The 42,078-nt window shown below is 46.2% G+C and carries 57 protein-coding genes, 1 tRNA gene and 2 pseudogenes; 35 read left to right on the top strand and 25 right to left on the bottom strand.

What is annotated here, in order from left to right:
* The first annotated feature begins 256 nt into the window (after positions 1 to 256).
* The 6 genes and pseudogenes from Q0393_RS03880 to Q0393_RS03860 all read left to right on the top strand — a co-directional run bounded on the left by Q0393_RS03880 (position 257) and on the right by Q0393_RS03860 (position 3,274).
* Positions 257 to 1,171 (top strand): annotated as a pseudogene (locus tag Q0393_RS03880) (SDR family NAD(P)-dependent oxidoreductase).
* 175 nt (positions 1,172 to 1,346) lie between these two features.
* The gene (locus Q0393_RS03875; protein WP_297950173.1) at positions 1,347 to 1,499 is read left to right on the top strand and encodes a hypothetical protein; all 153 of its coding nucleotides are present in this window, start codon (positions 1,347 to 1,349) and stop codon (positions 1,497 to 1,499) included.
* Position 1,500: 1 nt separating this feature from the next.
* Entirely contained in the window at positions 1,501 to 1,851 is a 351-nt protein-coding gene (locus tag Q0393_RS03870; RefSeq protein WP_297950175.1) for a hypothetical protein, read from the top strand.
* A gap of 11 nt (positions 1,852 to 1,862) precedes the next feature.
* The gene (locus tag Q0393_RS10755) at positions 1,863 to 2,003 is read left to right on the top strand and encodes a carboxymuconolactone decarboxylase family protein (protein WP_367179171.1); all 141 of its coding nucleotides are present in this window, start codon (positions 1,863 to 1,865) and stop codon (positions 2,001 to 2,003) included.
* Between the two features lie 102 nt (positions 2,004 to 2,105).
* Entirely contained in the window at positions 2,106 to 2,675 is a 570-nt protein-coding gene (locus Q0393_RS03865) for a flavodoxin (protein WP_297950177.1), read from the top strand.
* A 152-nt stretch (positions 2,676 to 2,827) separates the two neighbouring features.
* Positions 2,828 to 3,274, top strand: a complete 447-nt coding sequence (locus Q0393_RS03860) for a cupin domain-containing protein (protein ID WP_297950179.1) — start codon at positions 2,828 to 2,830, stop codon at positions 3,272 to 3,274.
* A gap of 201 nt (positions 3,275 to 3,475) precedes the next feature.
* On the opposite strand, the gene Q0393_RS03855 is transcribed toward Q0393_RS03860, so the two are convergent.
* Both Q0393_RS03855 and purM read right to left on the bottom strand, forming a co-directional pair.
* Positions 3,476 to 3,697, bottom strand: coding sequence for a hypothetical protein (locus Q0393_RS03855; RefSeq protein WP_298978018.1), 222 nt, complete (start codon positions 3,695 to 3,697; stop codon positions 3,476 to 3,478).
* A 44-nt stretch (positions 3,698 to 3,741) separates the two neighbouring features.
* Complete coding sequence (purM, locus tag Q0393_RS03850) at positions 3,742 to 4,725, bottom strand: phosphoribosylformylglycinamidine cyclo-ligase (RefSeq protein ID WP_298978017.1); 984 nt, start codon at positions 4,723 to 4,725, stop codon at positions 3,742 to 3,744.
* 73 nt (positions 4,726 to 4,798) lie between these two features.
* Here purM and coaE point away from each other — a divergent pair, with 73 nt between their 5' ends.
* From coaE to dapF, 3 genes are all read left to right on the top strand, one after another.
* Entirely contained in the window at positions 4,799 to 5,461 is a 663-nt protein-coding gene (gene coaE, locus Q0393_RS03845) for a dephospho-CoA kinase (RefSeq protein WP_298978016.1), read from the top strand.
* Positions 5,462 to 5,527: 66 nt separating this feature from the next.
* On the top strand, positions 5,528 to 6,448 hold the full coding sequence (locus tag Q0393_RS03840; RefSeq protein ID WP_298978014.1) for a tetratricopeptide repeat protein: 921 nt from the start codon (positions 5,528 to 5,530) through the stop codon (positions 6,446 to 6,448).
* A 180-nt stretch (positions 6,449 to 6,628) separates the two neighbouring features.
* Positions 6,629 to 7,507, top strand: coding sequence for a diaminopimelate epimerase (gene dapF / locus Q0393_RS03835; RefSeq protein ID WP_297997472.1), 879 nt, complete (start codon positions 6,629 to 6,631; stop codon positions 7,505 to 7,507).
* Between the two features lie 1,098 nt (positions 7,508 to 8,605).
* Here the strand turns inward: dapF and Q0393_RS03830 are convergent.
* Both Q0393_RS03830 and Q0393_RS03825 read right to left on the bottom strand, forming a co-directional pair.
* Complete coding sequence (locus tag Q0393_RS03830; protein ID WP_298978011.1) at positions 8,606 to 8,941, bottom strand: hypothetical protein; 336 nt, start codon at positions 8,939 to 8,941, stop codon at positions 8,606 to 8,608.
* An 83-nt stretch (positions 8,942 to 9,024) separates the two neighbouring features.
* Positions 9,025 to 10,356, bottom strand: coding sequence for a hypothetical protein (locus tag Q0393_RS03825; RefSeq protein WP_298978009.1), 1,332 nt, complete (start codon positions 10,354 to 10,356; stop codon positions 9,025 to 9,027).
* Between the two features lie 280 nt (positions 10,357 to 10,636).
* Here Q0393_RS03825 and rpsJ point away from each other — a divergent pair, with 280 nt between their 5' ends.
* The 23 genes and pseudogenes from rpsJ to Q0393_RS03710 all read left to right on the top strand — a co-directional run bounded on the left by rpsJ (position 10,637) and on the right by Q0393_RS03710 (position 23,610).
* Positions 10,637 to 10,948: a 30S ribosomal protein S10 gene (rpsJ, locus tag Q0393_RS03820; RefSeq protein ID WP_291939283.1), complete on the top strand. Its 312-nt coding sequence runs from the start codon at positions 10,637 to 10,639 to the stop codon at positions 10,946 to 10,948.
* Between the two features lie 11 nt (positions 10,949 to 10,959).
* Entirely contained in the window at positions 10,960 to 11,538 is a 579-nt protein-coding gene (gene rplC / locus Q0393_RS03815) for a 50S ribosomal protein L3 (RefSeq protein ID WP_298978007.1), read from the top strand.
* Entirely contained in the window at positions 11,535 to 12,149 is a 615-nt protein-coding gene (gene rplD / locus Q0393_RS03810) for a 50S ribosomal protein L4 (RefSeq protein WP_005869006.1), read from the top strand. The genes rplC and rplD overlap by 4 nt, the downstream gene beginning before the upstream one ends.
* Position 12,150: 1 nt before the next feature.
* Positions 12,151 to 12,432, top strand: coding sequence for a 50S ribosomal protein L23 (locus Q0393_RS03805; protein WP_298978006.1), 282 nt, complete (start codon positions 12,151 to 12,153; stop codon positions 12,430 to 12,432).
* 1 nt (position 12,433) lies between these two features.
* Positions 12,434 to 13,264: a 50S ribosomal protein L2 gene (gene rplB / locus Q0393_RS03800; protein WP_298978005.1), complete on the top strand. Its 831-nt coding sequence runs from the start codon at positions 12,434 to 12,436 to the stop codon at positions 13,262 to 13,264.
* A gap of 2 nt (positions 13,265 to 13,266) precedes the next feature.
* On the top strand, positions 13,267 to 13,548 hold the full coding sequence (gene rpsS / locus Q0393_RS03795) for a 30S ribosomal protein S19 (protein WP_005869002.1): 282 nt from the start codon (positions 13,267 to 13,269) through the stop codon (positions 13,546 to 13,548).
* A 9-nt stretch (positions 13,549 to 13,557) separates the two neighbouring features.
* Positions 13,558 to 13,869: pseudogene (gene rplV, locus Q0393_RS03790) on the top strand (50S ribosomal protein L22); the annotation flags it as partial.
* Between the two features lie 21 nt (positions 13,870 to 13,890).
* Positions 13,891 to 14,586 carry a 30S ribosomal protein S3 gene (gene rpsC / locus Q0393_RS03785; protein WP_005868997.1) on the top strand — a complete coding sequence of 232 codons (696 nt, stop codon included), beginning with the start codon at positions 13,891 to 13,893 and terminating at the stop codon, positions 14,584 to 14,586.
* Between the two features lie 2 nt (positions 14,587 to 14,588).
* On the top strand, positions 14,589 to 15,014 hold the full coding sequence (rplP, locus tag Q0393_RS03780) for a 50S ribosomal protein L16 (protein WP_005868996.1): 426 nt from the start codon (positions 14,589 to 14,591) through the stop codon (positions 15,012 to 15,014).
* Complete coding sequence (gene rpmC / locus Q0393_RS03775) at positions 15,001 to 15,183, top strand: 50S ribosomal protein L29 (RefSeq protein WP_005868995.1); 183 nt, start codon at positions 15,001 to 15,003, stop codon at positions 15,181 to 15,183. Before rplP ends, rpmC begins: the two co-directional genes overlap by 14 nt.
* 9 nt (positions 15,184 to 15,192) lie before the next feature.
* Positions 15,193 to 15,444 carry a 30S ribosomal protein S17 gene (gene rpsQ, locus Q0393_RS03770; protein ID WP_005868994.1) on the top strand — a complete coding sequence of 84 codons (252 nt, stop codon included), beginning with the start codon at positions 15,193 to 15,195 and terminating at the stop codon, positions 15,442 to 15,444.
* Positions 15,444 to 15,812 (top strand): 50S ribosomal protein L14, encoded by a 369-nt coding sequence (gene rplN / locus Q0393_RS03765; RefSeq protein WP_005868993.1) that lies wholly within the window; start codon positions 15,444 to 15,446, stop codon positions 15,810 to 15,812. Before rpsQ ends, rplN begins: the two co-directional genes overlap by 1 nt.
* On the top strand, positions 15,812 to 16,045 hold the full coding sequence (gene rplX, locus Q0393_RS03760; protein ID WP_005868992.1) for a 50S ribosomal protein L24: 234 nt from the start codon (positions 15,812 to 15,814) through the stop codon (positions 16,043 to 16,045). The genes rplN and rplX overlap by 1 nt, the downstream gene beginning before the upstream one ends.
* Before the next feature lie 2 nt (positions 16,046 to 16,047).
* The gene (gene rplE, locus Q0393_RS03755; RefSeq protein ID WP_298978003.1) at positions 16,048 to 16,593 is read left to right on the top strand and encodes a 50S ribosomal protein L5; all 546 of its coding nucleotides are present in this window, start codon (positions 16,048 to 16,050) and stop codon (positions 16,591 to 16,593) included.
* A gap of 1 nt (position 16,594) precedes the next feature.
* Complete coding sequence (locus Q0393_RS03750; RefSeq protein ID WP_005868990.1) at positions 16,595 to 16,780, top strand: type Z 30S ribosomal protein S14; 186 nt, start codon at positions 16,595 to 16,597, stop codon at positions 16,778 to 16,780.
* 9 nt (positions 16,781 to 16,789) lie between these two features.
* The gene (gene rpsH / locus Q0393_RS03745; protein ID WP_005868989.1) at positions 16,790 to 17,185 is read left to right on the top strand and encodes a 30S ribosomal protein S8; all 396 of its coding nucleotides are present in this window, start codon (positions 16,790 to 16,792) and stop codon (positions 17,183 to 17,185) included.
* A 77-nt stretch (positions 17,186 to 17,262) separates the two neighbouring features.
* Complete coding sequence (gene rplF / locus Q0393_RS03740; protein WP_297941608.1) at positions 17,263 to 17,799, top strand: 50S ribosomal protein L6; 537 nt, start codon at positions 17,263 to 17,265, stop codon at positions 17,797 to 17,799.
* Between the two features lie 10 nt (positions 17,800 to 17,809).
* On the top strand, positions 17,810 to 18,166 hold the full coding sequence (rplR, locus tag Q0393_RS03735; protein WP_298978001.1) for a 50S ribosomal protein L18: 357 nt from the start codon (positions 17,810 to 17,812) through the stop codon (positions 18,164 to 18,166).
* A 15-nt stretch (positions 18,167 to 18,181) separates the two neighbouring features.
* Positions 18,182 to 18,625, top strand: a complete 444-nt coding sequence (gene rpsE, locus Q0393_RS03730) for a 30S ribosomal protein S5 (RefSeq protein ID WP_005868986.1) — start codon at positions 18,182 to 18,184, stop codon at positions 18,623 to 18,625.
* Positions 18,626 to 18,637: 12 nt separating this feature from the next.
* Positions 18,638 to 19,042 (top strand): 50S ribosomal protein L15, encoded by a 405-nt coding sequence (rplO, locus tag Q0393_RS03725; RefSeq protein WP_298978000.1) that lies wholly within the window; start codon positions 18,638 to 18,640, stop codon positions 19,040 to 19,042.
* On the top strand, positions 19,042 to 20,307 hold the full coding sequence (gene secY, locus Q0393_RS03720) for a preprotein translocase subunit SecY (RefSeq protein WP_295150643.1): 1,266 nt from the start codon (positions 19,042 to 19,044) through the stop codon (positions 20,305 to 20,307). The genes rplO and secY overlap by 1 nt, the downstream gene beginning before the upstream one ends.
* Positions 20,308 to 21,066, top strand: coding sequence for a type I methionyl aminopeptidase (gene map / locus Q0393_RS03715; protein ID WP_297923258.1), 759 nt, complete (start codon positions 20,308 to 20,310; stop codon positions 21,064 to 21,066). It abuts the gene before it with no gap.
* Positions 21,067 to 21,570: 504 nt separating this feature from the next.
* On the top strand, positions 21,571 to 23,610 hold the full coding sequence (locus Q0393_RS03710; protein WP_298977999.1) for a phosphoethanolamine transferase: 2,040 nt from the start codon (positions 21,571 to 21,573) through the stop codon (positions 23,608 to 23,610).
* A 169-nt stretch (positions 23,611 to 23,779) separates the two neighbouring features.
* Here Q0393_RS03710 and Q0393_RS03705 read toward each other — a convergent pair whose 3' ends face one another.
* Positions 23,780 to 24,496 carry a PAS domain-containing protein gene (locus Q0393_RS03705; RefSeq protein ID WP_298977998.1) on the bottom strand — a complete coding sequence of 239 codons (717 nt, stop codon included), beginning with the start codon at positions 24,494 to 24,496 and terminating at the stop codon, positions 23,780 to 23,782.
* 142 nt (positions 24,497 to 24,638) lie between these two features.
* On the opposite strand from Q0393_RS03705, the gene Q0393_RS03700 reads away from it, so the two are divergent.
* Together Q0393_RS03700 and Q0393_RS03695 are read left to right on the top strand one after the other, a co-directional pair.
* The gene (locus Q0393_RS03700; protein ID WP_298977997.1) at positions 24,639 to 25,025 is read left to right on the top strand and encodes a RidA family protein; all 387 of its coding nucleotides are present in this window, start codon (positions 24,639 to 24,641) and stop codon (positions 25,023 to 25,025) included.
* An 8-nt stretch (positions 25,026 to 25,033) separates the two neighbouring features.
* A complete protein-coding gene (locus Q0393_RS03695; RefSeq protein ID WP_298977995.1) occupies positions 25,034 to 26,119 on the top strand; it encodes a threonine synthase in 1,086 nt (361 codons plus the stop codon).
* Between the two features lie 410 nt (positions 26,120 to 26,529).
* On the opposite strand, the gene Q0393_RS03690 is transcribed toward Q0393_RS03695, so the two are convergent.
* The 18 genes from Q0393_RS03690 to infA all read right to left on the bottom strand — a co-directional run bounded on the left by Q0393_RS03690 (position 26,530) and on the right by infA (position 38,462).
* The gene (locus tag Q0393_RS03690) at positions 26,530 to 27,078 is read right to left on the bottom strand and encodes a GrpB family protein (RefSeq protein WP_298977993.1); all 549 of its coding nucleotides are present in this window, start codon (positions 27,076 to 27,078) and stop codon (positions 26,530 to 26,532) included.
* Positions 27,079 to 27,112: 34 nt separating this feature from the next.
* Positions 27,113 to 27,200: transfer RNA gene (locus Q0393_RS03685), tRNA-Ser, on the bottom strand.
* Between the two features lie 293 nt (positions 27,201 to 27,493).
* Positions 27,494 to 27,904: a GyrI-like domain-containing protein gene (locus Q0393_RS03680; RefSeq protein ID WP_298978019.1), complete on the bottom strand. Its 411-nt coding sequence runs from the start codon at positions 27,902 to 27,904 to the stop codon at positions 27,494 to 27,496.
* A gap of 27 nt (positions 27,905 to 27,931) precedes the next feature.
* Positions 27,932 to 29,860 (bottom strand): transketolase, encoded by a 1,929-nt coding sequence (tkt, locus tag Q0393_RS03675; protein WP_298977991.1) that lies wholly within the window; start codon positions 29,858 to 29,860, stop codon positions 27,932 to 27,934.
* A gap of 3 nt (positions 29,861 to 29,863) precedes the next feature.
* Entirely contained in the window at positions 29,864 to 30,715 is an 852-nt protein-coding gene (locus tag Q0393_RS03670; RefSeq protein WP_298977989.1) for a polyprenyl synthetase family protein, read from the bottom strand.
* Between the two features lie 317 nt (positions 30,716 to 31,032).
* Positions 31,033 to 31,362, bottom strand: coding sequence for a YbaB/EbfC family nucleoid-associated protein (locus Q0393_RS03665; protein WP_298977987.1), 330 nt, complete (start codon positions 31,360 to 31,362; stop codon positions 31,033 to 31,035).
* Positions 31,363 to 31,364: 2 nt separating this feature from the next.
* Complete coding sequence (gene panD, locus Q0393_RS03660; protein ID WP_005869876.1) at positions 31,365 to 31,712, bottom strand: aspartate 1-decarboxylase; 348 nt, start codon at positions 31,710 to 31,712, stop codon at positions 31,365 to 31,367.
* Between the two features lie 16 nt (positions 31,713 to 31,728).
* Positions 31,729 to 33,039 (bottom strand): UDP-N-acetylmuramoyl-L-alanyl-D-glutamate--2,6-diaminopimelate ligase, encoded by a 1,311-nt coding sequence (locus Q0393_RS03655; protein ID WP_298977985.1) that lies wholly within the window; start codon positions 33,037 to 33,039, stop codon positions 31,729 to 31,731.
* Positions 33,017 to 33,565 (bottom strand): histidine kinase, encoded by a 549-nt coding sequence (locus Q0393_RS03650; RefSeq protein ID WP_298977983.1) that lies wholly within the window; start codon positions 33,563 to 33,565, stop codon positions 33,017 to 33,019. The genes Q0393_RS03655 and Q0393_RS03650 overlap by 23 nt, the downstream gene beginning before the upstream one ends.
* Positions 33,555 to 33,821: a NifU family protein gene (locus tag Q0393_RS03645; RefSeq protein WP_298977982.1), complete on the bottom strand. Its 267-nt coding sequence runs from the start codon at positions 33,819 to 33,821 to the stop codon at positions 33,555 to 33,557. The genes Q0393_RS03650 and Q0393_RS03645 overlap by 11 nt, the downstream gene beginning before the upstream one ends.
* Positions 33,822 to 34,552: 731 nt before the next feature.
* Positions 34,553 to 35,056, bottom strand: coding sequence for a L,D-transpeptidase family protein (locus Q0393_RS03640; protein WP_298977981.1), 504 nt, complete (start codon positions 35,054 to 35,056; stop codon positions 34,553 to 34,555).
* 87 nt (positions 35,057 to 35,143) lie between these two features.
* A complete protein-coding gene (rplQ, locus tag Q0393_RS03635; RefSeq protein WP_298977972.1) occupies positions 35,144 to 35,500 on the bottom strand; it encodes a 50S ribosomal protein L17 in 357 nt (118 codons plus the stop codon).
* Positions 35,501 to 36,526 carry a DNA-directed RNA polymerase subunit alpha gene (locus Q0393_RS03630; RefSeq protein WP_298977970.1) on the bottom strand — a complete coding sequence of 342 codons (1,026 nt, stop codon included), beginning with the start codon at positions 36,524 to 36,526 and terminating at the stop codon, positions 35,501 to 35,503.
* Positions 36,527 to 36,537: 11 nt separating this feature from the next.
* The gene (gene rpsD, locus Q0393_RS03625; RefSeq protein WP_298977969.1) at positions 36,538 to 37,164 is read right to left on the bottom strand and encodes a 30S ribosomal protein S4; all 627 of its coding nucleotides are present in this window, start codon (positions 37,162 to 37,164) and stop codon (positions 36,538 to 36,540) included.
* A gap of 18 nt (positions 37,165 to 37,182) precedes the next feature.
* Positions 37,183 to 37,575, bottom strand: a complete 393-nt coding sequence (gene rpsK, locus Q0393_RS03620) for a 30S ribosomal protein S11 (RefSeq protein ID WP_177387174.1) — start codon at positions 37,573 to 37,575, stop codon at positions 37,183 to 37,185.
* Positions 37,576 to 37,585: 10 nt separating this feature from the next.
* A complete protein-coding gene (gene rpsM, locus Q0393_RS03615) occupies positions 37,586 to 37,954 on the bottom strand; it encodes a 30S ribosomal protein S13 (protein WP_298977967.1) in 369 nt (122 codons plus the stop codon).
* Positions 37,955 to 37,957: 3 nt separating this feature from the next.
* Complete coding sequence (rpmJ, locus tag Q0393_RS03610; RefSeq protein WP_005869855.1) at positions 37,958 to 38,071, bottom strand: 50S ribosomal protein L36; 114 nt, start codon at positions 38,069 to 38,071, stop codon at positions 37,958 to 37,960.
* A gap of 172 nt (positions 38,072 to 38,243) precedes the next feature.
* Positions 38,244 to 38,462 (bottom strand): translation initiation factor IF-1, encoded by a 219-nt coding sequence (gene infA / locus Q0393_RS03605; RefSeq protein ID WP_005869854.1) that lies wholly within the window; start codon positions 38,460 to 38,462, stop codon positions 38,244 to 38,246.
* Between the two features lie 189 nt (positions 38,463 to 38,651).
* On the opposite strand from infA, the gene Q0393_RS03600 reads away from it, so the two are divergent.
* Positions 38,652 to 39,524 carry a neutral zinc metallopeptidase gene (locus Q0393_RS03600; RefSeq protein ID WP_298977966.1) on the top strand — a complete coding sequence of 291 codons (873 nt, stop codon included), beginning with the start codon at positions 38,652 to 38,654 and terminating at the stop codon, positions 39,522 to 39,524.
* 252 nt (positions 39,525 to 39,776) lie between these two features.
* On the opposite strand, the gene Q0393_RS03595 is transcribed toward Q0393_RS03600, so the two are convergent.
* Positions 39,777 to 41,495 carry an AAA family ATPase gene (locus tag Q0393_RS03595; RefSeq protein WP_298977964.1) on the bottom strand — a complete coding sequence of 573 codons (1,719 nt, stop codon included), beginning with the start codon at positions 41,493 to 41,495 and terminating at the stop codon, positions 39,777 to 39,779.
* Positions 41,488 to 42,000, bottom strand: a complete 513-nt coding sequence (locus Q0393_RS03590) for a hypothetical protein (RefSeq protein WP_297897588.1) — start codon at positions 41,998 to 42,000, stop codon at positions 41,488 to 41,490. Before Q0393_RS03590 ends, Q0393_RS03595 begins: the two co-directional genes overlap by 8 nt.
* Positions 42,001 to 42,078 lie beyond the last annotated feature (78 nt).

The raw sequence follows: 42,078 nt of genomic DNA, 5'->3' as shown, positions 1-42,078 counted from the left end.
CTGATGATATGGCTGCTATCGCTGCGCTGGATACAGGCAAGACGCTATTTTCCGATCACAGAGATGACAGCATGGTAAAACGGATTATAAACTGGATGAAGGATAATACCCCAAAACAATAAAAACAAGCCTATTTTTCGATTACGGCGATCCGTAATTGGCCAAAAGGCGGCAATTAAGAGACGAGAATTTATAAAACGCGATATTAGCTAGCGTAAATTTAAACGCGAAAGAAAATTTAATAAAGGAGAAAAACATGGAAAATCAAATCTGGCTTATCACAGCCGCTACGGGCGGCTTTGGAGAGAGTCTGGCAAAATACGCTCTAAGTAGAGGCGATAAGGTCGTCGCCACGTCAAGAACGATGAAAAAACTAAATGAGAAATTCGGCGGCGAGAGCGAGAATTTTTTGCCGTTCGAGTTAAAATTCGAAGGCGATCTGCAAGTTAAATTTAAGGCGCTGGTGGAGGCGACGCAGAAAAAATTCGGTCGCATCGATAACCTCGTGAATAACGCCGGATACGGACTTTTAGGCATAGTCGAGGAGACAAGCGAGGCTGATTTAAGGACGTAGTTTGAGGTAAACGTCTTTGCGCCATTTTTACTAACGCAGGCCGCGCTTAAACTAATGCGTCCGCAAGCGATAAAAGACGGCGGTAGCGTAGACAAAGTTGTCGCTCGTATCTTTAATCTAAGCTCGATCGGCGGCTTTCGCACGAGCGGGGCTAGCATGCCTTATTATATGAGTAAATTTGCCGTTTCCGCGCTTAGCGAGGGGCTAAATTTGGAGTTAAATCAGTTCGGTATCCGCGCGATAAACGTCATGCCGACGGGCTTTAGGACGGAATTTTTAGGCGATAGCCTTAAAACCGGTGCGAATGCGATCAGAGATTACGATGAGTTTAGAAGCGCTACTATCGAGAAATTTAAGGCTTACAACGGCAAACAGCCGGGTGATCCGACGACCTTTGGGCCCGTGATGTTTGAGATCTCGCGCCAGGCTATGCCTGCACAGTATCTTTTTATGGGCTCGAGCGCCTTTAAAAACGCCGAGCAAAAAATGGCGCTCGTGATGGCGGATATGAATGACACAAGAAGCATCGCAGGAGAGGCGATGGACTTTAAGGACGCGACGGCGTCGGCGTTTGATAAGCCCATGAGAAATAAATAGTTTTACGTTTCGTTAAGCGACCTACTTTGCGAGTGCCTTTGAGTGACTTTTACTTTTTGGCGCTCGTCTGCAAGTTGCAAGACAAGCCTTGCCAAAAAAGGAGCAAAGATGAAATTTTTGGATTATTCCAGTAGTTCACGCCGCTTTAAATTTAAACACGGCAAAGGAGCAAACGATGGTGAATTTTAACGAGCTTCCGCACGCGGCAAAGCTTAGCGGGGCACTAAGTGATAAGCAGCTAGCGCTAGTTAGCGTGGCTGCTTATGCGGCAGCGGCAGATGCGGACAAACTAAAAGGCGCGCTGCAACGCTCTAAAAGCAGAGCTTAGCGTGAGCGAGATCAGAGAGGCGCTGTCGCATCAAAGCGCCTATATCGGCTTTCCGATGGGATTAAACGGGCTCATACTTTTTAACGACCTCGTAAAAGAGCGCGAGGCGGCGGGCATAAAGGACGTTGCCGGCAAAGACGCGAGCCCGGTTACTGTGGACAGCGATTTTTACGTGCTTGGAGAGCAGACGCAAAAATACATCTTCGGGAGCGATTATTCTGGTACGGTACTTTTTGACGCGCCTGCGGTCGATCACGGACTGAAGACCTATCTTTTCGGCTATCTTTTTAGCAGGGATAATTTAGGCTTTTTAGACGTGAGATTATCACCGTCTCAACACTGGCGGCGCTAAATAACGTCAATATGCAGCTAAAATCGCACCTGGGCGGAGCTAGAAATTTAGGCGTCACAGACGAGCAACTCGAGAGAATTTTTAAAATTTTAGGTGAATGCGTAGGCGAAGCAAAGGCGCAAAACGCAAGGGAAGTCCTAAAAAGCATTTAGCGACCTCTTTTATGCGGCGTTTTATCTTATGACACTTCGCCTCGAAATTTAGCGGTCAAATTTTGGCAAGAACAGATGAGATGAAAGAGAAAGGAAAGCAAAATGAAAGAACTAAGCAAAATAATGGCTGGAGCGCTTGCTATGTGCTCCTTTGCGGCTGGTCAAAGCGCGGCGGGAAATATAAAATTTGAGCCGCAAAAGACGCTCGTAGTCTATTTCTCCGCAGGCGGCAATACGGCCAGAGTGGCAAATTTAATAGCACAAAATTTAGGTGCCGAGATAGTCGAGCTAAAGCCCGTGCAGCCCTACACGAACGCGGATCTAAACTACAACGATCCAAAAAGTCGCGTTAGCCGCGAGCATGATGATACGTCGCTTAGGAAAGTGTCTTTAGCTAACGCCAAAATCGAAGGCTGGGAGAACTACGATGTCGTTTTCGTAGGTTATCCGATCTGGTGGTATGATGCGGCGTGGCCGATCTTTGAGTTTATAAAGAACAACGATTTTAGCGGTAAAAAGGTGATCCCGTTTTGTACCGTCTATAGCTCGGGGCTCGGAAATAGCGATAAAAATTTAGCCCAAATGGCCGGAAGCGGCGAGTGGCTAGCGGGGAAGTGCTTCGGCGAGAGAGCAAGCGAAAAAGAGATAAAAGAGTGGCTTACGAAATTTTAGGCGACTTTTGCACTTTGGCTTTAAATTTGTGATTAAATTTAAAGCCAACATAATGAAGATTTCTTAAAATTTTAAGTACGGTAGCGATACTGCGTGCATTAAATTTAAACACACGGGAAAACATCGCGAAAAGTATAAACAAAGGAGAAAGGATGCAGGAAAAGCAAGTTTTAGTTAAAAAGGAAAATCTCGCCGTCTATGACAAGGTTAGCGATAAAATTTTTGCAGGCGGGCTGCCGAAAGTCACGCTGCTTTTCGGCGCAACGCCTTATGCAAACGCAGGAGCAGCGCTGGTACATTTTCCACGCGGAGTACGCACGGCGTGGCACACGCATCCCGCGGGGCAAAATTTAATCGTAACGCAGGGTAAAATTTACACCGGTACGGCGGACGGCGTCGTACAAATCGCTCGTGCTGGCGACGTAGTGCTCTGTCCGCCTGGCGTCAAACACTGGCACGGAGCCGGACTGCAAGAAGACGGCGAGCATATCGCGGTAACCTTTGAAAAGGAGGATAAAAGCGTAATGTGGCTGGAGCATCTAAGCGAAGACGAGTATAAAAGTCTCATCGAAAAAGCGGACGCAAAGGGCGCGGAGTAGTATCCTCCAGATAGAATTTACGGCAGTTGCAGGTAAATTTTTACGTGCCGCTGCGTATTTAAATTTACCCCTCGATGCTAAGCAGATCGCCGAAAATTTCTTTGCAATACTGAATGAAGCGCTTGGGAATTTTGACGCCGCAGATATCCACGGTGATGACGCTGTCTTAGATCTCAAAAACGATAAGCTCGCTAGTGATTTTCACCGCCTTGCAGCCGTTATAGCATACGTCGCCATTGCCTCTGCGTATAAGCCGTTGTTCGGCACGTCTGCGTCCTCGTACCGCCCGAGCTTGATCGGTCTTTGGAAAAGCAGATAGTTCTTATAGTCGTACTTGTCGTCCGCAAGGCCTATCATATAATAATTCTCGGCGCTGTTTTTGGAAGCTGTCGCAATACCTGCTTTAAAATTTAGTCTAAACATAAATTCTGCTTTGGCAAAAAACGGCAAATTTTACCGCTTAAAATTTACACGAGCTGCGCGCCCCTGCCTTTTACGATCTCGCCGATGACGTAGCCGTCGGTGTTAGCGAGCACAAAGTCCGCGTTTTGCTTCGGGGCTACGACGATCATACCTACGCCCATGTTAAACGTCCTCATCATCTCTGCAGGCTCGACCTTTTGCGCGATGATTTTAAAGATCTCAGGCGTGCGGATCGCGGCATGCTCGATCTTCGCGCCCAGCCCCTGTGGAAATACGCGCGGCAGATTTTCCACGATACCCCCGCCCGTGATGTGCGCGAGTGCGTGGATCTTGTCTTTTAAATTTAAAAAGTCGCCGACGTAAATCCTGGTCGGTTCCAAAAGCACGTCGATGAGCGCGCGACCGCCGATTTTCTCGTCAAATTTCAGCCCTAGCTCGGCAACTACTTTTCGTGCAAGCGAGAAGCCGTTTGAGTGCAGGCCGCTGCTAGGAAGCGCGATGAGCACGTCGCCCTCGCGGACAAATTTTGAACGGTCGATCTCGTCCTCTTCGGCGATACCCACGGCAAAGCCTGCAAGGTCGAAGTCGCCCTTTTCATACATCGAGGGCATCTCCGCCGTTTCGCCGCCGATCAGCGCGCAACGGGCGAGCTTGCAGCCATCGGCGATACTTTTTACGACCTCTTTGGCATCTGCGATCTCGAGCTTCGCCGTCGCGTAATAGTCAAGGAAAAATAGCGGCTCGGCGAAGTTGCAGATGAGGTCGTTTACGCACATCGCGACGAGGTCCTGCCCCACGCCGTCAAATTTACGCGCGTCGATCGCGAGTCGCAGCTTTGTGCCTACGCCGTCGGTGGCGCCTAGGATCGCAGGTTTTTTGTAGCCTGCAGGCAGCCTCACCGCACCTGAAAACGAGCCGATACCGCCCAAAACGTGCGGAGTTTGCGTCGCTTTGACGAACGGTTTTATCGCCTCTACGAAGTCATTTCCCGCGTCTATATCGACGCCAGCGTCTTTGTAGCTTATCAAATTTTATCCTCCAAGATGGTATAATTTCGCAGATTTTAGCTAAAATCGAATAAAAACGCTATAAAGGCCCACCTTGAAATTTAAACACGCCGTCGTCATCACGGGCAGCATCGGTAGCGGCAAGAGCGCGGTTTGCGAGCTACTTCGTGATCGCGGATTTGAGATCATCGACGCCGATAAGATTTCGCATTGCGTCTTGGATCGCTGCGCCGCGCAGGTGGCTGAAATTTTCGGCGCGCAATACGTCGTGCAGGCTGAAAATTTGAGCTTACAAGCAGAATTTAATAATAGACAAGATGAGGCAAATTTGACCCCGACCCTTGCCTCGGTGGACCGCAAAAAGCTAGGCGAGCTGGTGTTTAAAAACCCAGCAGAGCTAGCAAAGCTAGAAGCGCTACTGCATCCAAAAATAACGGCAGAAATTTTATCGCAGGCGCGGGCTTTGGAGGCAAAAGGAAGGCTTTATTTCGTTGATATTCCGCTGTTTTTTGAGGGCAAGAGATATGAGTTTTTCGATAAAGTGGCGGTTGTTTATGCGCCTAAAGATACGCTGATTTCGCGCGTGATGAAGCGAAATGGGCTCGATCATGCCACTGCAAAACACCGCGTAGAGCTACAAACGGATATTGAGCAAAAGCGCGCTATGACGGACTTTGTGATAGACAATAGAGCCGATCTTACCGCGCTTAAGACCGCGGTGGAGAGATTTTTAAAAGAGCTAAAAGATAAAATTTAGCCCTTTGCGCGAGAGCTCGTAAAATTTCTACGCGAATTGAGATGAGTTGAAAATAAAGGAGAGACGATGAGGATCGGTAGCTGTGCCCAAAAGGGCGCTAAATTTCAAAATTTTAAAAGTGCGCTGCTTAAAGAGCGGCTAAAATTTACGGCGCGAGCGGTTTTGCTATCCGCGCTGTTTGCGACGGGTGCTACGGCGGAGATCAACGATCTAAGGAAGGGCTGCGCCGCTGGGAGCGAGATGGATTGTAAAAAACTAAGCCGCGTGATAAACGAGCTGCAGCGCAACTGCGACGCCGGCGGCGAGGAAAACGCGCTGGATTGCGCAAATTTGGGCTATGCATACGACTCAAATAGAAGCTTCAGGCAGGCCGCGCGCTATTACGACAGGGCGTGCAAGCTCGGCGAACAGAAGGGCTGCGTCTATTTGGGGCTGCTCTACAACGACGGGCAGGGGGTGGCGCAGGATCGCAAGAGGGCGAATGAGCTTTTTAGCGACGCCTGCAAGAAAAACAGCAGCGAGGGGTGCGCGAGCCTTGCATACAACTATAAAAAGGGGCTCGGCGTCTATCCAGACACGAAAAAGGCGATCGAGCTTTTGATCAAGGCTTGCAAGATGGGGCAGGTCGAGGCGTGCCACAATCTCGGGCTTAGCTACGCTCTCGGCGACGGCGTGAAAAAAGATGTGGGCAGGGCTAGGACATTTTTTACGAGGGCTTGCGAGCAAGGACACGTGGATTCGTGCGTAAATTTAGGCGTCACGTATTTTAAAGGCGACGGCGGGCAAAAGGATCACGCCCTTGCTGCGAAGTATTTTAGCGAGGCGTGCGAGAAAAGCGACGAGCCGCTAGCCTGCTCAAATTTGGCGTATCAATACGAAAAGGGCTGGGGCGTGACGAAAGATAAAAAGAGGGCGCGCGAGCTTTATGAAAAAGCTTGCAAGCTCGGTAGATTTGATGCTTGCGAGCATTTGGAGACTATGAGATGAGAGGCTCTAACATCAAGCGCGAAAAACGCATAACAAAATGGGCTTACGAAAGAAGATACGTTAGTAAATTGAGTCTTAGTAAAGCCTAGGAATAAGCGATACGCTTAAATTTAGATATAAGTAAAATTTTAATAAAGCGTTAGTGAGCGTTAGTAATTTTAAAAATTTGCGAGGTAGATAATGAAAATTTCAAAATATAATGCGAGCGGAAATGATTTCGTAATATTTACGGATTCAGTTAAGGCGGATAGATCCAAGCTAGCGCGTGAGCTATGTGATAGGCGTGATGGAGTAGGCGCTGACGGGCTCATCGTCGTGCTACCGAAATTTAACGGTATCGAGGGGATAAACTTTGAGTGGGAATTTTACAATAGCGACGGCAGCAGTGCCGATATGTGCGGCAACGGCTCGCGCGCGGTATGCATGTATGCGTATGAGAATTTTTTGGCCGCGCAGAGTATGAAATTCCTAAGCGGCGCAGGCGTAATTAGCGGCGAAATTTTCGGTATTTTCGGCGGAAATTTGAGCGAGAGTATGCGCGGCGAGCTACGCAATGTAAGCTTCGGTGAGATTTTCAATCTGCGTCCTAACGCTCACGCGTTAGTAGCTAACGTAGAGGTAATGTTAACTCATCCTAAGCGCCTTGGCGAAAGCTTTGAGGAGGCAGGGCTAACGTGGTATTTTTATAACACAGGAGTGCCGCACTTGGTAACTTTTGTTAGCGATTTAAATGAGTTCGACGCCGCGCTAGCCCGCGATCTGCGTGAAAAGTATAACGCTAACGTTAATTATGCGTTAGTTCAAAGTCGCCTCGCAAGCAAAATTTTAAAAGTGCGCACCTTTGAGCGTGGCGTAGAAGCCGAAACTCTCGCATGCGGTACGGGGATGGCAGCATGCTTCATCGCAGGCGTCGAAAATATGGGGCTAGCTCCCGACATCCGCGTGATACCTGCAAGCGGTGAAACGCTAAATTTGCGCTTAGGGGATGGAGGCAAAATTTACTTTCGCGGCGACGTTAGGCATACTTTCGATGGCGAATTTATTGGATACGTGGAGTAGGCAGGGCAAAATTTCGAGCCGGTTTGCGCGAGAATCCGTGAAATTTTCGAGTGCGATTTATGCAAGATTTCGCTTTTCGCTCCGTTTTATAAAATAATAGATTTACAATACGACATTGGAATTTTAAAATTTTATGATGATGAAATTTTAGAATTTTCGGGGATGGTTTGGGTGAGAATTTTAATTGCGAAGTAAAATTTGCCGTCTCATTGCAAAATTTAATTCCTAAATCTCGGAATTTTATGAAATAAAATTTTAAAATTTTGGTGCGCGGAATTTTGCTACTAAATTTAAAATTTTTGCTTGAATTTCACATTTGTATCGCATTAATTTGGGCTTTTGTGGAATTTAGCATTATAAATTTACGCTGTAGTCCGCTCGTTTGGTTTATAAATTTTGCTACCGCCGCAAAAATTCCGTCGTGTTCGCACTAGAGAAATTCCGCCACTGATAGCAGAAAGCGTGGCATCAAGCGCAAATCCTCACTGCGGGTAAAATTCTGTCATTGACGATAAAAGCTAGATTTATCGATACGACAATTCTTGAAGCGCGGTAGAATTTACTAACGACTATAAAAGCATAGTGTGGTTACGGCGAAATCTAAAATTTGCGCCCGCCGAATTTCGCCGCGCCGTCATTTTGTCGTTTAAATTTTAAATTCCATCCGCGTCGGTTTCGTCGAAACTAGGCATAAAGCCTGATGATTAACTCTCTGGCGAGCGCTAAAATCACGACGAAGATTGTAAATTTTAATAAAGATTTTTGTCGTATCGCGACAAGCATGACGATGCCAAATAAAACGAGCGCAATATCTAAAAATGTATCTTTCATACGCTTAATTGAAATTTAATCAAAATGCTAAGTATGATAAGAAGTATTATAAAGCGCAAGATTGAGCGCATGGAGGATAGATCACCAAATTCTTTGTCATATTCCTTTTTTACCTCCCACTCAGCTTTCCATGCGAACATTTTTACTATAAAATCCAGCATTTTCATCTCCTTTTTTTAAGGCGAGTCGCATAAAAATGAAATTCTGTCGCTCTACGTGAAATTAAAGAATTCTATCTAATTGGCGCTTAAAATTTTTAATTTTGAACTATTTATCGGCGTTTTGGACGAGGGCTTTTTCGTATTTTTCGATAAAGCTTCGTCCTGACTCGCATAGACGGTAGGTGAAAATCTTCGACGCCTTGCCCGCATCAAGCCCCGTGTCCTTAATGCTTTCGCGCTGCAGATAGCCCCAGTTTTTATGAATTATGTCAAGAGTCGATTTGATCGAGGTGTAGTTGCGCCAACTCGCAGCTGCGAATTCGTTCACGGGTCTCATAAACTCCGCATCGCTTTGCTTATTGCGACACAAAAGCCCATCTTTGCCTTGCGATTCGACCAGTTTTAGCGTTTCATAAATGAGTTTGTCTTTTAATTTGATCATCGGCTTTCCCTTATATAATTGATATGGGTTTGCCAAAATTATATCATAAAATTTGTATTTTTATGATATGAGATGTCAATAAATCAGAAGCTAAGCACGAATTCATGAAACGGCACGACATCGCAGCGAATACCCTCAATCTCGAGCCTACCGGAGTTTGTCATAGAAACGACTTTTAAGCTCGTGATGCCGAGCCTCTTGAGCACGCTTAAAATTTTACGAAATTTTAAAAAGATAATGTCCGCGTCGCTGAAAGGAATGACGAGAACCCCCATCTTTATAGCAGGCAGGTAAAAATCCAGCTCTTTTGTGTAAAAAATCGGCGTATTTAGCCCCAAAAGCTCGCAAAAAAGGACGTTGGCAAATTTTTTGGAGAACTCCTTTTTGCTTGTTAAAATTTCGCGCATATTAAAATGCAAAAAATATAGCTTTTTTGCGCGCGCAGGCTCGCCCGCCTTGTTTAAAAATCTGATGAAATTTTCCCGCTCAAGCTTGGCGATGGTGCCGTAGACGGCGTCTTTGGAGATCTTGATGCGCGGCTTTAGCGCGGTATAAATTTTATTTGCGCTAAATGCGGTGTGAACGAAGCTTAGGCACTCTTTGAGGATTAAAATCTCCGTGCGGCTAAAGTTTGCCGCAAGCAGCCTCTGCTCGAATTCTAAAATTTCAGCGGGGGTTATGAAGGGGTTTTTTGCGCCGCCGCCTTGGGCTAAAAACGCCGAAATCATCGAGTTTATCTCGTTGTGACGCTTGTCGAAGGCGATAAATTCTTCAAACGAAAGCGGCAAAAGCTCAAGCCGCTCAAAGCCCGGCAGGATCAACTCTCTATCGCGAGTAGAGATGATGAAACGCTTTAAATTTAGCCCCTCGGCGAAGCTTTGAAGCGATGAAATTTCAAAATCGGTGCTACTAAAATTATCCAGAAAAAGCGATGAAATTTGCTCGTTGGCGGCTAAAAATTCTTTGATCTCGCAGAAGAAATTCTCGCTCCTGTTTTTTGTGCTGTAGAACTCCGCATTTTTTATGTTGTTTGAGCCGCCTGTGCTTGCGTTTTTTATATCTGTATTTTTTACGGCGACGCGGTAAAATTCGCCCGTATCCGAAATTTCCGCGTCTAGCGTAGCTTCCCCACTTATTTCATTCTCATTTGCTTCGCTAGCCTTTGTATTGTCCGCACTATTTCTAGCCACAAAAATTATATCATTCGCTACTGCCCCCTCAAGGCGTAGATCAGCTAAATTTAGATATAAAATTTCGTCTTTTTTAAGTTCTGAAATTTCATTTTTCAGCACGGCGCTTTTGCCAGAATTTAGCACTCCATAGATTATGGTTTTGGGCGAGTCTATACCTCTTTTGCGCGGGATAAAGCCCGCAAATTCCGGCGGGTTTTCGTAAAAAAAATTTAGATCATTCATATCAAGTATTTTAAAATTTTCCTTATTAAAAGGAAATAAATCTGAAAAATTCTATGAAATTTTTATATCTATTTCAAATTTATCTAAAATTTTTGTATTGAAAATTTCCGATACTCTAAAAAATTTTCGAAATTCTATATATTTTTCCTTATTAAAAGGAAATTTTTCCATAAAATTTGGCTATTTTCTTGACAAAGCCGGAGCGCTTTTATATAATGTGCGTCTTTTGTTTGAAACAAAAGGTCGCGCGTTGCGACAAGTTCTTTTTAAGGAAAAGCAGATGCAAAAAATTAGGTTGAAACTCAAGGCATATGACCATAGAGTTTTAGATCGCACGGTTGCGGCCATAGTAGAAGCCGTCAAAAGAACGGGTGCGGATGTAAGAGGCCCTGTTCCTATGCCCACAAAGATCAAGCGCTACACAGTTTTAAGATCTCCGCACGTAAATAAAGACTCCAGAGAGCAGTTTGAGATGAAAATTCACGCTCGTATGCTAGACATCGTAGCGGCTACGCCAGATACGGTTGATTCGCTAACTAAGCTTGATTTGGCTCCGGAAGTCAACGTCGAAGTTCACGCGATGGGCAAATAAGGGGTAAAACAATGGAATATATTGTAGAAAAAATAGGTATGAGTAGGACGATCGACACGAGCAGCACGCCCGTGACTCTTTTGCGACTTATTAATACCAAAATTTGCGAAGTTTGCGATGAGAAAAAAGCTATCGTAGCCTACGCAGACGGCAAAGCGTATAACAAAGCTATCGCCGGAATTCAAAAGAAATATAGCCTAAGCAAGGAATTTAATAAATTTGCGACTCTAAGCTTAGAAAATGCCGAGCTTGGCGATCAAAATTTAGATATTTTGAGCGAAGCCAAGATCGTCAAAGTAAGCTTTAAATCCAAGGGTAAAGGTTATCAGGGCGTTATTAAGCGCCATGGCTTTGCGGGCGGTCCTGCAGCGCATGGTAGCCGCTTCCACCGAAGGCCTGGTTCTATTGGCAACTGCGAGTGGCCCGGTCGCGTTCAGCCCGGTATGAGGATGGCGGGACACACTGGAAACGAAACGATCACTGCCAAAAACGAAGTCGTAAGCTTTGATGCCGAGAATAAAATTTTGGTGCTTAAGGGCTCGGTTCCTGGATTTAACGGCGCAATGGGCAGAATAAGGATAGTAAAATGAGTAAAGTAAGCGTGCTTAACGAAAAACTGGAAAAAGCAAGCGAAATTGAAATCCCTGCGAAATTTTCGGAAGTCAATTCGCACAATCTATATTTGTACGTCAAATCTTACCTTGCTTCGCTTCGTGCAAATACGGCTAACGCTAAAACTCGCGCCGAGGTTAGCGGCGGCGGTAAAAAACCGTGGCGACAAAAGGGTCGCGGTGGCGCACGTGCGGGCTCAACCAGAACCAATGTCTGGGTAGGCGGCGCGGTCGCATTTGGTCCGACTAATGAGCGAAATTACGAGCAGAAGGTTAATAAAAAGCAAAAACGACTTGCGCTGGAATTTGCTATCAATGAGAAAGCAAACGAGGGTAAAATTTTTATCTTCGACGATTTGGAGCTAAAAAGCGGTAAAACTAAAGATGCGGCAAATTTTATTAAGAAACTAGGCGTTAGAGATGCGCTGATCGTTAAAAACGAGCTGGACGCGCAAACTCTTTTGGCCTATAGAAATCTTAAGAATTGCTATGTCATCGATGCAAGCGAGGTCAATGCTTACCTAATTGCAGTTTACGGCTCGGTCGTATTCGAAAAAGCGGCATTTGAATCAATAGTGAAAGAGGACTAAAATGGCAGATATAACAGATATCAAAACGATCCTTTATACGGAAAAGTCTCTCGGTCTTCAAGAAAACGGCGTGGTCGTTATCCAAACTAGCCCGTCGGTTACGAAAAACGGACTAAAGAGCGTTTTAAAGAACTATTTCGGGATCACTCCGCTAAAGATAAATTCTTTAAGACAGGACGGCAAATTAAAAAGATTTAAAGGCAGAACTGGCGCTAGAAACGATGTGAAAAAATTCTACGTCAAACTACCTGAAGGCGTAAGCCTAGAAAGCGTGGAGGCGTAAAATGGCGATTAAAACTTATAAACCGTATACTCCAAGTAGAAGATTTATGACAGGGCTTAGCAGCGAGGATATCACTGCAAAAGCTAGCGTTAGAGGCTTGCTCGTTAAAATTCCTGCCGCTGCCGGAAGGAACAATAACGGTCGCATTACTAGCCGCCATAAACAAGCTGGAGCCGCTAAACTTTATAGAATTGTCGATTTTAAGCGAAATAAATTCGGCGTTGCTGGCAAGGTTGAGGCAATCGAATACGATCCGAATCGCAACTGCCGTATCGCATTGATCTCATACGCAGACGGCGAGAAGCGCTACATTATCAAGCCTAACGATCTTAATGTGGGCGACGTAGTAGCCGCTGCCGAGGGTGGATTAGATATTAAACCCGGCAATGCTATGAAGATGAAAAACATCCCTGTAGGAACTATTCTGCATAATATCGAGTTAAAACCTGGCAAAGGTGCTCAAATGGCACGTAGCGCCGGAGGTTATGCTCAGCTTATGGGTAAAGAGGAAAAATATGTAATTCTACGTCTGCCTAGCGGTGAGATGAGAAGAGTACTTGCAGAGTGCATGGCCAGTATCGGCGTAGTGGGTAACGAAGAGTGGGCAAACGTCGTCATCGGCAAAGCCGGACGCAATCGCCATAGAGGTATCCGTCCTCAAACCAGAGGTTCTGCAATGAACCCGGTCGATCACCCACACGGCGGTGGCGAGGGTAAGAAAAACTCCGGCCGCCATCCGGTAACTCCGTGGGGCAAACCGACGAAGGGCTATAAAACTCGCCATAAAAAAGCGAGCGATAAGCTTATAATTTCAAGAAGGAAAGGAAAATAAAAATGGCTAGATCGCTAAAAAAAGGTCCTTTCGTAGATGATCACGTAATGAAAAAAGTCGTTGCGGCAAAGAAAGCCGGCGATAACAAACCGATCAAGACTTGGTCGAGACGAAGCACGATCGTGCCTGAGATGATCGGACTTACGTTTAACGTTCATAACGGAAAGAATTTTATCCCGGTTTACGTCACCGAACATCATATCGGTTATAAATTAGGCGAGTTCGCTCCTACGCGCACTTTCAAGGGCCACAAAGGCTCCGTGCAGAAAAAGATCGGCAAGTAAGGATAGAATATGAGTAAATCAACTATTAAATTTGTTCGCCTTTCGCCGACAAAAGCAAGACTTATAGCGAAGCAAATTCAAGGCATGAATGCGGAATTTGCCCTTGCTACTTTGGAATTTACGCCTAATCGCGGCGCGAAATATATCGCTACGGCGATTTCAAGCGCGGTCGCAAACGGCGGCTTTGAGCCTGAAGAGGTCGTAGTTACCAGCTGCCGAGTGGATGCGGGTCCCGTACTTAAGAGATTTCGTCCGCGCGCCAGAGGTACGGCTAGCCGTATCCGAAAGCCTACTTCGCACATCATCGTCGAAGTAGCAAAACCAAGTAAGAAGGAAGCGTAAATGGGACAGAAAGTAAATCCGATCGGTTTAAGATTAGGAATTAATCGAAATTGGGAGTCTAGATGGTTTCCTTCTAAAGCGACGCTTTCCGAAAGTATCGGCGAGGATTACAAGATCCGCAAATTTTTAAAAGCTAAGCTTTATTATGCGGGAATTAGCCAAATTCTTATCGAAAGAACGGCTAAGAAAATTCGCGTAACGATCGTAGCCGCAAGGCCGGGTATTATCATCGGCAAAAAAGGCGGCGAGGTCGAAAATTTAAGAAGCGAAGTCGTTAAGCTAGTCAATAAAGACATAGCCATCAATATCAAAGAGGAGCGCAAAGTAGGCTCGAACGCACTTTTGGCCGCAGAAAACGTAGCCATGCAGTTAGAGCGCCGCGTTGCATTCCGCCGCGCTATGAAAAAGGTCATCCAAGGCGCTCAAAAAGCAGGCGCAAAGGGAATTAAAATTTGCGTCGCAGGTCGCTTGGGCGGTGCAGAGATGGCTAGAACCGAATGGTATTTGGAGGGACGCGTTCCGCTTCATACTCTAAGGGCTAGGATCGATTACGGCTTTGCCGAAGCGCATACGACCTATGGTAATATCGGTATTAAGGTTTGGATCTTTAAGGGTGAAATTTTACAAAAAGGCATCCAGGCTGAAAAGACCGATGATGCGCCTAAAAAAACACGCAGACCAAGAAGAGGTAAATAGTTATGTTGATGCCAAAAAGAACAAAATACCGCAAGATGATGAAAGGTCGCAATCGCGGCTATGCGACGAGAGGAAATTCCTTGACGTTCGGCGATTTCGGTATCAAAGCGGTAGAGGCGGGTAGGGTAAATTCTCGCCAGATCGAAGCGGCTCGTGTCGCGATGACGCGCTTCGTGAATCGTCAAGCTAAAATTTGGATTAAGGTATTCCCAGACAAACCGCTTACCAAAAAGCCTCTACAAACTCGTATGGGTAAGGGTAAGAGCGGCGTAGAGGAGTGGGTAATGAATATAAAACCGGGTAGGATCATTTTCGAGATGACCGGCGTTAGCGAAGAGGTTGCTAAAGAGGCGCTTATGCTTTCGATTCATAAACTACCTTTTAAAACGAAAATCGTAAGTAGGGAAAGCGAAAATGAAATATACTGATTTGAAAGATAAAGATTTAGCTGAGCTAAATTCTATGTTGAAACAAAGTAAGTTGCTTTTATTTACGGCTAGACAAAAGCTAAAGACTATGCAGCTAAGCAATCCTAACGAGATTCGCGCTATCAAAAAAGATATCGCTAGAATCAACACCGCTATTAAAGCGAAATAAGGATAGGTTATGGCATTTAAAAGAGAAATTCAAGGCGTAGTCGTAAAGAAGGCGGGCGATAAAACAGCTACCGTTTTGGTAGAGCGAAGGGTTATGCACCCTAGATATAGAAAGATCGTAAAAAGATTTAAAAAATATCTGATCCACGATGAAAACAACGTCGTAAAGATCGGTGATACCATATCTGCGATCGAGTGCAGACCGTTAAGCGCTAGAAAATCGTTTCGCTTAAAAGCGGTTTTGAAAACAGGAGTTGAATAATGATACAGAGTTTTACCAGACTTGCGGTAGCTGATAATAGCGGCGCAAAAGAACTTATGTGTATTAAAGTTTTGGGCGGCAGCAAAAGAAGATACGCCACAATCGGCGATATCATCGTTTGCTCTGTAAAAAAAGCGCTCCCTAACGGCAAGATTAAGCGCGGTCAAGTAGTAAAAGCCGTAGTCGTTCGTACGACTAAAGAGTTGCACAGAGGCAATGGCTCGCTAATTAGATTCGATGAGAACGCAGCCGTTATTTTGGATTCAAAAAAAGAGCCGATCGGCACTCGTATTTTCGGTCCTATCGGTAGAGAGGTCAGATACGGCGGTTTTATGAAGATCGTTTCGCTGGCTCCGGAGGTTTTATAATGGCAGTAAAATTTAAGATTAAAAAAGGCGATCAAGTAAAGATCATCGCAGGTGACGATAAGGGTAAAACAGGCACTGTTAAGGCAGTGTTTCCTAAAAAAGCTCAAGTTATCGTCGAGGGTTGTAAAATGGCTAAAAAGGCTATCAAACCAACCGAGCAAAATCCGCAAGGCGGCTTTACAAGCAAAGAGATGCCTATGGATATTTCAAACGTTGCGTTGGTAGAGGGTTGATTATGAGCAGACTAAAAGATAAATACGCTAATTCCATCAGAGCTGCTTTGCAGAAAGAATTTGATATAAAAAATCCTATGCTTATCCCGGCGCTTGAAAAGATTGTTATCAGCGTAGGAACGGGCGAATCGAGCAAAGATCAAAAAGTGCTTCAAAATATGGCCGATACTATCTCGCTGATCGCAGGCCAAAAAGCGCTTATCGTCAATGCAAAAAAATCGGTTGCCGGCTTTAAAGTGCGCGAAGGTTTCCCAGTAGGCATAATGGTTACGTTACGAAAAGAGCAGATGTTTGCTTTCCTAGAGAAACTGATCTCTATCGCGCTTCCTAGAGTTAAGGATTTCCGAGGACTACCTAGAACGGGCTTTGACGGACGCGGCAATTATAACTTCGGTTTGCAAGAGCAGCTGATGTTCCCTGAGGTTGAATACGATCAAATTTTAAGAACTCACGGTATGAATATAACCGTCGTAACGACTACAAATAATGATAAAGAGGCATTTAAATTGCTAGAGCTATTCGGCATGCCTTTTGCAAAAGGAAAATGATATGGCAAAAAAATCAATGGTAGCCAAGGCGAAACGCCCCGCTAAATTTAGCACTCGCGCATATACCAGATGTCAAATTTGCGGTCGTCCGCACTCCGTTTATAAAGATTTTGGAATTTGTCGCGTTTGCCTTCGCAAGATGGCAAACGAGGGCTTGATCCCGGGTCTAAAAAAAGCAAGCTGGTAAGGAGAAGAGATGATTAACGATCTTATTTCAGATGGACTAACTCGCATCAGAAATGCTGCGATGCGAAGGCTAGATACGACTAAGCTTTTTCACTCAAACGTAGTCGAGGCTATGCTTAAAATTTTAGCTGAGAAGGGCTATATCGAGAGCTACAACGTAGTAGAGGAAAACAATAAAAAGATCATCAACGTAGTGCTTAAATATGACGAAAAAGGCAGGAGCGTGATAAACGAAGTTAAAAGAATTTCGACTCCGGGCCGCCGCGTATATCAAGGCAAAGACGAGATCAAGCGCTTCAAAAACGGCTACGGAACCGTTGTCGTTAGCACAAGTAAAGGCGTTATGAGCGGTATCGACGCGCACAAAGCGGGCGTCGGCGGCGAAGTGCTTTGCACGATCTGGTAAGAAGTTTCTACTTTTTATGGCATTGTGGTATCCATTCGTAAAAGTAGACATACCCTAGACAAATAAAAAGGAAAATTATGTCAAGAATTGGTAAAAAACCGATCTCTATTCCAAGCGGCTTAGAGGTCAAAATAGACGGCTCGTCGTTAAAATTTAAAAAATCGAATAACGAAAAAGAGCTTGATTTAAAAGGTCATGTTGATGTAAAAATCGAAGACGGAAAGATAGAATTCTCACCTAAGGGCGAGGATAGACAGAGCAGGGCGTATTGGGGAACATACCGTGCTTTAGCCAACAATATCGTCCTTGGTCTTACCGAGGGGTTTTCAAAACAGCTTGAAATCAACGGCGTCGGCTATAGAGCCGCGATGAAGGGCAAGGTGCTTGAGCTAAATTTGGGCTTTTCGCATCCGATAAATTTTGAATCTCCAAAAGGAATCGAAATTTCCGTAGATAAAAACGTTGTAACCATCAAAGGCGACGACAAGCAGCAAGTAGGTCAAGTAGCAGCCGAGATCAGAGGATTCAGACCGCCTGAGCCGTACAAGGGTAAAGGCATCAAGTATCTTGAAGAGCATATCATCCGCAAAGCCGGAAAAACAGCTAAGAAATAAGGGTTGAGAAATGACACAGAACGTATTAAAAAGAAAGATCTCTTTAAGAATCAAGAGAAAAAGAAGAATTCGCGCTAAAATTTCAGGCGTCGCATCTTGCCCTAGAATTTCTATTTTCAAATCCAATAGGACAGTTTACGCTCAGGCTATCGACGACGCGGCGAGCGCGACTTTGTGCGCTAGCAGCGGTAAGGTTTTAAATTTAAAGGCAAACAAAGAGGGCGCGGCTAGCCTAGCTAAAGATTTGGCTTCCAAGCTAAGGGATAAAGGCATCTCCGAGGCGATTTTCGATCGCAATGGCTATTTGTATCATGGCGTAATCGCAAGCTTTGCCGAGTCGCTACGCCAAAACGGCATCAAACTATAACCCAAAGGAATGATTGTGGAAAAGTATAATAGAGAAGAATTCGAAGAGGTAATCGTCAATATCGGTAGGGTTACAAAGGTCGTTAAAGGCGGTAGAAGGTTTAGGTTTACGGCTCTTATCGTAGTAGGCAATAGAAACGGCCTAGTGGGCTTTGGCTTTGGCAAGTCCAAAGAGGTTCCAGATGCGATTAAAAAAGCGGTAGACGATGCGTTTAAAAATATCATCAAGGTAAATTTAAACGGCTCCACTATCACTCACGATATCGAAGTTAAATACAATGCGAGCAAAATTTTACTTAAGCCGGCGAGCGAAGGTACCGGCGTTATCGCAGGTGGTTCAGTCCGCCCAGTTTTAGAGCTTGCGGGTGTTAAAGATATCCTCACCAAATCGCTAGGTTCGAATAACTCCTCAAATGTCGTAAGAGCTACGATGAAAGCTCTTAGCATGTTAAAACACTAACAAGGATAAAAGATGGGATTAGAAAATCTTAAAAAAGCCCCAGGCTCGACTCACGCTACTAAGCGCTTGGGTCGCGGTCAAGGAAGCGGCCTAGGTAAAACTGCAGGTCGCGGCGGCAAGGGCCAGACTGCGCGTACCGGCTCTCATGAAAAAAGAGGCTTCGAGGGCGGTCAGCAGCCGATTCAGCGAAGGCTTCCAAAGGTAGGTTTTACTTCTAAATTTGAAAAGCCTTACGTGATCAATGTCGATAAAATCGAAGCTATCAAAGATCTTCTTAGTGAGATTACGATCGAAAGCATCAAATCCGTTCATAAAATTTCAAATTCCGTTAAAAAGATCAAGCTGATCGGCGTAGGCGCAAAAGCGCTCGCGAGCAAGATCAAAGACGAGAACGTAAAGTATAGCGGACAAAAATAATGAATAAATCGCTACGCAACAAAATTCTCATTACTTTGGGCTTTCTTTTTGCCTATAGGTTGCTAGCTTACGTGCCGGTTCCGGGAGTGGACGTTGAGGTTATAAAACAATTTTTTCAAAACAATAGCAACAACGCTTTTGGAATGTTTAATATGTTTAGCGGTAACGCGGCGGAGCGATTCAGCGTTATCTCGCTAGGCATTATGCCTTATATTACCGCTTCTATCATTATGGAGCTGCTCGCCGCAACCTTTCCAAATTTAGGTAAACTCAAAAAAGAGCGCGACGGTATGCAGAAATATATGCAAATCATCCGATACGCTACCATAGCGATTGCTATGGTTCAATCCATCGGTGTTAGCATCGGCTTGCAGGGCATCCACGGACAAACCGGAGCGCCTGCGATAATGGCAGAGAATACCAACGAGTTTGTTTTTATCTCGTGCATTTCGATGCTGGCAGGCACCATGCTTTTGATGTGGATCGGCGAACAAATTACGCAACGCGGCGTCGGTAACGGCACCAGCCTTATTATTTTTGCAGGTATCGTAAGCGCCATCCCTAGAGCGATCGGAAGTACCGTAAATTTAGTAAATACTGGCGAGATGAACGTTTTAAAGCTAATCGCGATCGTGCTAATTATCCTGGCTACTATCGGTGCAATTTTATATGTGGAGCTAGGCGAACGCAGAATTCCGGTATCGTTTTCGCGCAAGGTATTGATGGCGAATCAAAACAAGCGCATTATGAATTACGTGCCGATCAAGCTAAATTTAAGTGGCGTCATTCCGCCTATTTTTGCAAGCGCGATTTTGATGTTTCCGACTACAATTTTACAGGCAAGCACCAATCCAATCATCCAAAAGATCCACGATTTCCTAAGCCCTAGCAATTACTTCTTTAACTTTTTGACCTTTGTGTTAGTTATATTTTTCGCTTATTTTTATGCGTCAATTGCTTTTAATTCCAAGGATATTAGCGAAAATTTAAAGAAGCAGGGCGGATTTATCCCGGGCATTCGTCCGGGCGAGGGAACGGCGAGCTTCTTAAACGAAGTTGCTAGCCGCCTTACATTCTGGGGCTCGATCTATCTCGGGCTAGTAACCGTCATCCCGTGGCTGCTCGTTAAATTTATGGGCGTGCCGTTTTATTTCGGCGGTACCAGCGTGCTGATCGTCGTCTCCGTCGCTCTTGATACGATGAGACGCATCGAAGCGCAGATCTATATGAACAAATATCAGACCCTAAGCGCGGTCGGGCTATAAATGGCGATTTTACTTAAAACAAAAAAAGATTTAGAGGGGCTGCGTGCAGCGAATAGGATCGTCGCGCAGGCCCTTGATTATGCAGCTTCATTCATAAAGCCGGGTCTTAGCCTGCTCGAAGTCGATAAGAAGATCGACGATTTCATCACCTCTAAGGGTGCGTACCCGGCTTTTAAAGGGCTATACGGCTTTCCAAATGCCGCCTGCCTCTCGTTAAACGAGGTCATCATCCATGGAATCCCAGACGAAACGATCCTGCAAGAGGGCGATATCTTAGGCGTCGATCTGGGCTCCAAACTAAACGGATATTTCGGCGACAGCGCACGCACTCTGCCCGTCGGTAAAATTTCAAAAGCCGACGAAGATCTCATCGCATGCAGCAAGGATACGCTGGAGTTTGCCATCAAAACGATCAGGGTAGGGATGCACTTCAAAGAGCTAAGCTTCGAGATCGAGAAATTTATCCGCGCGCGCGGTTTTGTGCCGCTATACGGCTTCTGCGGTCACGGCATCGGCAAGCACCCACACGAAGAGCCTGAGATCCCAAACTATTTGGAGGGCAACAATCCAAAATCAGGTCCTAAAATCAAAAACGGCATGGTCTTTTGCATTGAGCCGATGATCTGCCAAAAGGACGGCACGCCGGTCATCGCCGAGGATAAGTGGAGTACGAGAAGCAAGGATGGGCTTCGCACTAGCCACTACGAGCACTGCATGGCGGTTTTCGACGGTAAGGTAGAAGTCCTAAGCGTCGCATAGAATTTCCGCGCAAAAGCTGGCTCAGCCTAGTTAAAATTTTTTCACTTTGTCGGTGCGAAATTTTGCCCGCGATCGGTCTTTGATAATTTTACACTGCTCGTGTCGTAGAATTTTACTCCAGTCGCTTAATGCATAAATTTTATCCAAAGACCGTTTGAAGCTTATCGCACTAGAAATTTTAAAATCTATTGCGACGGTTTGCGGGGTCCGGCCGCAAAATTTTAAGGGTTGGATTTTAGCTCATGCTTTCTGTTTTTAAAGCCTCGTTTTGTAGTTTCGCTCATAGATCTGCTTTCAATTAAAATTTCGCCTCAAAATTTCGCCGTTCAATTCCATGCCCCGTATCTTTAAATTTAACTGTAAAATTTGAAGCGTAAAAGCGCGCAAGTAAGCGAGCTCAAAGCTTTAAGCGGCTAAGATTGCGCCTTGATTTTAAAGCGAAAATATGCCGCGCTATGTGAAGTACGCGTCGTCGCGTCCTTTCGTACGAGGCAGGAAAGTAAAATGAGAGAAAAATTTTATGTAGCGCTAGCAAATATAGGCGGACTTATGGTGCGGACGAAGGCGGGCAGGCTCATAGCGCGCTTGCTTATGAAAATCGACCGCGGCTTTTTTGCCGCGCTGCGCGAACGTCCCGTATGGAGGGTGTTTTGGCTAGCGACGGCGCTATGCTTGCTCGCGTGCTGGGCTAAGATACATTATCAGATTAACGGCCCCATCTTTGCCTACATCGCCGAGAGCTTTCCCGTGGTATTCATCATAAATTTACTCATCTTTCACCTCTGCTATCTGCTTAGCGGGCGATTTTTTAAGCTCGTTTCGTTCGTGTTACTAGCGCTGATTGCGCTGATTGCGAGCGCAGCTTTGTTTTTGATCGTAAATTTCGACTCAAGCTTCAACGTCGTGGCGATCGACGCGATCGTTCATACCGACGCAGCCGAGACGCGCGAGTTTGTTTCGCAGTTTCTTAACCCCGCAACGATTTTATATTTAGCGGTGCTGCTCGGCTGCATTTGTGCGGCGCTAAAAGCGGGGCAGAGAAAGGAGGAGCAAACGCATAGCCGCCTAAGATTGCTGCTAGCGGCGCTTTATCTTATCTATGGAACGATCTTTTGCGCCGATATCGCCGTTAAAGCTTTTCAGGGCAAGCAGAGCTATATAACCAAGCTATCGCAATACGTCCCGCTGGAGTTTGCCTTTACGATAAAAGACTATCTGAGCGATAAAAATTTCATCACCGATATGCGCGAAGTGCAGCTCGGATATGACGAGGCCAAGCGCGCGAACGAAAGCGTTTTAAAAGGCAGCGCAAATTCAGATCCGCAAGGCGCCGCCTCGGGCTCCGCGTCTGAAAATTCCACGCCCGCATCAAGCGCACAGGCGCAAAATTACGGCGCAAATTTAAATTCTACGCTCGCCCCAGGCGCTGAGCCGCAGAGTTGGGGCAAGACTTTAAATTCTGCGCCGCAAAGCCCCAGCGTGATTTCAAATTCTAAAAACCCTGAGGCCGCTACAAACCCCGCCTTGCAAAAGTCTCGCGTCAAAAATATCATCCTAATAATCGGTGAGAGCTTGCAGCGCGGGCATATGTCGCTCTACGGCTACGGCATTAAAAATACACCGCTTTTGGAGGGTCTCGAGGCGAGCGGCAATCTGATAAAATTTGGCGATACAATCTCGCCTTACGGCACGACTAATCAGGTGCTGATGCGGCTTTTAAATTTCAGCGATTACGAAAGCGAGCGCAAAAGGGCGTGGTTTCGCAACCTTAGCATCATCGATATGTTTAAGCTAAGTGGCTACCGCACCTTTTGGATTAGCAATCAAGAGGCTTTCGGCGCACATGCGTTAAGTGCTAAAAGCGCTGCCGATCGCGCGGACGCGGAATCCTTCCTCTCAAAGAGCAATCTTTATGAAACCGTCCGCATCAAGCCTGACGGAGTGCTGCTTCCACTCATAAATCAGGCGAAAGCGGGGCAGAGCGAGCGAAACTTCTACGTGATCCATCTCATCGGCAGCCACATGGATTACAGCCTGCGCTATCCCGAGGGATTTGGCAAGTTTAGCGCGGCGGATGTAAAGGCAAAACTTACTTCCAAGCAGAAAGATGTCGTCGCGTATTACGACAACAGTGTGCTTTACAATGATTTTGTCATAAATGAAATTTTTAAAATTTTCTCCGGCGACGACAGCCTCATCGTCTATCTTAGCGATCACGGCGAGAATTTATATGAAAATGGACGCCTTGGGCACGGCATGGAGAGCCGCTTTACTTACGAAATTCCGTTGCTTTTTATAGCCTCGCGCGAGTTTTTGAGCGATCATGCTAGGCTGTGGCAGAGGCTAGCTGCGGCGAAAGATAAGCCTTTTATGAGCGATGATTTAGCGCATCTGCTAGCAGATATCATCGGTGTCGCGCCGCTTGAGTTTGACGAGCACAAAAGTCCGATACGAGCGGATTTCAATGCTTCGCGCAAGCGAATTGCTAACGGAGTCGATTATGACGAGAAATTAAAAAGCGCAAAGGGCTACGAGTTCGAGTAACAGATGAGTTTTGCTTTTATGCCGTTACATGCTGCATAAAATAGGAATTAGTATGTCCTGCTTTTTGATTTGTTCATCAAATTCAGATTAAAATTTGCGCCACTCCAATGGCTACGCTGATAAAAAGGCGCGCGCTTGCTAGATTTGAGATCAAATTTATGCGTCGCGGCTAGCTCTTCTTCTTTACCTCATCCATATACGAGTAAATCGTGACTTTCTGCGTCCTAAGCGCCTTTGCGACGAGCTCCACCGCACCTTTTACCTCAAAAATTCCTTTTTGCGCGAGGGATTTTACGATACGCTTTCGATCCTCTTTCTTCATCCGCTCTACATCCAGATCGTGCGTAGCCGATGCGATAAGGTCCTGGACGATATCAAGGATATTTTGCTGCGAATCGTTAGAGTTTTTTGCTTCTAAATTTACGCTGTCATTTGAGCTCGCTTCATCTAATGCCGCGTTATCGCAGCCTCCGTCGGTAAAATTTGCGCCCTGCAGCTCCTTGCTATCGAGCTTTGCATTCGGCAGCAGATTTTTTATTGCTTTGTATGCCGCGATGGCGCTTGAAGTATCGATATTTACACATAGCGCGCCTACTACTTTGCCGTCTGCGCCGCGGATCAGCGAAGTCGAGGAGCGTATGAGCTTGCCGTTTTGCGCGGTGAAGTAGTAGTTTGCGGTGCAGTCGTTTTCAAAATTTTTGCTTAGCAACACGTCCTTTACCAGATGATCGAAGCTTTGACCGATCCTCCTACCCGTTACGTCGCCGAGGACGAAAACGACGGAGTTTTGCGGCGTGCTCATATCGTGGATGACTACTTCGCAATCGCCGATCGTATTTTTAATAAGGTGCGCGGTCGGTATAAAGGTTTGCAAAAGTTGGTTCAATTCGGACCCCTGAAATTTCATATAAAAAAATCTATAAATTTAGATTAAATTTTAAAATTTTTGCAAATTTATAGAAATATTTATATATCTTTAATAAATTTAGAGTAAAATTATATAAAATTTTATATGCAAAGGAGCTTAAATGAAAGAAATTTACCCAAGCGGTTTCGCGCCGAAAAAGGCGCATTATGCGCCGGGCATCTTAGACGACGACGGCACGCTCTACGTCTCGGGGCAGCTAAGCGTGGATCCGCGCACAGGAGCTATCCCGAAGGGTCTTGCCGCGCAGACCGCGCAGGCTCTAAGCAACGTCGCGGCAGTGCTGGCCGCCGCGGGCGCGGATAAAAACGACGTGCGGATATGCCACGTCTATACGCCTGACGTCGCGAATTGGGACGTGATCGACGAGCAGTACGCGCTGTTTTTCGGCGCGCACAAGCCCGCTCGCGTCGTGGTGCCGACTACGGCTTTACACTTCGGCTGCCTCGTAGAGATCGAGGCCGTCGCAAAAATCAAAGAGAAAAAGTAGGAGCGAAAATGAGCGATTTCATCTGCACGGGCTGCGGCAAGCACGCGCCCATCGATACTTTGCACTATAAATGCGACTGCGGCGGGCTGTATAAACTAAACTCCGATGCGCCTAAATTTAACCCCGCGCTCGTAGATCAAAGCGAGTTTAGCATCTTTAGATACCGCAGGTTTATGGGCATCGATACGGCTAAATTTAAAGAAATTTCGATGGGCGAGGGGCTCACGGCGAGCGTGAAATTCGGCGAAGACCTCTATCTCAAGCTTGATTACGCGATGCCTACGCTTTCGTTTAAAGATCGCGGCGCGGCGGTTTTGGTGCTGCATGCCAAAAATATCGGCGTGAAAAAGGTGCTGCAAGACTCCAGTGGCAACGCTGGTAATGCCGTAGCGGCGTATTGCGCTCGCGCGGGCATTGAGTGCGAAATTTACGTCCCGAAGGGCACGTCGCCCAAAAAGATCGATATGATCAAAAGCCACGGCGCGCACGTCACGGTGTTTGACGGTAGCCGCGACGAGACGGCGGATGCGTGCCGCAAAAAGGCAGCGCAGGAGCAGATCTATTACGCTAACCACGTTTATAATCCGATCTTTTACGAGGGCACGAAGAGCTACATTTATGAGATCTACGAGCAGCTGGGCAGGGTGCCGCGCAATATCTTCATCCCCGTGGGCAACGGCACGCTACTACTAGGCGCTCAAGCGGCGCTGGGCGAGCTATATGAGGGCGGCTTTATCGAGGCGCTGCCGAAAATTTTCATCGTTCAGAGCGAGCGTTGCGCCCCGCTTTTTGACGCTAAAGGTGCGGCGCGCGAGACCAGGCCGCAGCCGACGCTAGCGGAGGGTATCGCGATCGCAAGACCGATGCGCGCGGGCGAAATTCTTGGCTCTAGCTACGCGGGCGAGCGCGAGGTGATCTTGGCGAGTGAGAGCGACATACTGCCCGCCAGAGCGGCGCTTGCGCGCGGCGGATTTTACGTCGAGCACACGACCGCGGCTACCTACGCGGCATATCTGCGCTACAAAGAGAGCCGCGATCTGCAAGGAGATAGCATTATCCCGCTTTGCGGCGCTGGACTGAAGAGCGATCATTAAATTTAAGCGCTCGGCGTGGAATTTACGCGGCTAGCTAGCGGCGAGGAATTTTAAATCCCGCCGCTTTAAATTTAGCGAGTTTATGAGCCGATGTTTTAGCGGAATATTTAAAATTTACGGCGCATAGGCTTTTAAATTTAAACTTGTATCGAGGCGCTAAGACGAGTCTCTGTTTTGTTCGATGCGGTTATATGGGCGCATTTTTTATGAGCAACTTTGCTGCTAGCTGGATTTGTAAAATTTTATCTGTCGATAGCTGGACGGCTGCCATATAAATTTAAATCACGATCAAAATTTTATAAAAACTAATCTGCAATGTGCGGCTACCATCTACCCATTTCATTTATAAAATTTGGACGTTTTATCGCTTTTAGCTAGCGAGCCTCTACGCAGATGATAAATTTATGCGGTTATTTCGAGTTTTCTTTAGCAATACGCGTAAATTTAAGCACGAATTCGCTTTTTGCGGCAGTATAGGCGTCTCGGTCGAACTCGAAACGCTTACAAAGCTCTAATTTGAGCGCCTCATACCGCTCGGCGATATCAGCATTCGCCCGCAAAAAATCTCTAAAAAATATCTCATCTGTATCGCCGAAATTTCGCATATGCACGTGAAAAACGCGCTCGGCAAATCCTGCTTCGGTGTAGCCCTTATTTAGACTGCAGCGGCTCTTGCTTTCGCTCATTAGCAGATAGCCAGCCTCTACCAGGCGCTGCTTGGCGGTGGAAATATCCGAGCACTCGATCAAAATATCTACAATTGGCTTCGCCCGGATCCCGCTTACCGCGGTGCTGCCGATATGGTGGATCTTGATCTCGCCATGATCTTGCAGCAGGCCGCGCAGAATTTCGCGCTCCTGCCTAAAGTATTCGCTCCAGCGCGGATCGTGCGGCACTAGACGTATCGGAAAGAGCCGCCACAGCTCTTGCAGGCTCATCGAAAGGAGTTTATTGCTCATCTAGCTCCCGAGTGTTGGGTGAAATTTGAATGAATGGCGGGTAGATAGGGATTCGAACCCCAGAAGGCTGACGCCTTACGCGCTTTCGAGGCGCGCTCCTTCGACCGCTCGGACATCTACCCGAATGAAAATGTAATTTAAGCTAAAAATGGCTTAATAACAGATTTAAAAATAAAATTCCGCGTGAAATTTCGCCTGATTTTGCGGGCGGAAGGGTGGAATTCAACGGCGCAAATTTAGATTTTGTTTTAAACCACGGCTTAAGGTACGACTCGGTGCGGCTTTGGGCATAAAATTTGCTTTCGCGCGTAGTTTTGGGCACGGAATTTACCGCTTTATGGATGAAATTTTACGCAAAAGCATATCGTCGCGGCGGCGAAAAATCACCCGCCGTTTATAAATTTCATGCGCCGCCCTACAAAACCGAGATGAAAATTTTGATCTCGTCTCCGCCGTAAAACTCAAAATCCGTTCCAAACACTCTTTTTAGTTCGCCGGCCTCAAAAAAGCTCCAAATTTTGCTCCAAAACTTTGCTACGTTTTGCGGCTCATTTGGGAAACTAAAAACGGCGTATTTGCCGCTTTTGATCTCCAAGGTTTCGTCGCTGCGGGGCGCTTTGGTGCCGATAAATATATCGTAAAGCCCGTCGTTGCCGTCTTCGTAATCATAATAGACGCCGTAGATCTCGCTCTGCCCGTCATAGCACTCTTTCATAAATTTTACCCACAGTGCGGGAATTTTACCGCTCCCGCCTAGCTCGTCCGCATTTTTCGTGCGGGCTTTTAACCCATAAATTTTAAATCCGTCTAAATACGAAATTTTGATTTTTTCGCTCAAATTTTACCCTTTTCGCTACTGCTCTAAAAGCCCCCTTGCTTCTTTTGCGATCGCGACGTCGGTGAAGCCGAAAAGCTTAAATAGCTCGCTCGCGTTGCCGCTCTCGCCGAAGCTTTGCATGCCGTGTACCGCGTCTGCAAATTTATACCACTCAAGCGCACTTGCGGCTTCGACGGCTAAAATTTTAGTTTGCGGCTCTAGGATTTGCGCCAGATAATCAGCGTCCTGCTCGCACAAAAGCTCGAAGCACGGCGCGCTTACGACGTTTGCGCCGATGCCTTGCTCTTGCAGGATCGCCGCCGCTTTTAGGCAGAGCGAGACCTCGCTGCCGCTTCCGATGAGCGTGATTTGCGCCTCTTTGCTTTGCCTTAGCAGATACGCGCCGTTTTGCACGTCGCCCAAAACCGCCTTAGGTAGCGGCTCAAGCCCTTGGCGCGAGCAGACGAACGCCGCGGGCGCATTCAGAGCAAGCGCCGTGCGCCAGCATTTTACGTTTTCGTTGCCGTCTGCGGGGCGGAAGGTGTAGAAGTCTGGCATCGCGCGGAAGGTGCTAAGCTGCTCGATAGGCTCGTGCGTAGGTCCATCCTCGCCCACGCCGATGCTGTCGTGCGTGAAGACGAAGTAGTGGCGCAAGCCCATCAGCGCCGCGAGCCGCGAGCCCGTCTTGAGATAATCGCTGAAGATAAAAAACGTCGCGCTGAACGGAATGAAAAGCCCGTATCTCGCGAAGGCGTTGCCGATCGCCGCCATCGCGTGCTCGCGGATGCCGAAGTGTAAATTTTTGCCGCACGGAAAGTCGCCGCCGCCTTTTAGCTCGGTCTTATTCGATGCCGCCAAATCGGCGCTTCCGCCCAAAAAGCCGGGCACCGCGTTTGCGATAGCGTTTAAAATTTTGCCGTTGCTATCGCGCGTGGCGACCTTAAGCCCGTTAAAATCGGGGAATTCTATCTTGCTAAAATCGGGATTTAAAAGCTCGTTTAAAAGCGCTCTTTTTTCATCGCTTAGCTTCGCAAGCTTCTCCTTCCAAAGCCGCTCCTCTAAATCGCCCCTCTCGACCGCAGCGCGCGTCGCAAAAAGCACGTCCTCGCTTACGACGAAGCTTTGGGCGGGATCAAAGCCCAGGCTTTGCTTAGCGCGCGCAAGCAGCTCCTCTCCAAGCGGCGCGCCGTGCGTCTTGGCTGTGCCCTCAAGCTCTAGCGCCCCCTTGCCGATCGTGGTGTTTGCGATGATGAGGTAGGGCTTGGTTTTGTTTTTGACCTCGTCAAGGACGAATTCTATCTGATCGAAATTATGCCCGTCGATGCGCGCGACCTCAAAGCCCTGCGCTTCAAATCGCACCTTCACATCCTCAAACCACGAGATATCGGTGCTACCGTCGATCGTAATGCCATTAGAATCATAAATTATCGTGAGATTATCGAGGTTATGTCTGCCCGCAAGCGCGCACGCTTCGTAGCTGATGCCCTCCTGTAGATCGCCGTCGCCGCAGAAGCAATAGACGCGGTGATCGATGATCTCGTTACCTTCCTCGTTTAGTAGATGCGCGGCGTATTTCGCGGCCATCGCAAATCCGACCGCGTTTGCGACGCCCTGACCGAGCGGTCCGGTAGCGATCTCGACGCCCGGAGTAGTGATCTCCGGGTGGCCCGGGGTTTTGGAGTGTAGGCGCCTGAAGCTTTTCAGATCGTCCATACTCAAATCATATCCGCTAAGATAGAGGTAGCTATACACGAGCGCGCTTGCGTGCCCGCCTGAGAATACGACGCGGTCGCGGTTTAGCCACGCGGGATTTTTGGGGTTGTGGCGGACCTTGCTCATAAAGACGCTCATTACGTCGCTTAGCCCCATCGGCGTGCCGGGATGGCCTGAGTTGGCGCTTTGGATCATATCCGCGCTTAGAAATTTGATCGTATTTGAAATTTTACTTAGCTGCTCGCTCGACATTTTTCATCCTTTCAGGTATTTTTCTATCAAATTTAAAACCAAATTGCGCAGGCTCGCATCATAGCCGCTCATCGCGCCGCTTACCTCGTCTATTAGGCGCTGCTTGTAGCTTCTAGCGCCCGCAAGTCCGAGTAAATTTACGAAGGAATTTTTCGCGCCGTCCGCTCCTACGGGCTTGCCTGCGCTTGCTTCGTCGCCTGTGGCGTCAATGATATCATCCTCGATCTGAAACATAAGCCCTAATTTCAGGCCGATCTTATAAAGCTCATGCGCGAGCTCGTCATTTAGCCCGCCGATTATGGCGCCTAGCTCAAACGCCGCGGCGATGAGCGCGCCAGTTTTATGTAGATGCAAAAACTCAAGCTCGCTTTGCTTTAGCGGGCTGTTTTCAAAACGGCAATCGATCGCCTGACCCAGTACCATGCCGCTGCTGCCTGCGTTTCGCGCTAGAGTTTTAATGCATTTTATCTTGATCTCATCGCTTAAATTTGCGCTCGCGGCGATCAAAAATGCGTCTGTATTTAGCGCGTCGCCCACTAAAATCGCCGTGACCTCGTCGTATTTTTTATGCAGGCTCGGCCGCCCGCGGCGCAGATCTGCATCGTCCATCGCGGGCAGATCGTCGTGGATAAGCGAGTAGGTGTGGATCATCTCAAGCGCCATCGCGATCGCCAGCGCGCCCTCAAAGCGCCGCTCATCCACCGCCGAGACGACGCCTAGCAGCAGCTGCGCGCGAAAGTGCTTGCCGCCCGCTTGCAGCATGTAATTGAGCGCCTCCTCGAAGTACGGATGAAAGCTCGGCGCCTTCAGCTCATTTTGTTTCAAGTAGTCTTTAAATTTTTCTAAAATATCCATCAAATTCCTATCGCATGGTTGGGCTTTAGAGCTGCTTTTTACGCGCTCGTTCGGCTGCTTTTCTTTGTTTGTACTTATCAGTTTTTACGCTCATTTCGCTTGTCGCGTTCGCACTTTGCGTTACCCGTTTTAGGTATCTGGCTACCCTTGTGCGTCGTTTAAATTTTATCTTTTTTATGTTCGCGCAGAGGCGAAACGATCGAAACACGTCGCGACCGTCGCTTGTAAATTTTAAACCCCCTGATCGGCTGTTTCGCGAAATTTAAAACTATAAAATTTTAAAATTTTATCCGACCGGTCTGTTTAAATTTACCGCCTCAGCCCTTATCGCCGAGCAGATTGCCTAGGCCGCCGAGCCCTCCTAGCATGGACGCTGCGGCGCCTTTCTTTTCGTTTTCGACAAGTTTTATCGCGTCGCCTATCGCTGAGATTAGCAGGATCTGCAAGCTCTCTTTATCGCTAAAAAGGCTATCGTCGATGCTTAAATCAAGCACCTCGCCCGCGCCGTTTAGTCTGATGGCGACCATGCCCGCGCCCGATTTTACGGTAAATTCCTTGCGCGCATTCTCCTCCTCGATCTGCTTAGCCTTGGCCTGCATCTGATCGAGCATCTGCCCCATTTTCGAAAAATCCATTCCTTCAAACATCTTTACTCCGTTATTTGGTTTTTTTCGTTTACCTGCACGATTTTAGGCTTGAAGCTTCTTGCTTTTTTGGCGCTCATCTGTGCGTAAGCCACGATGATGACGACGTCGCCGACGCAGACTTTGCGCGCGGCTGCGCCGTTTAGGCAGATCTCGCCCTTTTTCTCACCGCGGATCACGTAGGTAGCGAAGCGCTCGCCGTTATTGACGTTTAGGATCTCTACTTTTTGGTATTCGCAAAGCCCCGCAGCCTCGATGAGCTCGGGCCCGATCGTAATGGAGCCTACGTAGTTGAGGTTGGCGTCCGTCACGCGCGCACGGTGGATTTTGCTTGATAAAATTTCGATTTTCATTGGCCATCCTTTAAATTTAGTCTAAATTTGACTCACCTCGCGCCGTGACGAGCTCGCTTACGACCTGTTTGTCGCTGAAAGGATGCTTCATGCCCTTGATCTCTTGGTAGGTCTCGTCGCCTTTGCCCAAAATAGCGATCATCTCGCCGTTTTTGGCAAGATCTAGCGCGCGCGCGATAGCCTCTTTGCGATCTGCGATCTTTAAAATTTTATCTTTTCGGCGCATACCGGTGCAAATTTGCTCGATTATTTCGTCGGGATCCTCGCTGCGCGGGTTATCGCTCGTAACGATGCAGATTTTAGCAAAGTGCTCGGCGATAGCGCCCATTTTCGGACGCTTACCGTGGTCGCGATCGCCTCCCGCGCCGAAAACCGCGATGATCTCGCCGCTTGCACGCAGCGCGTTTAGCACCTTTTCGATGCCGTCTGGGGTATGAGCGAAATCGACGATTACAAGCGGATTTTTATTTACGATCTGCACGCGACCCTCGACGCCGCCGAAGTTTGTCAGAGCTTTTGCGATCTCCTCGTTCGGCAGCTTAGTTAGAATTTTAACCGCCGCAAACGCCGCAGTAAGGTTGTAGAGATTAAACTCGCCGATGAGATCGCTTTGCAGCTGCGCATTATCGCCGTTTGGAGTGTGCACGAGCGCGTCGATACCGCCCTTTAGCCCGTATCCGCTCACGCTGAAGCTCGCGGCGTTTTTGATGCCGTAGGTAAGGGCGTTTGCGGGGTTAAATTTAATGTGCCCATCGTCGGCGTTTATGAGCTTTGGCGCGTCGTCGGCGAAAAACGAGCTCTTGACTGCCGCGTATTCTTGCATGCTGCCGTGATAATCGAGATGATCTTGGCTTAAATTCGTAAAAATTTTAAGCGCAAAATTTAACCCTTCTATGCGGTTTTGCGCAATTGCGTGTGAGCTAACCTCCATGACGAAGTACTCGCAACCCTGCTTGCTGGCTTCGTAAAGATAGCTCATCGTCTTAAAAACCGAGCTCGTCGTAAGCCCTTTCTCGTCGATTCTGCGCTCGTTTATGAAGGCACCGCGCGTGCCGCTTAAACCGCAGCTAAAGCCCAGATCCAGCAGCGTCGAATAGATCGCCGCGGCGGTCGTGGTCTTGCCGTTGGTGCCCGTGATGCCAACGATTTTGATACGCGGATTAATATTTAAAAGTTCCTTTGCTTGCGCGATAGAGATGATCTGCGCGCCTTTTTGCGCCGCTTCGGCTTGGAATTTAGCGTTCGCGCTCGTGTGCATAAAAAAGCAGCCCGCCTCGCACTCGGCGGAGTTGTCGGTGATAAAGCTATTTTCGAGTCGTATTTTCATGATTTTTGATTTTTTGTATCAACGCTTCGAAGCGCTCATCGCCTGCGTACGCAGCAGCCGAGCTCTCGACGTAATTAAGCCCCATTTCGTAGTAGCCGTTTTCTATCAAATTTTCTAAAAATTCTATCATCTCGCTTTTGTCCGAAATAGCGATTTTGGAGGAAAAAATGATCGATTCGAAGGCGTCTTTAAAGCCCTTTTGACCTACCGCTCGCATAAAATCGGCATAGGCGATAACGGCGATCTCATCCTCGGCGCCGGGTTCTGAGGCTGCTTCGTTCGCGATTTTTTCGTTGATGGAATTTAAAATTTTAAAAAGCTCCGCGGTTTGAGTTTTGGGGCTAAGGTTATAAAAATCAAAGAGCATAAGCGCTTCTTCGCGGTCTGCCAGCGCGGTCTGGCAAAGCTCAAGCAAAAATAGAATTTCCTCCTCGCCGCTTTTTTCGTAGGCGAGTGAAAAATACAGCTTCGCAAGCTCAAATTCTCCGCGCGAAAAGGCTTTTAGCCCCAGCTTTTTATAATTCAAACTCTTCGCCTTCGGGGATGTTTACGACGCTAAGCTCGGGGTGAATATCCATGCGAAGATGGCGCTCGACGCCGTATTTTAGGGTCTGCGCACTTGCGGCGCAGCCGTGGCAATGCCCGGTAAGGCGGACATAGACGACGCCGTTTTTTATGCCTAAAAGCTTCATATCGCCGCCGTCGTTTTGCAGCATCGGTCGGATTAACTCCAAGCTATCTTGTACCGGGGCCAGAAGCTCTTCGTCTGTAAATGGTATCATTAAAATTCCTTATTTTAGTTTTGGCGCATTATATCCAAAAGCGATAAAAAAAGGCTTATCGCGGAGCGAAATTTAGATGAAAATTATATCAGGCCTATCGGGCACGACGGAATTTTAAAATACGGCTTCGGTCTGTCGGAATTAAATTTAGACGGCTAGAGCGGGGCAGTCACAGGCACGATGAAGAGCACTTTGCAAGCAAGATGGGAGTCGAATACATCGCTGCGATTGTGGTCTAGGATTCAGCGATTTAAATTACTAAGGTGGATGCCACGTATTGAGAACAGATGAAATTTCATAAAATTTTTAGGTTTTGCAAAGCTTTTTATGCGGACTATAAATAAAATTTACACGCACTTTTTGTGTTTTAAATTCTAACAAAACGGACTAAGACGCCTTTGGGTTAAACTATGATGCAGGATAAATTTTAGCGATATTGGAGAATGTGGGCTTAATGCTCGGTTGCGATCTTTACGTCGATGCTAAGCCGAAATAAGAATTTAGTGGTGCGGACCTGAAATTTGGCGCGGCGGTTTCGTATGTCGCTCGGCACTCGCACTGAAAGTGTCATAAAAAAGCTCGGATTCCAGTATAGCGGTTTTCATTACAGCTAGGTAAAGAAAAGATCCGAGCGGCGTATGTTTGAAACAGCGATATTCTACATGGGTTAAATGCCGATGAAAAGAGGAATTGCGCATAAATTCCAAGCGCCGCGGCTATCGCGCGTGCAATCACGGTAAAATTTCTATCGGCGTGCCGATTTTTACGTGCTCGAAAAGCTCGTCCATATCGTCATTGACGAGCGCTATGCAGCCCTCCGTCCAGTCGCCGAACGCTGCGATACTCTGCCCTAGGTAGCTGAATTTATTCGGTAGCCCGTGGATTTTGATATCGCCGCCTGCGCTCTTGCCGAGGGATTTTGCGTGCGCTACGTCGGCTTTGTTCGGATAGGAGATGCCTAAATTTAAATGATACGCCGAGTTTGGATTTTTGCCGTTTATAGTGTAGTTGCCTTCCGGGGTTTTGCCGTCGCCTTGAACTTCTTTATGCCCTTCGGGCTCGCGTCCAAGGGCGATTTTGTAGCTTTTCGCGATGCCTTTTGAGGTTAAAATTTCAAGAATTCGTTTGGATTTATAGACGCGGATTTTAGAAATTTGCTCGCCGTCCAATGCTTGCTTTAGCGGAATTTCGGAGTTGATCGTTTCGATATTTTTATAGCTAAGATAATTGTTCAATGCCCATGCCAAGCCCGTAGCTACGATAATAAGCGGAAGTAAAATTTTAAATTTCATAGAAGAAATTTCGGGAGTGATCCCGAAATTTTATTTGCTGATTAGCTCGATATAAGCCATCTCTGCGGCGTCGCCCTTGCGAAGGCTGGTTTTGATGATGCGAGTGTAGCCGCCGTTTACGCCTGCGTATTTTGGGGCAATCTCGGTGACCAGCTTATTTGTCGCAGCCTTATCCTGAAGCGCCGCGAAAACAAATCTATGCGCCTCGCTGTCGCCCTTGCGCGCGCGAGTGATCAGCTTCTCTGCGTAGCTTCTTAGCTCTTTTGCCTTAGGAAGCGTGGTTTCGATCTTGCCGCTAGTAACTAAAGCGATGGTTAAATTTTTAAGCAGGGCGGCACGGTGAGACGAAGTACGCCCTAGCTTCCTATATCCGTGATTATGTCTCATTTATTGTCCTTCATTCTTTTGTCTTTGAGCCTTCAGCTCATCAAGCTTGCGTTTTAGCTGCTCTTTTTTATCGCCGAGCTCTTGGTTGCCGATAGGATAACCGATCTCCTCCATAACGGCCTTGATCTCCTCAAGCGATTTTTTGCCTAAATTTTTAAGATCTTTAAGCTCACTCTCCTCCATAATCGCTAGCTCGCCGATAAATCTAATATCGGCGCGATCTAGGCAGTTGAAGCTTCGTGCGCTTAAGCTTAGATTGCTAACGCTCTCAAAAAGCTTTGCAAACTCGGAATTTGCAGGGATCGCTCTACCGAAAGTATCTGCTGCGCTGATGTTTACGATGCCTTTGAAAACCGCCAGCTGCTGATACATCGCTTCAAGCGCATTTTTAAACGCATCTATCGCGCTGATCTGGCCGTCGGTAGTGATCGTAAAGACCACCTTTTCGTAGTCGGGATTATCCTCTACGAATACGTTTTCGATATCGTAAACGGCCTTGGTTACCGGGGTAAAAAACGCATCCAGCGCGATAAAATCAGAGTCTAAATTTTCTCTGATCTCTTCGCTTGGGACGTAGCCGATGCCCTTTTCGATGATGAGCGTAAATTTAAGATCGGCATCCTCGTTTATCGTAGCCAGATAAGCACTTGGATTTACGATCTCTACGGCGTCGTTATTTAGGTCGCTGCCGTAAATTTCTTTAGGTCCTTTAAAGCTGTATTCTACGACCTCGCGTAGGGAATCGCCCTTGATTTTAAACCTTAAGCCCTTTAAATTTATGATAAAAGCCGCCATATCCTCAAGCATGCCGCGCATGCTGTCGAATTCGTGGCTTACGCCTTCGATTTTAACCGCAGTCGGCGCAAAGCCGACCGTGCTCGTATAAAGTAGCCTTCGTAAAGGATGAGCTAGAGTGACGGCATATCCCGTTTCAAAGGGATATGCTATGATTTTAGCAACATTTTCGCTGACATTCTCAACCTTTATTTCAGTTGGCATATGAGCTGATGTTGTGATTTTTCTCATATTAGCACCTACTATTTCGAGTAAAGCTCTACGATAAATCTTTCCTCTACAGGAATAACAACTTCTTCTCTCTCCGGAACTCTAGAAAAAATTCCGTATCTTTTCTCTTTTTCTACGTCTACCCACGCTACGATGCCGGTCTGTGCAGTAAGATCCAGCGCTCTTGAAATTTGCGGGTTATTTTTGCTCTTTTCGATTACTTCGATCTTTTGTCCTGCGCGGACGCTGTATGAAGGGATATCGACGCGCTTGCCGTCCACTAAAATGTGTCCGTGCGTAACGAGCTGGCGCGCAAAGCGTCTAGTCGTAGCAAAGCCCATGCGGTAAACGACGTTATCTAGCCTCTGCTCTAAAAGCTGAACCAAGATCGCTCCGGTGTTACCCTCTCTACGAGCCGCTTCGGCAAATAGTCTGCGGAACTGCTTCTCGCTTACGCCGTACATAAATTTAGCCTTTTGTTTCTCGCGAAGCTGTGAGCCGTATTCGCTTAGTTTAGCGCGTCTTTGTCCGTGCTGACCCGGAGCGTAAGGGCGTTTTAAAAGCGCGCTCTTGCCCGCAAGCCTTCTCTCGCCTTTCATAAATAGATCGACGCCGAGCCTTCTTTCTAATTTTTCAACCGGTCCTATATATCTAGCCATAAATTTCTCCTTTTATAATTACACGCGACGTCGTTTAGGCGGTCTGCAACCGTTGTGCGCAAGAGGAGTGATGTCTTTGAAATATGTAACTTTGATCCCTTCTACGCTGCCTACGCTTTTAACGGCGGTCTCGCGTCCGCTTCCCGGACCCTGAACCTTGACGCCTACCTCTTTGATGCCGTGCTCTTTGGCTTTGTTTAGCGCGTCCTCGACGGCTTGCTGCGCCGCATAAGGGGTGGATTTTTTGCTGCCTTTAAAATTTAAAGCGCCCGCACTGCTCCACGCGATCGCGTTGCCCATCTCGTCCGTTACGGTAATCATAGTGTTGTTAAACGTAGCGGAGATGTAAACTATGCCTTTGGCGATATTTTTTCTGACGGTTTTTTTCTTAACTACTTTTTTTTGTGCCATATCTCAATCCTTATTTAGCTGCCGCGCCGACGGTTTTGCGTTTGCCTTTTCTGGTTCTGGCGTTCGTTTTTGTTTTTTGACCGCGAACAGGAAGGCCCTTTCTGTGTCTTAAGCCGCGATAGCAGCCCAAGTCCATAAGCGCTTTGATATCCATAGCCACTTGTTTGCGAAGGTCGCCTTCGACCATATAGTGCTCTTGGATCTCTTTTCTGATAGCGGCGGCTTCATCTTCGCTCAGATCGGCGACTCTTTTATCGTAAGAAATTCCTGCCGCATCGAGAATTTTTCTCGACGTAAATAAACCTATACCGTAGATATAAGTTAGTCCGTATTCAATCCTTTTTTTCTTTGGTAGATCTACACCTGCGATACGAGCCATAACTTATCCTTGTCTTTGTTTATGTTTTGGATTTTCACAAATAACGTGAACAACACCTTTGCGCTTGACAATTTTGCATTTGTCGCACATTTTCTTAACGGATGGACGAACTTTCATTCCACTCTCCTAAAATTTTCTCCACTTTAAATGCAAACTGCACCTAGGTTTAATGAAATTTCAAAGGCGAAAGTATCAAACCAACTGTTTTCAAAATAGTGGGGATTTTGAAAACACTTCTTCCTACAGTTTAGTCGCAAAATCGCGAGTATATCTAAATTTAACTTTATCCTTACTTATAGCGGTAGGTGATCCTGCCTTTGTCGAGGCTGTAAGGAGTCAGCTCGACTTTTACGCGATCGCCCGGCATTATCTTGATGTAGTGCATCCGCATCTTGCCGGCGATATGACATAAAATCACGTGTTTGTTATCGAGCTCGACCTTAAAAGTCGCGTTCGGCAGCGCTTCTATGACGTTGCCGTCGATCTCTATGACGTCGTCTTTTGCCACAAATTCTCCTTTCTTTTAAATTTAAAAAGGGCGATTATATAGAATTTAAAATTTTAAACAGCTTAAAAGAAATTTAAAATAAGCAAAATTTCAGATTTATTTCGCTACGCGCGCATCGCTTTTGTAGAAGCAAGGCGGCGCCCTTTTTAAAATTTTAGTATAATGGCTCAAAAATTTTAAAGGAAAAACATGAAATGGCAAGACGGCAGACGAAGTTCAAACGTGGAGGATGACCGCGCAAGCAGCATGCGCACGAGCTCCGGCTCGCTTGGGATGCTGATCCCGATCATCAGGTTTTTGCTCGGCTCAAAGATCGGGCGCATAGTGCTCGTAATCAGCGCGGTGGCGTATTTTATGGGCTACAACCCTTTGGCGCTTTTAGACGGAGGCGCTAGCACGCAGAGAGAGCCGACCGATAGCCCGCAGGAGCAAGAAAAGCTCGCCTTCGTCTCGGCGGTGCTAGCCCAAACCGAGGACGTTTGGGGCGAGATATTTAAAAGTGCGGGCGCGCGCTACGAGGAGCCAGGCTTGCGGCTCTTTCGCGATCAAATCGCAAGCGGCTGCGGCTTTGCGAGCGCGCAGACGGGACCTTTTTATTGCCCGAGGGACCATAAAATTTATCTGGATCTCGGTTTTTTTGATGAGCTTGCGAACAAATACAAAGCGGGCGGCGACTTCGCGCAGGCCTACGTCATCGCGCACGAAGTAGGGCATCACGTTCAAAATTTAATCGGCACGCTGGAACAGGTCGCCGCTCTAAAAAGGCGCGCTCGCAGCGAAGCCGAGCAAAACGCGCTTCAGGTCAAAGTCGAGCTGCAAGCGGACTGCTACGCGGGGGTCTGGGCGCATTATCTCGCAAAAGCTGGGCGCGTGCTGGAGGCGGGCGACATCGACGAGGCGCTAAATGCTGCCAGTGCGATCGGCGACGATACGTTGCAGCGCAAATTTAGCGGTCGCGTCGTGCCCGATTCCTTCACGCACGGCACCTCCGCACAGCGCAAAGAGTGGTTTAAAAAGGGCTTGGCGGGCGGAAACCTAAAAGACTGCTCGTTTGAGCCGTAAAGCGCGATATGCAAATTTAACGTGGGGCGAGACGAGACACTATATGACACACACTTGTGTGTAGTACAATATGAAATTTTATTCGCTACATATGTAAGTTCTACGATATCGCGAGTTTTGACGTGTGATCGCCTACGGCGATAGCAGAGGTGACAAGGAGATGTTGGAGTTTGCCGACGAGGCGCATTATAGGGTGTTTGAGTGAAAAAAAGGAAAAGCTAAGACAAAAAAAGAGATCTTGGCTTTTAGTGGCTAAAATGTTGACAGGTAGTTGAACAGCTCAAAGAACTTGTCTTTGGTTTCTTCGTCTATTTTGATTTTGCCTTGCTCGACTTCATTTTTAAATTTGCTTGACATATCGCTTGATTTTGCATTCATTTCAAATTCATTTCTTAGCTCGGCACTAAAAAAATCTTCTATTTCTTTAAAATTTGGATATTTTTCTTTAAATTGTTCATTGATCGGTATTACTATAAATTTATCGTCATTTAACTGTATCATAGCTTGCCCCGCCTTGTCGCCATCTACTAAAAGTAGCGCTCTGCCGTCTTTTGCCGTTCTGGCTAGCGTTTTTAGTTCATTTGCTATTTTTTCTTGAGTAGGCGTAGCAACTGTATTTCTACTATTTTTAGTTTTATTATCCACCTTACCAAGTCCGCTTATCGGTAAAAACAGTAACTTCTCCTCGCTGTTTCGCTCTTTTTCGTACAAAAAATTCATAGCCGTTAGGTAGTTATAGTCTGTTATTCCCTCGACAAATATAAGCTTATCATTATATCCCACCAGACTAAGATATCCTGTGCCGAGACTTCTTTTTATTTCAGCTAAGGTGTCAGCTTCTTGATCTGGTATGATAGAAAAATCATTTATGATCGTGGAGCCTTTGTTATCGGATTTTACTATCTTTATCTCGTCAAGATGGCGAATATCTAAAATATGATTTGAGTGAGTAGAAACGATAAAGGTTATACCGTGTTTTTGTCCAAATTCTTTTAAAAATTGACGAATATCTTTTTGGGCTGGTATGCTTAGGTGATTTTCTACCTCATCTATTAACACTATATCGCCATTTCTTACGTTGTCTTGGTGTAAAAAATTAAAAAATAAGTTGAAAAATTTTTTGAAGCCAATACTTTGCTCACTTAGGCTTATAGGTTCACCGTTTTTGGTTATACCCAATGAAATACTTTCAGCTTCAAATATCACTTCAAATTCATAAATTTCATTATTTACGGTTTTATAATATACCTCATTAAATCTTTTATTTAAGGCATTTTTTATACGTTCGTTTATATCTTTTTCAGCTCTTTTATAAAAACTAGAGGTTCCTTTTTCTCTAGATTTTTCATAGGAGGTTTGTACTCTGGCTATTTCTACATTGGTGGCCTTAAATAGTGCTTGAAAAAAATGACTATTTGCTATGCTGCTGGGCTTTGTTTGCAAGTCTAAATTTTTAATTTCCTTTTCTTGATAAAAAAATATATTTGGCATTTTTCCATCATCTTTTTTAGTTTTATCCATAGCTATAAGGTCGGATGGAATTTTTCTTTTTCTATTGTCATAGGGGTTTATTGATTCATAATATATATCGGAAACATCCTTATCTTCGCAAGAAGTTACGATAAATCTATAGATATTATCTTTATTTGGCTTCTTGTATATTTTTGATTCATTTTCCCGATGATCTTTTAATTCTTTTGTATTATCAAAATTTTCCATTATAACACCAGTGCATTCTTTGGATATTTGCACATATTCGATACTTGCCTTCCCTGCAGTGTCAAAGAAATTTGGCTCATCACCTTTATTTATAGCTCTGCTTTGTAAAGCATATATGGCAGAAAGCACATTGCTTTTACCGACGTTATTTTCGCCTAAAAGGACTATTAGCCCACCATCTTGCGGTATTTTTAGCTCCGCAGGCGCATCTATTCCTATATTTCTATAGTTTGAGATACTGATTTTACGCATTTTTTTCTCCTTTGATATTTAGCTTAAATCCGAGCGCATTATAAAATTGCTTTAATGCTTCCAGTTTTTTATCATTATCATCGCTTAGCTCTTTTTTTCGAGACCTATTATTTGATGTTATTATTTTTTCACATTCGAGTAAATAACTTAAAATGGGATCGAAAATATCGACTTGAGTTAACTTTTCTATGAAATTTACCTTCACTTCGTTGTCCTTTTTTAGTAAATTTGTGATTTGTTGTTTTTTATCTTCGTTGCTTTGATTTTCTGGCATCGATATATTGTTTAATATAAACGATATGGCATCCATTTTATTAATGTCATTTTGGCATACATAGTCAAAAAATCTCAAAATTTTAGAGTCAAATTTATCTCTTTGTCCGATTTCGTATAGCTCTATAAATTTATAAGCCGTAGGGCGGGAAATTTTTAAAAGCTCCGCTAAATCCACCAATCGCAAATCTATCTCTTTTAATCGCTCTCTTAGCAGCTGTCTTTTTACCATTGTCGCCTCTTTAATTTTTTAGAATCATAGCTTATTTTATATAAAATGTCAATATATATTTTACATATTATGTAAAAA

Source organism: uncultured Campylobacter sp., from assembly GCF_938015785.1.
Taxonomy (GTDB): Bacteria; Campylobacterota; Campylobacteria; order Campylobacterales; family Campylobacteraceae; genus Campylobacter_B.
This window is presented reverse-complemented; position numbering and strand designations above follow the sequence as displayed.

What these genes read in the sequence shown, in the direction of transcription:
- Q0393_RS03875 (WP_297950173.1), top strand. Translation starts at nt 1,347, where the DNA reads ATGGTGAATTTTAACGAGCTTCCGCACGCGGCAAAGCTTAGCGGGGCA.
- Q0393_RS10755 (WP_367179171.1), top strand. Translation starts at nt 1,863, where the DNA reads ATGCAGCTAAAATCGCACCTGGGCGGAGCTAGAAATTTAGGCGTCACA.
- Q0393_RS03865 (WP_297950177.1), top strand. Translation starts at nt 2,106, where the DNA reads ATGAAAGAACTAAGCAAAATAATGGCTGGAGCGCTTGCTATGTGCTCC.
- Q0393_RS03860 (WP_297950179.1), top strand. Translation starts at nt 2,828, where the DNA reads ATGCAGGAAAAGCAAGTTTTAGTTAAAAAGGAAAATCTCGCCGTCTAT.
- Q0393_RS03855 (WP_298978018.1), bottom strand. Translation starts at nt 3,697, where the DNA reads ATGTTTAGACTAAATTTTAAAGCAGGTATTGCGACAGCTTCCAAAAAC.
- Q0393_RS03840 (WP_298978014.1), top strand. Translation starts at nt 5,528, where the DNA reads ATGAGGATCGGTAGCTGTGCCCAAAAGGGCGCTAAATTTCAAAATTTT.
- dapF (WP_297997472.1), top strand. Translation starts at nt 6,629, where the DNA reads ATGAAAATTTCAAAATATAATGCGAGCGGAAATGATTTCGTAATATTT.
- Q0393_RS03830 (WP_298978011.1), bottom strand. Translation starts at nt 8,941, where the DNA reads ATGATCAAATTAAAAGACAAACTCATTTATGAAACGCTAAAACTGGTC.
- Q0393_RS03825 (WP_298978009.1), bottom strand. Translation starts at nt 10,356, where the DNA reads ATGAATGATCTAAATTTTTTTTACGAAAACCCGCCGGAATTTGCGGGC.
- rpsJ (WP_291939283.1), top strand. Translation starts at nt 10,637, where the DNA reads ATGCAAAAAATTAGGTTGAAACTCAAGGCATATGACCATAGAGTTTTA.
- rplC (WP_298978007.1), top strand. Translation starts at nt 10,960, where the DNA reads ATGGAATATATTGTAGAAAAAATAGGTATGAGTAGGACGATCGACACG.
- rplD (WP_005869006.1), top strand. Translation starts at nt 11,535, where the DNA reads ATGAGTAAAGTAAGCGTGCTTAACGAAAAACTGGAAAAAGCAAGCGAA.
- Q0393_RS03805 (WP_298978006.1), top strand. Translation starts at nt 12,151, where the DNA reads ATGGCAGATATAACAGATATCAAAACGATCCTTTATACGGAAAAGTCT.
- rplB (WP_298978005.1), top strand. Translation starts at nt 12,434, where the DNA reads ATGGCGATTAAAACTTATAAACCGTATACTCCAAGTAGAAGATTTATG.
- rpsS (WP_005869002.1), top strand. Translation starts at nt 13,267, where the DNA reads ATGGCTAGATCGCTAAAAAAAGGTCCTTTCGTAGATGATCACGTAATG.
- rpsC (WP_005868997.1), top strand. Translation starts at nt 13,891, where the DNA reads ATGGGACAGAAAGTAAATCCGATCGGTTTAAGATTAGGAATTAATCGA.
- rplP (WP_005868996.1), top strand. Translation starts at nt 14,589, where the DNA reads ATGTTGATGCCAAAAAGAACAAAATACCGCAAGATGATGAAAGGTCGC.
- rpmC (WP_005868995.1), top strand. Translation starts at nt 15,001, where the DNA reads ATGAAATATACTGATTTGAAAGATAAAGATTTAGCTGAGCTAAATTCT.
- rpsQ (WP_005868994.1), top strand. Translation starts at nt 15,193, where the DNA reads ATGGCATTTAAAAGAGAAATTCAAGGCGTAGTCGTAAAGAAGGCGGGC.
- rplN (WP_005868993.1), top strand. Translation starts at nt 15,444, where the DNA reads ATGATACAGAGTTTTACCAGACTTGCGGTAGCTGATAATAGCGGCGCA.
- rplX (WP_005868992.1), top strand. Translation starts at nt 15,812, where the DNA reads ATGGCAGTAAAATTTAAGATTAAAAAAGGCGATCAAGTAAAGATCATC.
- rplE (WP_298978003.1), top strand. Translation starts at nt 16,048, where the DNA reads ATGAGCAGACTAAAAGATAAATACGCTAATTCCATCAGAGCTGCTTTG.
- Q0393_RS03750 (WP_005868990.1), top strand. Translation starts at nt 16,595, where the DNA reads ATGGCAAAAAAATCAATGGTAGCCAAGGCGAAACGCCCCGCTAAATTT.
- rpsH (WP_005868989.1), top strand. Translation starts at nt 16,790, where the DNA reads ATGATTAACGATCTTATTTCAGATGGACTAACTCGCATCAGAAATGCT.
- rplF (WP_297941608.1), top strand. Translation starts at nt 17,263, where the DNA reads ATGTCAAGAATTGGTAAAAAACCGATCTCTATTCCAAGCGGCTTAGAG.
- rplR (WP_298978001.1), top strand. Translation starts at nt 17,810, where the DNA reads ATGACACAGAACGTATTAAAAAGAAAGATCTCTTTAAGAATCAAGAGA.
- rplO (WP_298978000.1), top strand. Translation starts at nt 18,638, where the DNA reads ATGGGATTAGAAAATCTTAAAAAAGCCCCAGGCTCGACTCACGCTACT.
- secY (WP_295150643.1), top strand. Translation starts at nt 19,042, where the DNA reads ATGAATAAATCGCTACGCAACAAAATTCTCATTACTTTGGGCTTTCTT.
- map (WP_297923258.1), top strand. Translation starts at nt 20,308, where the DNA reads ATGGCGATTTTACTTAAAACAAAAAAAGATTTAGAGGGGCTGCGTGCA.
- Q0393_RS03710 (WP_298977999.1), top strand. Translation starts at nt 21,571, where the DNA reads ATGAGAGAAAAATTTTATGTAGCGCTAGCAAATATAGGCGGACTTATG.
- Q0393_RS03700 (WP_298977997.1), top strand. Translation starts at nt 24,639, where the DNA reads ATGAAAGAAATTTACCCAAGCGGTTTCGCGCCGAAAAAGGCGCATTAT.
- Q0393_RS03695 (WP_298977995.1), top strand. Translation starts at nt 25,034, where the DNA reads ATGAGCGATTTCATCTGCACGGGCTGCGGCAAGCACGCGCCCATCGAT.
- Q0393_RS03690 (WP_298977993.1), bottom strand. Translation starts at nt 27,078, where the DNA reads ATGAGCAATAAACTCCTTTCGATGAGCCTGCAAGAGCTGTGGCGGCTC.
- tkt (WP_298977991.1), bottom strand. Translation starts at nt 29,860, where the DNA reads ATGTCGAGCGAGCAGCTAAGTAAAATTTCAAATACGATCAAATTTCTA.
- Q0393_RS03670 (WP_298977989.1), bottom strand. Translation starts at nt 30,715, where the DNA reads ATGGATATTTTAGAAAAATTTAAAGACTACTTGAAACAAAATGAGCTG.
- Q0393_RS03665 (WP_298977987.1), bottom strand. Translation starts at nt 31,362, where the DNA reads ATGTTTGAAGGAATGGATTTTTCGAAAATGGGGCAGATGCTCGATCAG.
- panD (WP_005869876.1), bottom strand. Translation starts at nt 31,712, where the DNA reads ATGAAAATCGAAATTTTATCAAGCAAAATCCACCGTGCGCGCGTGACG.
- Q0393_RS03655 (WP_298977985.1), bottom strand. Translation starts at nt 33,039, where the DNA reads ATGAAAATACGACTCGAAAATAGCTTTATCACCGACAACTCCGCCGAG.
- Q0393_RS03645 (WP_298977982.1), bottom strand. Translation starts at nt 33,821, where the DNA reads ATGATACCATTTACAGACGAAGAGCTTCTGGCCCCGGTACAAGATAGC.
- rplQ (WP_298977972.1), bottom strand. Translation starts at nt 35,500, where the DNA reads ATGAGACATAATCACGGATATAGGAAGCTAGGGCGTACTTCGTCTCAC.
- Q0393_RS03630 (WP_298977970.1), bottom strand. Translation starts at nt 36,526, where the DNA reads ATGAGAAAAATCACAACATCAGCTCATATGCCAACTGAAATAAAGGTT.
- rpsD (WP_298977969.1), bottom strand. Translation starts at nt 37,164, where the DNA reads ATGGCTAGATATATAGGACCGGTTGAAAAATTAGAAAGAAGGCTCGGC.
- rpsK (WP_177387174.1), bottom strand. Translation starts at nt 37,575, where the DNA reads ATGGCACAAAAAAAAGTAGTTAAGAAAAAAACCGTCAGAAAAAATATC.
- rpsM (WP_298977967.1), bottom strand. Translation starts at nt 37,954, where the DNA reads ATGGCTCGTATCGCAGGTGTAGATCTACCAAAGAAAAAAAGGATTGAA.
- rpmJ (WP_005869855.1), bottom strand. Translation starts at nt 38,071, where the DNA reads ATGAAAGTTCGTCCATCCGTTAAGAAAATGTGCGACAAATGCAAAATT.
- Q0393_RS03600 (WP_298977966.1), top strand. Translation starts at nt 38,652, where the DNA reads ATGAAATGGCAAGACGGCAGACGAAGTTCAAACGTGGAGGATGACCGC.
- Q0393_RS03595 (WP_298977964.1), bottom strand. Translation starts at nt 41,495, where the DNA reads ATGCGTAAAATCAGTATCTCAAACTATAGAAATATAGGAATAGATGCG.
- Q0393_RS03590 (WP_297897588.1), bottom strand. Translation starts at nt 42,000, where the DNA reads ATGGTAAAAAGACAGCTGCTAAGAGAGCGATTAAAAGAGATAGATTTG.